A 56893-nucleotide genomic window follows, 5' to 3' on the forward strand; every position below is an offset into this window, starting at 1 on the left:
ATACCGCCACCCACTTGTACTGGCACATCAACACCTGCCAGCAACTCACGCAATAGTGGGATCTGGCGGGCTGCGGGATCTTTGGCTCCTGTTAAATCAACCAGATGCAATACCTGAGCGCCTTGTTGCTGATAATCCTGTAACCGTGGTAATGGGTGATTGCCATAGTCGCGCTGTTGGCCGTAATCGCCCTGATGCAAACGCACCACCTTGCCTTCTATCAAATCCAAAGCGGGAATAATCATGCTGTTTACATCTCCAAAAAGTTTTTCAGCAGTTGGGCTCCAGCCGCTCCGGAGCGCTCCGGATGAAACTGCACGCCAAAGAAGTTGTCTTTTTCGACTGCGGCGGTAAACGGCTCGCCGTAATTGGCTTGGGCGATGGTATTTGGGCATATTGGCATTGCGTATCCGTGCACAAAGTAGAAATACGTTCCGTCTGGGATACCACGGAACAGATGATTTCCCGCTTGTGCGGTAATCTGATTCCAACCCATATGGGGTAGCGGTAAGCCGAAGTCCGTCATCTGTTTTACCGGAGTGTCAATAATACCGAGCGTGTCGATGCCGCCGCTCTCTTCACTGCGGGTTGCCAGCAGTTGCATGCCAAGGCAAATACCCAGTACCGGTTGGGTGCAACTTTTAATCAGCTCAATAAGCTCGCGCTGCTTTAACTGATCCATTGCCGCATGGGCAGTACCCACTCCGGGCAGAAACAGCTTATCGGCGCGCAGCACAATTTCTGGGTCACGGCTAACAACCGGTGTGTAACCTAAACGCTGTACCGCGTAGGTGACAGAGGAAAGGTTGGCGCAACCGGTATCCAGGATCACCACATCCATTACAACACTCCTTTGGAACTTGGCAGGGTGTTACCCTCCACGCGGATAGCCTGGCGCAAGGTGCGGCCAAAGGCTTTAAACAAGCTTTCTACCCGGTGGTGATCGTTGCGGCCTTTGGTTCTCAGGTGCAGGGTGCAAGCCATGGCATAAGAGAGGGAGCGGAAGAAGTGCTCGACCATTTCTGTGCTCAGATCACCGACGCGCTGGTAATTAAATTCAGCTTTGTATTCCAGATGTGGGCGGCCGGAAATATCCAGCGCACAACGTGCCAGACATTCATCCATTGGCAGCACAAATCCAAAACGGCCAATACCGCGTTTGTCACCCAGTGCGTTATTAATGGCTTCGCCCAATGCCAGTGCAGTGTCTTCTACTGTGTGATGGTCATCAATATACAAATCGCCGCTGACTTGGATATCCATGCGAAAACCGCCGTGGGTGGCAATTTGATCCAGCATATGGTCGAAGAAACCAACTCCGGTTTTGATCTTGCTGCCGCCTTCGCGATCTAGCCAGACATTAACATCAATCGCGGTTTCTTTGGTGACACGGTTTACGTGAGCATGGCGGTCACGCTGGGTCAGTTGTTTAGCAATCTGCGACCAGTTCAGGCCATCGCGTTGGTAACGCAAGCCACTAATCCCCATGTTTTGAGCCAGTTGCAGGTCAGTTTCACGGTCACCAATCACATAGCTGTTGGCGGTGTTCATCACATCCCCAGACAAATAGCTTTCTACCAAGGCGGTTTTTGGCTTACGGCATTCACAGTTATCTGCTGGTAAGTGTGGGCAAATCAAGACTTGCTCAAAGTTGATGCCCTGAGAGTTGAAGATCTGCATCATCAGGTTGTGTGGCGGATCGAAGGTTTCCTGCGGGAAACTTTGGGTACCCAAGCCATCTTGATTAGTTATCATCACTAACCGGTAATCTGCTTTTTGGAGCGCCAGTAATGCAGGAATGACCTCGGGTTCCAGTGCCAGTTTGTCCAACCGATCAACCTGAAAATCTTCTGGCGGCTCAGAAATCAAGGTGCCGTCGCGGTCAATAAAAAGAAATTTCTGGCTCATATCGTTTCCTTACGGAGGCTGGAGGTATTGGTCTTGTTGTCTTTATTAACACCATTGGTGCTATCAATGCCGGGCAGGGGAGCCAGAGCTGCGATGACTCGCTCGCACTCTTGGCGGGTGCCGATAGTAATACGCAGGCAGTTAGATAACCCCGGCTGTTTATTTTGGTCGCGCAAAATAATGCCCTGATCCCACAGTGTTTTAAACACGCTGCTGGCGGCGGTGAATCTGGCCAGTAAATAGTTACTCTCGCTGGTAAATACTTGCTCAACACAAGCACAATTTTGCAGCGCTTTTTCTAGCCACTCACGATTGGCTTTGACTTCTTCTACCCGCAGACGCATTTGCTCAAGCCCCTGTGGGCTGAGTGCCTGTGCTGCAATATCTGCCACCGGTGTTGATAATGGATAAGGCGCAATCACTTTAAGCAGCAGCTGGATAATATCGCTGTTAGCTAACGTAAAGCCACAACGTAAACCGGCTAAAGCAAAAGCTTTCGATAAGGTGCGCAAAATAACTAAATTCGGATAATCTTTTAACCAGCTACTCACCGAAGCCTGTGGGCAGAACTCAATATAGGCTTCGTCAACTGCGACAATAGCGCGGCCTTGTGCCAGTTCTAGTACTTCGCGTATATCCGCCGGATTGACTAAATTGCCGGTCGGATTATTTGGGCTACAAATATAAATCAGCTTCACGCGATCCAAGCTGTCTTTAATGGCGGGCAAATCCAACTGCCAATCGGCTTTAGTTTGCACCTTGCGCAATTCAACACCAAAGGTTTCGGCACTGACGGCGTACATGCCATAGGTTGGTGGGCAAAACAGAATGGCATCTTGACCCGGTTCGCAGAAAGCGCGGATGAGCAGTTCAATGCCTTCATCGGCACCACGACTGACCAGCACTTGCTCAGCTTCTAAGCCCGCGTAAGCCGCATAACGGTCGATAACCCATTGAGGTTGGCACTCGGGATAGCGGTTAAAGGTTTGCGCCGTGAGTTGGTATTCAGTCGCGAGTGGATATTCATTGGCATTGAGCCACACATCCCCATTGCCGCCTAAGCGGCGGGCAGACATATAAGGCGTCAGCGCGCGAACATTGGCGCGGGCCAAATCAGTCACATTGGCAGACTTACTCATGCTTGTTCCTTATTGGTGGCGGTCAGAGCCGCGACACGCAGGGTAACGGCGTTTTTATGGGCGGTCAGTTGTTCAGCCTGCGCCAGGGTTTCAATGGTTGACGCCAGACCCAGCAAGCCCTGCGGAGTTAATTGCTGCACCGTCATCCGTTTTACAAAGTCGGCCAATCCCAAACTGGAATAGGTCGAGGTATAACCATAGGTTGGCAGCACGTGGTTGGTGCCAGAGGCATAATCACCGGCTGATTCCGGCGACCAGTCACCCATAAACACGGAACCGGCATTATCAATTTTATCGATAACATCTTCTGGTTTACGTATTTGAAGAATCAAATGCTCTGGGCCGTATTCATTACTTATATCAATGCATTGCTGCAAATCTTTAGTGATGATCAAGCGGCTGCTTTCCAGCGCCTGACGGGCGATATCTGCGCGCGATAGCTGCTTGAGCTGCTGCTCGACCGCGACCGCAACCGCTTTTGCAATCGCGGCATCTGGCGTCAATAAAACCACTTGTGAGTCCGGGCCGTGCTCGGCTTGAGACAGCAAGTCAGCGGCGATAAACGCTGGTGTAGCGCCACTGTCGGCGATAACCAACACTTCTGATGGGCCTGCTGGCATATCAATAGCTGCGCCGTCCAGTCGTTGGCTAACCTGGCGTTTTGCTTCAGTTACATAGGCATTGCCCGGGCCAAAAATTTTATTCACTTTGGGCACAGTTTCACTGCCGAAGGCCATCGCGGCAATGGCTTGCGCGCCGCCAATCTGGAACACTTCTTTAATTCCACATAATTGCGCGGCGTAGAGAATTTCATCGGCAATTGGCGGTGGCGAACATAAAATAACCCGCTGGCAACCAGCAATACGCGCCGGAGTACCGAGCATGAGCACGGTAGACAGCAGCGGAGCGGAACCCCCAGGAATATACAAGCCGACGGAAGCAATCGGGCGGGTGATTTGTTGGCAGCGCACGCCCGGCTGAGTTTCAACATCCACCACTGGCATTTTCTGCGCGTTGTGGAAGATTTCAATATTGCGTACTGCTTGCGCCATTGCTTGCTTGATATCGTCATTCAAACGCCCAGCAGCGGCGGCAATTTCCTCACTGCTGATGCGGATATCGGCAACCTGTACGGCATCAAAACGTTGGCTGAAATCACGCAGAGCGCTGTCGCCCTCAGCTTTTACACGGTCAAGGATTTCAGTGACTGCCGCTGTAATTCGGTCTGATGCATTAATTGCTGGGCGGCTCAGCAGGGCTTTTTGCTGATCTGCACTGCATTGCTGCCAGTCGATTAAGGTATTGAAATTCGTCGGCTGCATGGCTTACTCCATCATTTTTTCAATCGGTAATACCAGAATGGAGCTGGCACCCAGCGCTTTCAGTTTTTCCATGGTTTCCCAGAACAGGGTTTCGCTACTGACCATGTGCATTGCTACGCGGCTCTTATCACCGGCTAATGGCAAAATGGTAGGGCGCTCAGCACCTGGCAGCAGGGTAATGATTTCGTCGAGGCGTTCACTTGGTGCGTGCATCATGATGTACTTGGATTCACGGGCTTGAATAACACCCTGAATGCGGGTCAGCATGCGGTCAATAAGGTCTTGTTTCTCTGCGGGCATTTCGCCATCACGTTGAATCAGACAAGCTTTAGAGCGGTAAATCACTTCGACTTCACGCAAGCCATTGGCTTCCAAGGTGGCACCGGTTGACACCAAATCACAGATGACGTCAGCCAGACCGGCACGTGGTGCCACTTCAACAGAGCCATTCAGTAAGCAAGATTTGAAACTAACACCTTGTTTATCAAGATATTGCTTTAAAATGTGTGGGTAAGAGGTGGCAATTCGCTTGTTTTGTAGGCATTGCGGGCCGGTGTATTCGGTATCCAGTGAAGCGGCCAGTGATAGGCGGCAACCACCAAAGTCCAAACGGCGCAGAGTGAAATACCGTGGGTCTTCGCCTTGAGCACGGCGATTTAGCAGCTCTTCTTCCAAAACGTTTTCGCCGATAATACCCAAGTCAACCACGCCATCCATGACCAATCCTGGGATATCGTCATCACGTACGCGCAGAATATCGATTGGCATGTTTTCCGCAAAAGCAATCAGGCGCTGTTGTTGTAAATTGATTTTAATCCCGCAGCGCGACAATAGTTCGTGGCAATCGTCACTCAGGCGGCCTGATTTTTGCATCGCAATGCGTAAACGTGTTTTATCTAGCATGGTAATCCTCTTAACTTATCAATGTCGTAAAATTGTGGACAACAAAAAAGCCCTCGGAAGATGATCTTCCGAGGGCTTTCTTTATTGCGTTCTATCGCCACCTGGAAGATTCGTTAACCGTCTCCCAGCACACATCGGCCTGCAAGACTAGTCAGGATGATGGTGATGATGGTGATTGAATTGAACGCGATTCATAGTAGCTTCTCTGTTTGGGCTGTTTTGACAAATTCAAAATAGCCATATCTGGGACGTACAATAATTTCTGTCAATCAACGTAAACCATCCAGCGGGTGCCATGCAACCTTTTTTTCTCCTGATGCCATTATCTTCTGTTGGAAAGCCCCGAGCTATCTGCCGCTAATGTGTTTGTTTTCGGCTGTTATCACTTGGTAAAAGGTAAGTTTGAGCAGGAAATTGTTACATATGCCGATTATGCCGATGAATGAAAAGAGATTCATAATATTGAGTAATTATTAAGTTACATGACTTAGTATAGATTATGAGTCTATTGCGTTATCGGCATGAACCGGTGGAGAAAATTAAAATGAAAAAAGTGGCCATTATCGGATTGGGCTGGTTGGGCTTGCCGTTAGCACAATCACTGATCCGCCGCGGAATTCAGGTGGTGGGAAGTAAAACTACGCCAGATGGTGTCGAGGCGGTGAGAATGAGTGGGATTGATTGCTATCAATTGCAACTGACACCAGAACTGATTTGTGAGCCTGATGACTTGGCGCAACTGATGGCGGCAGATGTATTGGTTATCACCTTGCCCGCTAGCCGCACCACGGAAGGCGGCGCGCAGTATCTTCAGGCGGTACAGATGCTGGTCGACAGTGCATTGGCTTTCGGCGTCGCGCGCATTATTTTCACCAGTTCTACCTCGGTATATGGCGAAGCTCGCGGCCGAATCAAAGAAAATACCCCTCTACAGCCGGTAACTACCGCCGGAAAAACGCTAGAAGAGCTTGAGCTGTGGCTACATAAACTGCCCAATATCTCGGTGGATATTTTACGTCTGGCCGGGTTGGTCGGGCCAGACCGTCATCCCGGGCGTTTCCTGGCAGGAAAAACAAATGTGAAGGGCGGTTCGCAGGGGGTTAATTTGGTGCATCAGGAAGATGTGATTGCGGCTATTGAGTTGCTGCTTAAATTGCCCAAAGGCGGCCATATTTACAATTTATGTGCGCCGATGCACCCACTAAAACGTGACTTTTACCCTGCTTGTGCGCGGATTTTACAACTGACACCGCCCGAGTTTGCCCCAGAAGAGAGTGAGGAACTGATTCGCGAAATTGATGGCAGCAAAATTTGTAGCGAATTGGGATTTGAATATCTGTATCCGGACCCCAATCGGATGCCGTTAAATTAATTGATTGGCTATGAACCACCGCCCAACGATTTCTGCTGGGCGGTGGTTTATACTGATTTACCGCTATATATCAGCGCTTTTGATGAATATAAGTCAATGCCAGAGCCATCGCCAGAACCAGCCCTTTGATGATATCCATCGCATAATAAGGCACTGACAGCATTACCAACCCGTTTTGCAAGACACCTAAAATTATTGCGCCAATTAAGGTTCCGACAGCATTAGGTTTGCCTGAGCCGGCCAGTGAAAAACCAATATAGGCCGCGGCGACTGCATCCATTAGATAACCGCCGCCAGCGTTGACTTGTGACGAGCCGATACGTGATGCCAGCAATATCCCACCCAGTGCCGCTAAGAGTGATGACAACACATAAGCCAGCACGCGATAACGAACGGTACGAATGCCAGCCAAGCGAGCAGCTTCCGGATTACCGCCAATGGCATACATCCGCCGCCCATGTTTGGTGAGTGACAAATACAGCTGCACCACAATTGTCACCGCCAGCATGATTATCACAATAACCGGCACTTGCCCCAGAGCTGAAAATATCTCAGGGATGACGCCTTCCGCCATGTCGCCGCTTGGCAGCAGCATATTCTGGGTGATAGAGCCGCCGTGGCTGTAAGTCATTGCCACACCTTGAATAACAAACAGACTGGCCAGGGTAGCCAGCATGTCGGGGATCTTCAAAACGACAATCAGAAAAGCATTAAACAACCCAACCAGAGTACAAATTAACAGTGTCAGCAAGATAGCGCCGGTAGTGCCAAAGCCGTACCAGACAAACAGCGATACCACGACGGCATTTGCCAGGGAAGCGGTCGAACCGACCGACAAATCAAATCCGCCAATCGACAGTGAAATCGACACTCCGATAGCAATGACGGTCACAATGGCAATTGAACGCAAAATATTGATGATATTGTTTGGGTCGAGAAAATTATCCGATGCCAAGCCAAATAACGCGATTAGCGCCACAACGGTGAGTAACATCCCCCATTTGTAGAGAAAATCAAACAACTGGTGACGCCACGGCTGCGCGTCTGGCAGGGGTATTTCTTTACTCACTGAGGGGTTCCTCCGGTTGAAAATAATAATAATGTTTCTTCATCGATATCTGCGGCATTCAGCTCGGCGACAATGCGCCCATCCCACAGCACGCAGATCCGATGGCATAAACCGACCAATTCTGAGAATTCACCGGAAGCATAAATAATGCCTTTTCCCTGCTGCGCCAATCCGTCAATTAAAGTGAACAAATCCTGCTTGGCTTTGATGTCCACCCCTTTGGTTGGCTCATCAAAAATCAGCACTTGCGCATTACCACGTAACCATTTGCCAATCGCCACTTTTTGCTGATTGCCTCCCGATAAGCGAGCCAATTTTTGTTGCGGCGAGGAGGTGCGTACCCCAAGGCGCTGAATCAGTTCTTTGGCCCAACTCAGTTCTTGTCGGCGGCTAAAAATACCCCAACGCGAAAAACTGTCATCGGCAACCACACTCAGGTTCATGGGAATGCTTTCGTGGATAAAAATACCTTCTTTTCGCCGCTCTTCCGGTACCAGAGCCAGCCCCTGTGCCACGGAGCGCTCCGGTGAACGCGGTTTCCACGCCTTGCCCTGTAATTCGCCGTGGTCAACACGGCTGGGCGTCGCCCCGAATAAGGCTTTGCATAATTCGGTTTTACCGGCACCGGCTAAACCGGCAATACCTAAAATTTCTCCTTCATGTAATGTCAAAGAGATATCGCGCAGTTTATGCTGGTCATGTAACCCACTGACTGATAACAGCGTTTTGTTACTGACTAGCGGTCGTCGAGGCGGGAAAATATCATCCAACGTATGGCCGAGCATCTTCTCCACAATTTGTTCGCCACTCAGGTTACCCATAGCATCATGGCTGACCAGGCGGCCATCACGTAACACTGTCAGTTGATCGCAAATTTCGCGTAATTCATGGATGCGGTGTGAAATAAAAACAATGGCCATCCCTTCAGATTGCAAACGGCGAACCACGCGGAATAATCGTGCGCTCTCTTCTTGATCCAGTGGCGCGGTAGGTTCATCCAAAATCAGAAAACGGCATTGATGGGAAAGGGCGCGGGCCAACAGCACTTGTTGTTTCTCCGCCAAAGTGCAGGATTCCAGACGTTGGCGAACATTGAGCTTGAGGTCAAGTTGCTCGAGTAAAGCTTCTGCCTGACGATAAAGTTGCGGCCAGTTAAACAAATGCCCCCGCTCAGCCAGAGTATCCAGCATAATATTCTCCGCCACAGACAGGGTGGGGATCAGCGCGACATCAACCTCTTGTTGCACTACATGAATACCCTGTTGTTTGGCTTGCCGAGGGGAGTGGATATCAATCTGTTGACCATCAAGGTAGATTTCACCGCGATAGTGGCTATGAGCACCGGAAAGAATGGCCATCAAAGTCGATTTCCCGGCGCCATTAGCTCCCACTAATGCATGGGTAGAGCCACCTTCCAAAGTAAAATCAACTTGTTGCAGAGCATGAAAGCCAGAAAACGAGATAGAGATATTCCGCATCTCAAGGCGTGAGGAAGTGGTGCTGGACATAGATTTCTGCTGCTGCCCTATAAAGTATTGTTACGAACAAGGCAGTCAATAATGCTGCGGGTGAGATACTTTTTTAACACAGTTTCTATTATTCGCAACAAACTAAAATAGTTAAGGTATATCAAAAAATTATTAAACAATGCCCGTGATGCCTTTAAGATGGAAAAATAGGGCTGACATCACAACTGACAACAGATAATAATTTAAAAGGAACAGTGGCATGAGCACGAACGCAATTCGAGTGCAGGTGGGGCCTGCCAACTATTTCTCTTTTCCTGGCGCCATTGATAAATTGAGTGAGTTTTATCCTCAAGCAATATTGGATAACGCCCTGTGGATCTATGGCGAGCGCGCGTTAGCTGCCGCCAGCGATTATTTACCCGCGGCATTCCACGGCCCACAGGCGGTGCGGGCGGTATTTTCCACTCATTGCAGTGAATCTACCGTCGCAAATTTAGTGCAACAGGCGGGCAATGACCGGCAGGTAGTGATTGGTATTGGCGGTGGAGCTGTGTTGGATACGGCAAAAGTGGTCGCGCGAAAACTGGGCGTACCGCTGGTGGCTATTCCTACTATTGCGGCAACCTGTGCGGCCTGGACGCCACTTTCGGTCTGGTATAATGATGCCGGACAGGCGCTGAATTTTGAGATATTCCAAGATGCCAACCATTTGGTGTTAGTCGAACCGCGCATCATTTTGGCTGCACCGGCGGAATATCTGCTGGCAGGAATTGGCGATACTTTAGCGAAATGGTACGAGGCGGTAGTGCTTAGCCCGCAGCCAGAAACATTATCCCTGACTGTCCGCTTGGGTTTACAGGCCGCGCTGGATATTCGTAATGTGCTGTTAAACCAAAGCGAGGCCGCGTTACTGGCAGTTAAGCAAGGTGAGTTGACGCAAGATTTTCTTGATGTGGTGGACGCCATTATTGCCGGTGGTGGCATGGTGGGGGGATTGGGCGAGCGTTATACCCGGGTTGCCGCCGCTCATGCGGTACACAATGGCCTGACATTGCTGCCGCAGACGGAGCACTTCCTGCATGGTACTAAAGTCGCTTACGGGATCTTGGTGCAAACCGCCTTGTTAGAGCAGGACGATGCATTGAAATCGCTGATTGTTGCCTTTAATAAATTAGGTTTACCGACAAATCTGGCTGCGCTGGATATTGATATTAATGACCGTGATGCTATTGAACGTGTAATTAGTCGGATTCTTAAGCCGGGGGAGTCAATCCATTACCTGCCTGTTGTGTTGAATGCAGACAAAATGTGGGCAGCGATTGAGCGGGTAGAAATAGCGGCTCAGCACTGATAGAGCGCGGAATGCCTGTTTAGATCAACATAGAATAATATTATTGTTTCAAGCGCCTTAACACCTTGTTTTTTGCTCTCAAGTTAGGGCAAAATACGCCCCATGCAATAACCGACGTTTAAACGCGTCGGTTATTTTTTTGCATTCATGTTTCACAAATAAAGAGGCCGGACATCGATCCGGATAGATAAACAGGTCTGCGAGCGATTATTCACATACGAAAATCGCCGTTATGAGGAAAGAACGATGGGGCAATTATTTATACTGGCACCGGTGCCCACCGGTATGCGCTGCACATGCAGCGATTATGGCGCAACAAGTATGGCAAATACTCGTTACACCGCTCTGATTTCCCCACTTACGTATCCCAGGCAGATACGAAGTTTCCCCGTCACCTCTAACCTGCGAGCTACACTTGCAACTTGGGTTAAAGGTATGGGGAGGCTGAATCATGACGCATAATGCTAATGTTGCAGTTGGCACCAACCAAACTGGCGCAAATAACCGTGTTCAACTCAGAAAAACACTGACGCTGGTGCAGGTGGTGATGATGGGTCTGGCTTATTTACAGCCGATGACCATTTTCGATACTTTTGGCATTGTATCCGGCCTGACCGATGGTCATGTCGCGACCTCTTACGCCATTGCATTGATTGCGGTGCTGTTCACTGCTATCAGCTATGGCAAATTGGTGAAACGCTTCCCGTCTGCGGGATCGGCCTATACCTACGCCCAGAAATCCATTAGCCCGAATGTTGGCTTTATGGTGGGTTGGTCATCACTGCTGGACTACTTGTTCATGCCGATGATTAATATTCTGTTGGCTAAAATTTATCTCGAAGCCATTTTCCCTGGAGTGCCATCGTGGATTTTTGTCGGGGCGCTGGTCACCCTGATGACGCTGTTTAACTTGCGTGGCATCAACGTGGTTGCCAACTTGAACTCGGTGATTGTGGTGGTTCAGGTCGCTATCATGGTGCTCTTCATGGGGCTGCTGATTCATGGCGTTTATCAGGGCGAAGGGGCGGGTACATTAGTTAGCCCACGTCCGTTCTATTCTGAAAATGCGCATTTGGTGCCGATGATAACCGGGGCGACAATACTGTGCTTCTCTTTCCTCGGCTTCGATGGCATCAGCTCGCTGTCAGAAGAAACACCGAATGCCGGTAAAGTTATCCCGAAAGCCATTTTCTTGACGGCATTAATTGGCGGGGTAATCTTTATTCTGGTGTCTTACTTCCTGCAGCTTTATTTCCCGGATATCTCGCGCTTTAGCGATCCTGATGCATCGCAGCCGGAAATCATGCTGTTTGTGGCAGGTAAATTCTTCCAGTCAGTCATTTTGTGCTTCTCCTGTGTCACGGTATTGGCATCAGGTATGGCGGCGCATGCCGGTGTTTCGCGCTTATTGTATGTGATGGGCCGCGACGGGGTATTCCCAGAGAAATTGTTTGGTTACGTGCATCCTAAATGGCGGACTCCGGCACTCAACGTATTGTTGGTCGGATGCGTAGCATTATCTGCTATTTCGTTTGATTTGGTGACGGCGACAGCATTGATTAACTTTGGGGCGCTGGTGGCGTTTACCTTTGTTAACCTGTCTGTGATTTCACAGTTCTATATTCGTGAGCGCCGTAACCGCACGTTCAAAGATAATTTCAGTTACCTGGTGCTGCCAATGATTGGTGCAGGCACGGTGGGTGTGCTGTGGATGAATCTGGAAAGCAGTTCAATGACGTTGGGTTTGGTGTGGGGGGCAATCGGCCTGTTGTATATGGTCTGGAAAACCCGCGCTTTCCGTCAGGCTTTGCCACAATTTAATGGCGAGCTGGCGCAATAACAGTATTGGATATTTTGTTATCGCTGACATGAAAAACGGAGCCAAATGGCTCCGTTTTCTTTAGGTTTATAGTACCTGCCGATGTTAACTCACCAAGCCCCTGGCATACTCAAACAAGGCTTTTAGCAATGCCAACTTCTCTTTATCGTCCTCATACTGGTTGTAAAATTGCTCCAGTTGCAGTACGTAGTCTTGCACTCTTTCGGGGTTAAGGGCTTCGCGGCGATGCTCTAACCAGCGCTGTTGCTCACTGTCAGTCAGGGTGTTCGGATAATTACGGGCGCGGAAGCGAAATAGCAATGGCTCCAGCCGTGGGTCTTGAAAGGTGAGATCCAGCGCCGGTAGATTTTGCGGCTCTGTTTGCAAAATAATTTTCATGGTGGCGCGGTCAGCATCACTGAAAAAACCGTTATATAACTGGGCATCTACATCATCAGAAACAGCAAAAGGCTCGGCTTCTGCAAAGAGCGCCACGACTTTTTCACGTATTTGCGGATTTTGTCGTAACAATTGCAGATTTTCCAAACAGCGCTGACGGTCAATACCCAACCGCTCGGCATTCTCTGCCAGCAGTGTTTTGGCGGGAGCCAGTACCGGGCATTTATTGATATGCACCAGTTTCAGTGGCACTGCGGCCTCTTGCGCATTGAGTTTATCGCGGCGGGTATACAGCCGCTCGCGCAATGCATCACTGTCCAGCTCCAGCAACGGCGACATATCTCCGGCCAGATCACACATAATCACCGCATTTTTATTGTCAGGATGCCATGCCAGCGGGGCCACCCAACTGGTATTACCCCGCGCGGCACCAAACATGCCGGAGACATGCACCAGTGGCGTCATATTGGCGATATCAATTAATGCATTTATTTTATGCTTGCTGCGATGCTGATAAAGATAGTCAAACAACCGTGGCTGGGCCTGCTTGACTAACTTTGCCATGGCGATGGTGGCATGCACATCAGACATGGCATCATGGGCTTGCAAGTGCTCGACACCATTGGCTTTAGTCAAATGTTCCAGTTTGAAACTTGGCAAGCCATCCTCATTTTCCGGCCAGACAATACCTGCCGGGCGCAGGGCATAACAGGCGCGCATCACATCGAGTAAGTCCCAACGAGAATTCCCCCCTTGCCAGCTATAGGCGTAAGGGTCATAGAAATTGCGATAGAAAATATTGCGGCTAACTTCATCATCAAAGCGAATATTATTGTAGCCAAGAATACAGGTGCCAGGCACATTGAAGGCCTGATGGATTTGGCGGGCAAACTCGGCTTCATTGACCCCGTTGGCCAAAGCATGTTGCGGGGTTATCCCCGTAATCATCACGGCTTCGGGCTGTGGCAGATAGTCATCGGCGGGCGTGCAGTAAATCACCAGCGGCTCTTCAATAATATTGAAATCCAGATCGGTACGCACCCCGGCAAATTGCGCTGGCCTGTCCAGTGCCGGGCGTTGACCGAAAGTTTCATAATCGTGAACGTAGAAAGTTGGTTGCTTATTTTTATCTGACATTATTCGGTTTAACCCTTAATCCACTATGGTCATGTGTTATGACAGGCCTGTTTTGCCGGAGTTATCTTATCCGTAGCGACCCATGACGTCGGCCTGATAATACCATTTCAAGCGGGGTAGACGTAAAATTTGTCATGATTACTGGTTATTCCGGTTGCCTTTCAGCATGGCAGCTTGTTGGTTGCTCACCTTCCTTGGCCGAAAAATATTTATTTAGAAATAATTATGTTTACATATAAATGTGTCGATCTAATTAATATTTACCTGCCGTTTACTTAGGCGTTCATATAATTCGCTCACTGAAAATTATAGTGGGAATTATGGTGAAAACACTTCTATTAACGGGTGTCACAGGTTTTCTTGGTGGCGCAATTTTAGAAAAGTTATTGTTAGAGAACTCGGATTTTAATTATCTATTACTTGTGCGGGCGAACACACCGGAGCAGGGCGTGACTCGCATTAAAGAGAATCTCGCAAAGTTTTATTTACCTAATGCGCTGCTAAATAAAATCAATTCCAGCCATATTTTGTTAGGTGATTTAGCGGCTCCGGACAGCTTCATTAATGACCCACGGATTGATGGCGTGACCCATGTTATTAATTGCGCAGCGGTAGCATCATTTGGTAATAACCCATTAATCTGGAAGGTAAATGTTGACGGCACATTAGTCTTTGGTAAAAGAATGGCGCAAGTTGCCGGTTTACAAAGATTTGTTCACGTGGGCACTGCTATGTCTTGCACCCCGGATGCTGACTCGGTGGTCAGTGAGCGGGTCTTATCCGCAGCAGATGATGCTCATCTGGTGGAATATACTAAATCAAAGTCGGCTATTGAGCGCCTGTTGGCGGAGCAATGTCCAAACTTGCCATTGGTATTTGCTCGACCATCGATTGTGGTCGGACATACACGTTTAGGTTGCCAGCCTTCCAGCAGTATTTTCTGGGTATTCCGCATGGCATTAATGCTACGTAAGTTTATGTGCTCACTGGATGATTATATTGATGTCATCCCGGTTGATTATTGTGCAGATGCTTTGCTGTGTATTTTGCAGCATCCAAATTTACCAGAGAATATCTATCATATCTCTGCTGGAGAAACTGACAGTGTCAGTTTTGCTGAAATTGATCGGGCCATGTCTTTGGCGGCAAGACAGAAACCCGTGGGTACAGATTATTGCCAGGTAGAATACGGGGCATTGGTGCAGATGAGAAAGCAGCTCAAGAACATCTTTGGCCCCTGTAATGAGCGGTTAATGTTGAAAGCTATGCGGTTATACGGCTCTTTTGCCATGCTAAACGTGCGTTTTAGTAATGAGCGGCTGCGAAACTTGGGTATGCCACGGTCGCCGCGCTTCACTGATTATATTGCCTGTTGTGTGGAATCCAGTGCCGGTATGACTATCCAGCAGCAAATGGCGGTGGATTTTAAGTAAGTGGCTTTCGGTCTGGCTATGCCCTGCGAGAAAGTGCGTCACATGCTATTACTCCCGGCTACATTATGTGATTTTGACTACATTTCAATTTCATGGCAGCAGGTCATAATTCAGCTAGAATTAGCTTTATTATCTTGGGAGTAAATATGTTGTGCGCTTGAATAAAAAAATATCGCCATTTGAGAATCTGATTTATACCCATTACCGCATAACACACGCTTTACGTATTATGCTGGCGTTTGTCTTAACCTTCATGATTATTCGCTTATTGGCTGTGCCGGAAGGGACCTGGCCCCTGATCACTTTAGTGGTGGTAATGGGGCCAATATCTTATTGGGGTAATGTGTTTCCCCGAGCGATACAACGTATTTTCGGCACAGTCTTTGGCTCTATATCCGGCTTGATAGCCCTGTATCTTGAAACCTATTCCCTTACACTGATGCTGGTTTGGTGCGGCATCGTGATGTTTCTGTGTGGCTATCTTACGATGGGCAAGCACCCCTATATGGCCTTGCTGATTGGTATCACACTCGCGGTGGTGTGTGGTTCTGCGCCCGGGGATATGGATACGGCACTGTGGCGCAGTGGCGATGTTATTTTTGGTTCATTATTGGCGCTGGTTTTTACCAGTATTTATCCGCAACGCGCCTTTATTCAATGGCGTATGCAAATGAGTGATAATTTGCAGGCGATTAGCCATATATATGCCGCATATTTGTCGCCTAATGTCGTCGAGCGCCCGAGTTTAGAGCTTAAATTGAACGCGGCACTTAATCGCTCAGCAAAAATGCGCAGCCTTATTACCCCCTCCAGCAAAGAATCCCATATCAATAAAGATATTTTTGACTCGGTTCAAATATTAAGTCGCAATCTAATCTGTACCTTGGGATTGCTGGTCGATGCTTATTGGTCGTCACGAGAAAGTCATTTGGTTATGCTCAATGCTCCAGGGCTGCGGGATACGCAGCTGATGACGATTAACTGTTTAAATACATTAAGTCACGGTTTACGTGATGGCTCACCGGCGGGTGACAGTGCCGTGGCCGCTGAGCTAAAGAAAATTTCCAGCGAATTAAAATCACAACTGTTAGCTTTAAAGCAGGAGCAACAGATAGATACACCGGTTTATGGCTATGTTTGGCTGAGCATGGAATTGACCAAACAGCTTGAGGAGTTAGACAAGCTGATTAATATAACGCTGAGCAGATGATCAATTGGCGTTTAAGGCAGATGAAATTTCTGTCTGGCGGGTAAAGCAGGTAAGATATGCCAATGAATCTTGTCACCAGGTACGACAAAGCGGTATGGTGCAGGTTGCCTGGTCACCAGCAATTGAATTTGTGTAAAACTTAAGTGAAGGTGTAAAAATGGATAATGTAACTAAGCCGACTTTCCAGGACGTTTTGGAGTTTGTGCGTATGTTTCGTCGCAAAAATAAGTTGCAGCGTGAGATTGTTGATAACGAAAAGAAAATTCGTGATAACCAAAAACGCGTTCTGTTGCTCGATAACCTGAGTGATTACATTAAGCCAGGAATGAGCATTGAAGAGATTCAGGCCATTATCGCTGACATGCGTACCGCTTACGAAGATCGTGTTGATGAATACACCATCAAAAATGCGGATCTATCTAAAGAACGCCGTGAATTGTCGAAAAAACTGAAAGCGATGGGCGAAGTTAAGTAATTATTTACCCAATCGGATAGCCCATTCAGCGCTATTAGCAGAAAAGCTGGCATTAATTGCCAGCTTTTCTTTTGCCCAAAAATGGCGTTTGTTTGGTAGATTTGCGTGCCAATAAGTGCCGTTATTCCGTGAATCTCACGGCACCAAAATAGCCCTAATGAAAGGGCTGCTTTTAATCTACTGGTTTGATTTCTTTAAGAAACGAAGTGCTGGAATATTCACTCCTTTAATAAAGATAAAGGCCAGAAGCAACGCCCCCCAGAGTGCCATAGTGATATAGCTGCTCACGCCCATGATATTCAGCCCACTTTCCAGCATTTGCAGCAGGAACAGCGCCAGAACAATACCGAAAATCTTACCGAATCCACCATCGGGATTGACCCCACCCAGCACGGTCGCCAAAATAGTGATAAGCAATAGCGACTCACCATAAGAAGCTTTAGCCGAGTTCAGTTTTGACATCATCAACAGTGCAGCAACGGCGCATAACAGTGATGAAATCACATACACCCAAATGAGAGTGCGGCGCGTGTTAATACCGGAGAAATAGGTGGCTTTCTCATTGGAACCAGTGAGGTAAATCTGGCGACCCAGGGGAGTTTTGGCCAGAATTAGCCAGATAATAGCGGCTACGGCAATGAACAGATACAGCGGTAACGGAATGCCGAGAATGTAGCTGCGATCCAGTGCCAGCACATAATTCGGGAAGTTAGAAATAGCGGAGCCTCCGGAAATCAATATATTCACGCCTTTGAGCAAGGTCATGATGCCGAGTGTCGCCAGAATCGGGGATACCCGCACAATCGAAATCAGTACGCCGTTAATCAGGCCAACCACCAAGGCAACGCAGGCCCCGGCAAACAGCATTAATACCATTGAGCTGAAAGTCGGTTCCAACTGGGTACATACCCAAGCCATCACCAGTGCGCTGGCGTTAGAGGTGGCAATAATCGATAAATTAATCCCACCGGTCAGCATGGTGATTGCCATTGCTAAGGTTAATACCCCAGTAACAGGTATTTGCGAGGCGATGGATTGGAAATTAGCCGCAGACCAGAAGACTTGCGGGATTAGCACACTAAACACCCCAGCCACCAATACCAGCAGTGCCACTAACCAGCGCTCGGTTCTATCACGTTGAGTTGTTTTCGACATGATTATATTCCTACCTTATGACGTTGGCCCCAGGCCGTCAAACTGATGCTGATGACAATGACCAGGCCGATAACCACGGTATGCCAGTACGACGAAATTCCCAGCAAATTCAATCCATTCTGTAACACAGCCAGTAAAATTACCCCCAGCAATGTTCCGGTCAGAGTGCCGCGCCCGCCAACAATACTGGTGCCCCCCAAAACGACGGCCGCCAGCACGGTCAGCTCATAACCCAGCAGTGAATCGGGTGCTACCGTCAAGACGGTGTAGGACTGCACCACCCCGGCAATGCCGGACAAAAAGCCCATATAACCATAGACAAACAGTTGCAGCTTGAGAATGCTGAACCCCATGCGCGATGCAGCTTCCTGATTCCCCCCCAGGGCATAAATTTGGCGACCAATGCTGGTGCGTGTCATCAGTAGGGCGGTAACAATAATGGTGGCAAGTAAGGTTAAAATAGGGAGTGAAAGGCCGTAATCATAGCCATCAGCCGCGGTAAATGAGAATAACATCGGCCCATGCTCAAACCATTCTGGATAGGTATACAGCCAAATTCCCCGGCTGAAATACAGCAGTAATCCATAGAATATATTCAGCGTGGAAATGGTAATGATGATTGACGGGACGCGCAGCCGATTAACTAACAGCGCATTAATTAGCCCCAACAATAAGCCAATCCCCCCAGCCAGTGCGAATGCGACGGGGAAGTTGCCGCCAAATTTGACAATTAATGTCACCATGACATATTGCGAAATAATGGTCATGGCAGGGAATGAAATATCAATACCGCCAGAAATCAAGACGATAAATAAGCCACAGGCCAATATGGTCAACATGGCATAGTTATTTATCAGGTCGTAAATATTGGCGAGCGTTAAAAATTCTGGGCTGGTGAAAGCAAGATAAGTCGAAATAATCAATAAGGTGAAAGCCAGCATAACTTCATGACTTTTCAGTTTTTCTTTATTAAATAACCCCGATTTTCTGATATCAGGTTTATTGACGACATGGGGATTAGCCATTTACAACCTCCGCAATGGCTGCTTCGCTGCTGTTGCCCGGCAAGAATTCCTGCACCAATCGACCGGAATGCATGACTAAAACACGATGGCTATTAAAGTAAGCTTCATCAATCTCATCACAAACCATCAACACCGCGATCCCCCTGGCTGCCAGCACATTGATAATATTATAAATTCCGGCTTTATTAGCGATATCCACCCCGACGGTCGGGGAGTCTAAAATCAGTATTTGTGGGTCAGTTGCCAACCATTTAGCAATGGCAATGCGCTGTGCATTACCGCCGGATAAGGTGTTGACCGGTAAGTCACTATTACCAATTTTAATCGATAGGTGCTTAACCATATCCTCCACTAGCGTATCGACCCGCTCTGTGCGCGTCAGGTGGAAGGCATTTTTCAGCCGGTGTAATACCGTGGCACTGATATTATCGCGAATGGATTGCTCCATAATCAGCCCGGTGCTCATCCGGTCTTCGGAAACATACCCGATACCGGCTGCAATGGCCTCTCGGTTACTGGAAAAAATCATCGCTTTATCATTGATGCGAATAGTACCTGACTCCGGCATGGTTAAACCGAATAGGCTGAGACACAGCTCGGTGCGGCCAGAGCCAAGCAACCCCACGAGCGAGACAATTTCGCCGGGATGAAGGGTCAGGGAGATATTGTGATATTCGTTGCCGCGAGAAAGTTCTTCCACCGCCAATACCGGCGGGCGGGCGGCGCTATAAGGGGGTAATACCTGAAAATCAAATTTCATGCCGGTCATTAGCCAGGCCAGCCGCGCGTCATCTACCTCTGCGGCAGGATAGGTGCCGACCCAATCACCGTCTTTTAACACGGTAATGCGGTCTGAGATTTCCAACACTTCGCTCAATCGATGGCTAACAAAAACCACACAAATATTGCGTGACTTCAACTCATGCACCACCCGCAATAATCCATTCACTTCTTGTCGGGTGAGGGAGGCCGTCGGCTCGTCCATCACAATCAGGCGGGCATCCTGCGCCAACGCGCGGCAGATAGCCACTAACTGTTTTTGGGCGATAGGTAAATTTTCAACCAATTCATCCAGATCAAGATGGGCGTCAATACTATTGATTACCCGCTCGGCAGTCGCCCGCATCTGGCGTTTATTAACCCATAGATGATGGTGATAATGGTTCATGGCGATGTTCTCAGCCACGGTCAGATTGGGGAATAATGATAAATCCTGATAAATCACCTGAATCCCTAAGCGGACAGATTCTATGGGTGTCAGGGTAGAATAGGTTTTGCCATCAATGGTAATTGCGGCATCAATATCGGGTTGATAGACACCGGAGATAATCTTTATCAGTGTCGATTTGCCGCAACCGTTTTGTCCGGCAAGGCAATGAACCTCACCTGGCAGCAGGGTCATAGCCACTTTATTCAGCGCCTTAACGCCGTAAAAGGTTTTACTGATGTTTTCCAGGGTAATCAATGACGACATACAATTTCTCGCCCTAATTAGGTGTGACCTAACTCATTAAATAACCGAATAATACGCAGCACCAATGGCATCGTAGTAATGTCAATTGCAGGGATATATGCCATTGGGGGGATAGCGGCATGAGTCGCCGAAGTGCCCTTGGGTACATAAACCCGTCTGGCTCCTTGCTTATCGGCAGGTTTTCATTAGTGATAAAGCCGAACAGCAGATTCCGATTACAGAGCCGAATAGCGCATTCGGCTCTGTGGTAACACCAGGAATCAATACAGTGAATCTACGTTGTCTTTAGTCACTCGCAGCACATTATGGAACTGAATCAGGCGCTTATCCTGATCCACTTCGGCTTTACCTACCCCAGGGACATCCATGCCAGACTCGATTTTCTCGCCTTTCAGCACTTTGTCTGCAACTGCGGTCATCGCGTAACCGGCAGAGGCTGGGTCGTAGGTTACGCCCATGGTGATATCGCCACTTTTAATCAGGGAGGCGGCTTGAGATGGGATCATCATACCGAACACATGGACGTTGTTTTTCGCCCGTTTTTCTTTCACGGCACGGCCAGCACCAATCGGGCCTTGCGAACCGAAAGCAACAATACCTTTCAAATCGCTATGTGCTTTCATCAAATCCAATGTTGTGCGGCGCGAATCATCAATGCTCTCAGCAACTGGCATACGGCTGGTCACTTCAAACATTTCTGGATAGTGTTCTTTCTGATATTTAACAAACAAATCTGCCCACAGATTATGTTGTGGCACCGTCAGGCTACCAACATAAATGACATAACCGCCTTTGCCGCCCATCGCTTTCGCCATTTCTTCCACGTTATCTGCGGCGAATTTGGCGTTATCAATGATTTCGATATCCCAGTTAGCACTAGGTTGCCCCGGTGATTCATTGGTTAATACCACAATACCGGCATCACGGGCTTTCTTGAAAACCGGTTCCAGCACATCGGCATCATTAGGTACGATGCTGATAGCACTGACTTTTTTAGCAATTAAGTCGTCGATTATTTTAACTTGCTGTGGGGCATCGGTACTGGATGGGCCAACCTGATAGGCTTTGATATTCAGATCTTTACCGGCGCGTTCCACGCCTTCGCCCATACGGTTAAACCACGGCATGCCAGCGATTTTCGAGATATTGACGACTTCTACTTCTTGCGCCAGAGCACTGCCCGAGCACACCATCATGCTGAACACACTCGCTGCCAATAAGGTTTTCACACTCAATTTATTCATCTAAGGCTCCAAGAGCAGGTGTAGGTTGAGGTTATTGTTATGACTTTAGGTTCTGGTGTTATTATTCTGAACTTTGTATTACATGAGTTTTATTTATGTTTTTAAAAAAATGAAGATTTAACAGGAACACGATTTTACATCTGCACTACATTTCCTGTTACTGGACTCTAATACCCAGATAGCTATTTTCCCCATATCTATAAATGCTATTTACATGGACAAAATAGCTGCATTCCCTGTTTGTGATCGAAGTCATGGTTATGTGGGGTAAGGCAAAGATTTTTACATGAAAATGCCAAGTGGGAGAGAAATAGGAATGCAATTCACATGGACATTCTGGATGGGAAGATTCTTAAACTATCAATTGATAAATACGGCTAACTCTTGAATGCTAATACTACATAAAGCAGGATTGATAATTGTTGATTTTGATGGTTTGAAGCCAGATTATTATGTGTGGTATATAGCGTAAAAATGCAAAAAATAATCGCAAACACACGGCATAAATTATAAACCGTGCTATTTTCAGTTAAAGTAAAAATCAGTGGTAATTTATCAAGAATATTTTCACAGTAAATGGCACTTAATTAAAAATAGGCGATGCTTTACTGTTTGGTGATATTAATTTAAAGATAATTAATCCATTGATTTTATTGGCTTTTTAATTGGAAATTAAATAAAAAAAACCATTAAGCTGGTCGGTTGCTTTATATCCGAATCCAGCAATAGTGATGATAATGCACCCCGTTGAGCACCCTCGGTAACCTTTGCCTTGCTGGACTCATTGAGTGGGCAGGGCCGCAGTTCCCAGCCTTGAATCAACTCACTTCAGGGACTGGGCTGCGGGCTTCAGCCATGACTAAAAACCTGCTGCAAGGCGGTGACCAAATGCTGGTTATCTGCCGCGCTTTTAATCGCCACGCGGTAATGGTCGCGGGTCAAACCGGGGTAATTTGCACAATGGCGAATCAGAAGATGGTGCTGCAATAAGGCGGATTGTAGGTCGATTTCCGGTCTTAGGCAGCGCAGGAAAATATAGTTTGCCGTCCCTTGCCACACCTGTAATGCGGGAATATTACACAATTGCTGATATAACCATTGTTGCTGTTGTGCCAGCCATTGATGGGTTGCCTCAATATAAGGTCGGTCATCAAGAATAATCTCGCCCGCCAGCGCGGCAAATGCATTGATAGTCCAGGGTTCACGCTGTTGTTTCATTTGCCGGATACCGGTCAGATCGCCACTGAGCAGATAACCCAGCCGCAATCCCGGAATGGCGAAAAACTTGGTCAGCGAGCGCAGCACATACAGCCGCGGAAAATCGGCTAACTGCGGGACCAAACCCGGTGCTTGCGGCAGGAAATCGATAAAAGCTTCGTCAACAATTAAGGCAATTTGATGTTGATGACAACATTGAACAATAGCTTGTAGCAGGTCAGTATCTGGCATCAGGCCGGTTGGGTTATTGGGGGTCGCCAGAAACAGGCAATCTGGGCGCAGTTGTTCCAATACCTTCAACAGCCGTTCAGTGGGTTGATAACCTTCTGCTTCGCTCATCTCATAATCATGAATCTGGCAACCCACCCGTTGCAGGGCGCGGCGATATTCCGCAAATCCGGGGGTTAGCAGCAGGGCAGTGCGCGGTTGCAGATAATGCACGACAGCATAAATCAGTTCGGTCGCACCATTGCCTGCCATGATGTTTTCCGGCCCACAATGGTGGGCGTGGGCCAGCGCACTATGTAATTGACGATATTCAACGTCAGGGTAATGTTCAGCACGGGCCAAGTGTTCAACAATGGCGACCTTCAGGGAATCGGGCATTCCCAGGGGATTGATATTGGCACTGAAATCAATGATATTTGCTGCATCTGTCCCGATTTTCAGTGCCATTTCCAGCACATTCCCGCCATGTTCACTCATTGCTGTCTTACGCTCCCCGCTGGGTTATATCCCTATTTAATTTATGTGTTCAGGGTAGCATACCCTTCAGACTCTAAGTAGCAGGGTTATAAGTGGTTTCCTACAGATTTGTCGTCTGAATCACTCACATGCCGTTGGGCTTATTGTTATGTCAATAAAGCAGGTGTGGCAGATTATGTTCAACCAGGCCATTTTTCCTATCAAATATAAATCTTTGCGGTATTAGTCACTATTATCAAGAACAGTGTCGGGTAATGCCAATCCAGATTTGGGGAAATAGTGAGCAAAATATATCACTAGTTTTCGTGGTTAATTCAGAATTTTATTTCGAATGAGGATGTTGGCTGGCAGAATTCCAAGTATGTCATATAGTCATAATTGCTTATATGTGAACTTACAAGGAGTATTAAATGAAGTTATTAAAAAGCATTATCATTATCACCTCTCTGGTTTCATTCTCTGCACTGGCTGCACAGGAAATTACTAAGGAAGATGCAGCAAAATATACTAAGTCCGGCACCATCACTGTTACTGAAGACGGATTTACTATGTCAAAAGATGATCTCAGTAAAAAAGTGGATGAGAAAGGTGGGAAATATTATGTGATCACTTCTGAGCAAGGGCGTCAGGATCATAAAACCATCAATGCTGATATTTATCAATAAGTTAATTTTAGCATCTTAGGCCCTCTATCAAGGGCCTAATTTCTATGAAAAATGGCGATTTTTGATGTTAAATAAATTCGCTATATTTTCCTGTATATTCTTTCCCCTAATACTAAATTAATTCCCAATACTAAAATTCTTTACTAAATATATAATGTTGCCGTAATCAGGTAGGTATATTGCTCACTACTTATCCCTATTTATGAAGAGAATAAAGCTTAGATAAAATTGTCTCTGGCGTAGCTGTCATTAAACACATTTAGACGGAGTTGTAAGATTTTAGTCTGTGTCATAAACAAGATAAAACAGAGGTTTCTGTTGCAGCGTTTTTTGCATTCGATCTCATCTGGATAGCCGGTAGAGTAGGCCGGAATGCCAGCATCGTTACTGAACATTTCCAGTATTGCCAGAAATTAAGCGCTGTTATAATCCCACAGTTCTGCAAAGTATTCTGCCAGGCCTATTATCTGACACCATAAGTATTTCATTCATTTTTTTGGATGTGATGAAATTAATGGCACTTAGTGATCTAATATCAATTTGTTATGTTTTTCATTCATGTTTATTTATTTAAATATGAGACGGGCAATTGATTTTTTAACATTACTAATGACGATTTCTGTTATATCTTAAAAGTTAAATTTTAATGCAATTTATTGTTTTTACTCTATTTATATCTTTCATTTTGGCAGTTTCTTGCTGCGTTGTCACAAAAAAATCGCCGCCAATTAATGAAATTAACCATTTTTTATTTGTGGAAAAGAGTATATTAGCGCCAATCAAACTTAATAAGTCAGTTAACGTTACAACTGTGTAAATAAAGAGATAAATTATATAGCGAAATAGAAATCAAATAACAAAAGCTATTGTTTAGACAAAATCGGCCTTAGTTATACAGGGCCATAGTTATACCGGGCCATAGTTATACCGGGCCATAGTTATACCGGGTCTTAGCTAAACAATATAGTTACTGAAATGGTTATGTTATGCGCGATCCTCCAACTAAGAGGATAAAGCATAACTGGGAAGGGGGTGACAATCCCCCGCAGCCCCCGCTGCTGTGATGCTGACGACCCCGCTGAAACCACTGATCCACAGGATTGGGAAGGTGCGGGGGAGGATGACGCTAAGCCAGAAGACCTGCCAAATCAGTAAAAGATATTCAACTCCTTCGGTGGGAAGCGGGTTGTCATCAGATGCGCGCAGCGGTGACGTTGCACAAATGCATCTTTTTGACACCGCTTATCCCGCTCGAAATAGCGGGATTTTTTATGCAAGTGTCAGGCAAACAAGCCTTTATCATCGCGGGAACCAGCAGTGGGTGCGGTAAAACCACGGTGACACTGGGGATTCTGCGCGCGCTTCTCGCCCGTGGATTAGCTGTACAGCCGTTCAAAGTCGGGCCGGATTATCTGGATACCGGCTGGCATACGGCGGTCAGTGGGGTGACCTCGCGTAATCTTGATGCTTTTATGTTGCCGCCCGCCACCCTTAATGGGTTGTATAATCAGCATCTACGCCATGCCGATGTGGCAGTCATTGAAGGTGTCATGGGGCTGTATGACGGTTACGGCACTGACCCCGATTATTGCAGCAGTGCCGCTATGGCTAAACAGCTCGGCTGCCCGGTTATCTTATTGGTCGATGGTAAGGCGGTATCCACCTCGGTCGCCGCCACGGTACTGGGTTTTCGCCAGTTCGACCCCGAGCTGACTATTGCTGGCGTCATTGTTAACCGCGTCAATTCAGAAAATCACTATCAACTTCTCCGTCATGCCATTGAGCACTATTGCGGTATTCCCGTCTTGGGCCGGTTGCCCGTGATGGACAATGTGGCGTTGCCCTCGCGCCATTTAGGGTTGATTCCCGCCCAAGAACGCGGCGGTTCAAGCAGCAAACAGCCAGACAGCTCGCCGTGCTGGTTGCAGTTGGCGCAGCAGGTTGAAGAATTTATCGATCTGGACAGATTATTAGCCCTGACAGCTTGCACCGCACTGCCGGTGGGAACGCCTCCTGCATTGCCTTCTCGCGCGTTAGCCGACGGCCTGACACTGGCACTGGCCGAAGATGAAGCCTTCAATTTCTATTATCCCGACAATCTTGACCTGCTGGAGCAGGCCGGGGTTCGCATCCAGCGTTTTAGCCCACTGCATGACCGCCAGTTACCCCCCTGCCAGATGATTTATCTGGGGGGCGGTTATCCCGAAATGTATGGCGAAAAACTGGCGGCGAATACGGCGATGCGCGCGGCACTGCAACAGGCTCATCAGCAACAAATCCCACTGTACGGCGAATGCGGCGGCTTGATGTATTTGGGGGACGGTTTAACGGATGAAGGCGGGCAGCGCCACCCGATGGTGGGAATTCTGGCTGGCGAAAGCCGAATGGGAAAACGCCTAACCCGCTTTGGTTACTGTCAGGCCGAGGCCCGCGGCGACACCTTATTGGCAGCGCAAGGCGACATCCTGCGCGGTCATGAATTTCATTACTCCGATTTTACCAGCCCGCTGGCACCGGTATTTGACAGCAGCAAGTGGCGCGATGGCGAGGTTATCCAGCGCTGGCGCAGCGGTTATCAGGTGCAACGAACTCAGGCCAGTTATCTGCATATCCATTTTGCCCAGCGCCCCGGTTTATTGGACGGCTGGCTGCGTGCCGCGCGGAGCATGCTATGACCCTTGCGGCGTGGATGGTGGCTTTTTTGCTCGATAGCTGGCTTGGCGACCCGCCGCATTGGCCACATCCGGTGCGCTGGATTGGCAATCTGACCACCTTGCTGCAACGGGCTATTCGCGCCCGCTGCCACAGCGAGCGGGCGCTGAAGTGGGGCGGCGCTCTGTTGTGGCTGGCGGTGGTGGGGATAACCGGGTTTACCAGTTGGGGTTTCTTATGGCTGATGACGCAGATAAACCCGTGGCTCGGTTGGTTGGCGCAGGTGTGGATGATTTACACCTTGCTGGCGGGGCGCTGCCTGAGTGACGCGGCATTCTTGGTATATGAGGCATTACAGCAGGGTTCATTGGCGCAAAGCCGCGAAAAACTGTCATGGATTGTCGGGCGCGATACCTCGCAGCTGGAAAAACCGCAAATAACCCGTGCGGTGGTGGAAACCGTGGCTGAAAACAGTGTCGATGGGGTGATCGCGCCGCTGTTCTTCCTGCTACTGGGCGGTGCGCCGCTGGCAATGGCTTACAAAGCGGTCAATACCCTTGATTCAATGGTGGGATATAAAACACCGAAATACCGGGCAATCGGCTATGTCTCGGCGCGAATGGATGATGTGGCCAATTGGCTGCCCGCCCGTTTGAGCTGGTTGTTACTCACTGCCGCCGCCTGGTGGATTCGGGCGGATTACCGACAGGCGCTGCGCATCGGCTGGCGCGATCGTTATCAACATTCCAGCCCCAACTGTGCCTGGTCTGAAGCCACGGTGGCCGGTGCGCTGGGGATCCGCCTTGGCGGGCCGAATAATTACTTTGGTGAGCGGCTAGAAAAACCCTGGATTGGTGATGAGCGGCGCGAAGTGGCGCTAAGCGATATCCCGCGCAGCATCCAATTGATGCGCATTGCATCGTTTTTGGCCCTGTTACTTTTTGCCCTAATTCATCTGCTGCTGGTTGGCATTTAACAAGGATAACCTGATGAACTATATAAAAAATCCGCAAGAAATAGAGCAAAACAGTTTTGTCATTATTGGCGAGATTATTGCCAATGAGCGGCCTGATTATGTTTTTGCCAGTGAGATGCACGAAGCGGTCATCAAGCGGGTTATTCATACCACGGCAGATTTTGACTGGCTGGATATTCTGCATTTTTCGCCGCAGGTGCTGGCCCAGATTGCTGAAGGAATCGGCCGGGGTTGCACATTGTACACCGATACCACGATGGCGATGTCGGGCATCAATAAAACCCTATTAAAGCAAATGGGTTGTGAATGTCGCTGTTATATCAGTGACCCTCGAGTGGTGGCCAGTGCGCCAGAGCAGGGAATTACCCGTTCGATGGCGGCGGTAGATATTGCCTTGACGGAGCCGGGCGAAAAACTCTTTGTCTTTGGCAATGCGCCAACCGCGCTATTCCGTTTGCTGGAGCGGCAAGTGACACCTGTGGCGGTGATTGGCGTGCCAGTGGGGTTTGTGGGGGCGGCGGAATCAAAAGATGCGTTGGCAACCAGTAACTTACCTTGCATTGCTGCGCTCGGGCGCAAAGGCGGCAGCAATGTGGCAGCGGCCATTATCAACGCCATCCTCTATCAGTTACGGGGGCGTTATGCATAAGAATCTGGTCAATGAGGCGCTGTTTAGTGGCGATGCTGAGCTGCAAAACCAACAATTAGACAGCATTTGGCACAACGGCAAACAATACCGTAAAGGCTACACCACCGGCTCTTGTGCTACGGCTGGCGCTAAAGTTGCGGCGCTGATGGTGTTGCGCCAGCAGATTATTGACCAAATTTCTATTGTCACTCCCTCTGGCGTGACCTTGTGCTTGAATGTCGAGCAGCCGCTGATTGAAGGCCAACAGGCCACCGCGGCCATTCGCAAGGATGGCGGCGATGATGTCGATGCCACCCACGGCATGCTGATTTTCGCTCGAGTGACTCTCACGGAACAGACTGAAATTCACCTGCGCGGTGGCGAAGGGGTTGGCACCATCACCCGCAAAGGAATTGGCTTGCCGGTAGGCAGCTGCGCCATTAACCGCACCCCTCGCCAGACCATTGAAGCCGCAGTGCGCGAGGTCATCGGCCCATCACGCGGGGCCGACGTGGAAATCTTTGCGCCGGAAGGCGAGGAGCGGGCGAAAAAAACGTACAACGGGCGGTTGGGGATCCTGGGCGGTATTTCCATTATCGGCACCACCGGCATCGTGACGCCGATGTCGGAGGAGAGCTGGAAACGCTCGCTGGCGCTGGAGTTGGAAATGAAACGGGCCGCTGGCGAAGACCGCATTATTTTAGTGCCGGGTAATCACGGTGAGCGCTTTGTGCGTGACCATCTGGGGCTGGATGGGCAGCGGGTGGTCACCATGAGTAATTTTGTCGGCTACATGTTGCAAGAAACCTTACGGCTGGGTTTTCGCCACGTGGTGTTAGTCGGGCACCCCGGAAAATTGGTCAAAATTGCTGCCGGTATTTTCCACACCCATAGCCATATTGCCGACGGCCGCATGGAAACGCTGGTGGCCCACCTGGCACTGATGGGCGCACCACATTCATTATTACTTGAAGTTAATCAGTGTGATACCACCGAGGCGGCGATGGAGCTTATTGCCGAACAGGGCTGGCAGGCCGTGTATTCGCGTATTGCTGAGCGCATTTGCGAACGAATTGCCGAGCTGATGCGCTTCTCTGTTAACCCCCCTCAGTGTGATGCGGTTTTATTCTCATTTGATAATCAGGTGCTGGGAAGCAACCGGCCACTGGATAAAATTGTGGAGGCGCTCCGATGATTACTGTGGTGGGCATTGGCCCTGGCAATACCGAATATCTCACACCAAATGCGCTGCGGGCCATTGAACAGGCTGATGTGTTAGTCGGCGGCAAGCGGCATCTGGCTATATTTGGCGGCACCCGCACCGAGTCCCGCCCGCTGGATGCTGATCTGTTGGGATTATTGGAGTGGTTAGATAGCAATAAAAATCGCGCCATTGTGGTGCTGGCCTCTGGTGACCCTTTGCTGTTTGGCATTGGCAAATTACTGGCGACGAACTTCAGCGCTGAAGAATTGCAGATAGTCCCCGGCATCAGCGCCATTCAATATCTGTGTGCCAAAGTTTTGCTGGATATGAACGATATTTTTCTCACCAGCAGCCACGGGCGAGCCCCTGATTTTGACTGGATTTTCCAACACGACAAAGTGGCCATGGTGACCGACGCTATTATCGACCCGCGCGCCATTGCTGATGCTTTGCACCAACGCGGCCTGTCTCGCACCTTGATAATTGGTGAAAACCTCTCCCAGCCGAATGAACGTATTCACCGCCTGCCGGTAGCACAGGTGGCGGCCCGCTATGACATGAGTGTGGTGGTTATCCTCAATGAAAGATGAACTGTTCCTCCGTGGACAAAAAGTCCCGATGACCAAAGAAGCGGTGCGCGTGTTGGCACTGGAGCGCCTTGAGCTTACTGGTGCGGTTCATCTGATTGATGTGGGCGCAGGCACCGGCAGTGTGGCATTGGAAGCGGCGTTACGTTTTCCTGATTTACGAGTGACCGCCATTGAGCGCAACCCGGCGGCACTTGAGCTGATTGCTGAAAACCGCCAACGGCTAGGGTGCCACCGTGTGGATATCATCGCTGGCATTGCCCCATTGCCGCTACCAGACAAAGCCGATGCCATTTTTATTGGTGGCAGCGGTGGTCATTTAACCGAACTTATTGACTGGGCGCTCATGATGCTCAACCCCGGCGGGCGTCTGGTGCTGACCTTTATTTTGCTTAATAACCTGCATGATGCACTCGGGTATTTAGACGGGCTGGCTTATAAACCAACCCGCAGCATCAGCCAGTTGGACTGTGTGCAATTGCAGCTCTCCACTCTGACCCCTTTGGGCAGCGGACACTATTTTAAACCTAATAATCCTACTTATCTTATTTCCTGCCTCAAGGAGCCGTGCCATGTCTGAGTACCCTAACACTGTTTCACCCTCAGCCCCGCCAGTTTGGGATACGCAAAAAGTCTGGTTTGTTGGTGCCGGGCCGGGTGACAAAGAGCTGATTACGCTCAAAGGCTACCGCGTGTTGCAACAGGCGCAAGTGGTTATCTATGCCGGGTCACTTATCAATACCGAGCTGCTGGAATATTGCTCACCAGCAGCCCAATGCTATGACAGCGCTAGCTTGAATCTGGAGCAAATTATCCAACTGATGGTTGATGGCGTCCGTGCTGGCAAGTTAGTGGTGCGGCTACAAACTGGCGACCTCTCTTTGTACGGCTCGATTCGTGAACAGGGTGAAGTCTTGGGCGAACACGGCATTGGTTTTGTCTCGGTGCCGGGCGTCAGTGCTTTTCTGGGGGCTGCGGCGCAATTGGGAGTGGAATACACCGTGCCGGAAGTGGCGCAGAGCTTGATTATCACCCGCATTGAGGGGCGCACCCCGATGCCGCCACTGGAACAATTGGAGTCTTTTGCCGCTCATCAAACCTCGATGGCTATTTTCTTATCCGTGCAGGAAATGGACCGAGTTGCCGAGCGCTTAATCGCCGGCGGTTATCCGGCCACCACGCCGGTGGCGGTGGTGTACAAAGCCACTTGGGCTGAAAGCCGCACCGTGCGCGGCACTCTGGCGGATATCGCCGATTTGGTACGAGCGGCCAGCATTCATAAAACCGCATTGATTCTGGTGGGGGCCTTCTTGGGTGATGAATACCATTACTCCAAACTTTATGACGCAGGATTCAGTCATGAATATCGCCAAGCCTGAATCGGTCGCGGTTTTTTGCCTGACCCCCGGCGGGGTGCGGTTAGCACGGCGTTTGCTATCCCATGTGCCGCTGACCTGTTTTACCAGTGACAAGCTGGTGGAACCGGGCTTTCTGCCATTCGATGGCAGTTTTGTCAACACCGTGCACAAGGCGTTTAAACAGTATTCGGCATTGGTGGTAATAGGGGCGATTGGCCTGACGGTGCGGGTGATTGCGCCACTGGTGAATGACAAAATGTCCGATCCTGCAGTGGTGGTTATAGATGAGCGCGGGCAGCACGCTATCAGTTTGCTGTCAGGTCACGTGGGGGGCGCTAACAAGCTAACCCGCATTCTGGCAGGGATTTTGGGCGCAGATCCCGTGATAACCACTGCCACGGATGTTAATGACATGGCGGCATTGGACACATTAGCAACCCAGTTAGATGCCGAAATGCAGGATTTTCGCCACGCGGTCAAAGTGGTTAATCAGCTGTTGGTTAGCCAGCAAAAAGTCGGGTTGTGGTGGGATGCGCCATTTTTGGCTGAGAGTGAGCGCTGTGACACCCAGGGTTTTGTGCCGGTAAAGTGTTTAGATGCCTTGCCGCAACTGGATGCATTAGTGTGCGTCACTCTGCGCGACCGCCTGCCACTGATAGCCGATAACCTGTTGCCATTCCCTGTTTACAAGCTGGTACCCCGCCGGGTGGTGGCGGGTATTGGTTGTCGCCGCGCCACGCCATTGCAAACGTTAGTTGAATTGCTGCAACAGCAACTGGCTGAAAATCATTTTGATTTCTTGGCGTTACGGGCTATTGGCAGTGTCAGCATCAAAAAAGACGAACCGGCGCTACACCAGTTAGCTCGGTGCTGGCGGGTGCCATTTGAACTGTTCAGTGTTGGCGAATTAAGCCGCCATGAGCAACGTTTTCCTGCTTCTGACTTTGTCCGCCAAACGGTGGGTGTCGGCAGCGTTTCACAACCGGTCGCCTGGCTGATGAGCGACGGTAAATTGGTTGGCAATACCCTGCGTCAGCGGGGCGTCACCATCACTCTGGGAGTATCGTATTAATGTTAACCGTGATTGGCATTGGGCCGGGCAGTGAATCGATGATGACGCAGGAAGCCATTGCGGCAATTCGCGAGGCAGAAATTATTGTCGGTTATAAAACTTATACCCATCTGGTAAAGCCCCTGACCGGGGATAAACAAGTGATTAAAACCGGCATGTGCAAAGAAATTGAGCGCTGCCAAACCGCAATTGACTTGGCATTGGCCGGGCATAAGGTGGCGCTTATCAGTAGCGGTGATGCGGGTATTTACGGCATGGCCGGGTTGGTGTTGGAGCTGGTTACCCAGCAACAGTTGGACTTGGAAGTGCGGCTGGTCGCCGGGATAACCGCCAGTATTGCGGCGGCATCGTTACTCGGCGCACCGCTGATGCATGATTTTTGTCATATCAGTCTCAGTGATTTGATGACGCCGTGGGCGGTGATTGAAAAACGCATTATTGCTGCGGCCCAGGCTGATTTTGTTATCTGCTTCTACAACCCGCGCAGTCATGGGCGGGAAGGGCATTTGGCGCGCGCGTTTGAGTTGATGCAGCCGTGGAAGAAAGCCACCACACCGGTCGGCGTCGTGAAAGCGGCGGGCCGTAAAAAACAGGAAAAATGGCTAACTACTTTGGGTGAAATGGATTACGCGCCGGTCGATATGACCAGTTTGGTGATTGTCGGTAATCAGGCCACCTATTGCCGTGACGGGTTGATGATAACGCCTCGGGGTTATTCATTATGACCGCCAATGCAAGATTGCGAGCCATTCGCCATGACTAAGGTTTCGCTATGACTAAGGTTTCGCTATGACTAAGGGCTATCCGCCTATCCATGTTTTTGGTGGCACCAGTGATGCGCGGTTGATTTGTCAGCAGCTGGATACGGCAGGCGAGCGCTATAGCTTGTCGGTTGCCACCGAGGCCGGTTGGCAACTGGCGGGCGATATTCGCGGTGAGGTTGTGGTAGGGCGGATGGATGCAGCGGCAATGGTTGAGTTCCTTATTAATAGGCAAGTGCGCTGGGTTATTGATGCTTCGCACCCTTACGCCGACTTACTCAGTCACAATGTGGCGGCGGCTTGCGAGCAAACCAAGGTTTCACTGACTCGTTATCAGCGCCCGAGTGAAATTGAGGTTTTTAATCACCCGCAACTTTACAAAGTGGACAGCGTCACTGCGGCCTGCTCTGTGGCGCAGGGCTTGGGGCCTCGGGTATTACTCACCACTGGCAGCAAGCAGTTGGCTGAGTATCAACAGGGGCTGGCAGGTAAAACTCTGTTGGTGCGGGTGCTGCCCACCGCCGAGGTGCTGAGCCAATGTGAAGCTCTCGGGCTGGGAGTGAGCCAGATTATTGCACTGCGCGGGCCTTTTAGTGCGCAATTCAATCAGGCGCTGTATGCGTTTTGCCAGCCGGATGTGGTTATTACGAAAGAATCCGGCGCGCAAGGAGGCTATCAAGAAAAAGTCGCCCCCTGCCTGGCCCTGAATATTCCCTGCATTGTGGTGCGCCGTCCGGTGGAGATAGCGCTGGGCAACATTGGGCAGCAAGTCACTTCATTGGCTGAGTTAACCCAACTTCTGACCCACTGGCAGCAACAACAAGGACAATAAAATGAAAAAAGCACTGTTGGTTATCAGTTTCGGCACCAGTTATGAACACACTCGCCAAAAGAATATTGATGCATGCGAGCAGCAGCTGGCGGCGGCTTACAGTGACCGCGATGTGTTCCGCGCATTCACCTCAGAAATGATTATCCGCAAACTGCGCAAGCGCGATGGGCTGTTAATCAATAACCCACGGGAAGCTCTAAAACACTTGGCTGAGCAGGGATATCAGGATGTTGCCATTCAATCTCTGCATGTAATCAATGGCGATGAATACGAAAAAGTGGCCAATGAAGTGCGCTCATTCAAAGACAGTTTCCATCATTTGGTGCTGGGCACGCCGCTATTGAGCAGCTTTGCCGATTACCAGCAATTGCTGGTGGCGTTGCAAGCACAAATGCCGCCGCTGGCCACGGATGAGCGGGTGGTATTTATGGGCCACGGTGCCAGCCACTTTGCGTTCTCGGCTTATGCCTGTCTTGACCACTTTATGAGCTCGCTTAACTTCCCAGCGATGGTCGGGGCGGTGGAAAGTTACCCGGAAATCAGCCATATCATCAGCCGGTTACAGCAGCAGGGGGTGCGCAAAGTACACCTGATGCCCTTGATGCTGGTGGCCGGGGATCACGCCATTAATGATATGGCCTCTGATGAGCCAGATTCCTGGCGCTCACAGCTGGAAACCGCTGGGATTAGCGCCCAATCATGGCTGCAAGGTTTGGGTGAAAACCCATTGATTCGCCAGATGTTTGTTGAGCATCTGGATCTGGCATTACAACAAAAACAGCAGGAGGCAGCGTAATGAGCGGCAGACTTTATGCATTGGGTGTCGGCCCCGGAGCCAGCGATTTGATAACAGTGCGAGCAGCAAGGTTGGTTGCCCAGCTTGATGTGCTGTATGCCCCAGCAGGGCGCAAAGGCGGCGATAGCTTGGCGTTATCGATTGTGCGCGAATATTTGTCACCCAATACGGAAATACGCACCTGCCATTTCCCGATGAGTGCTGATGACCACGAAAAACAAGCCGTCTGGGATGAGGTAGCGCAGCAGTTACAGGCGGAAGTTGCCCAAGGGCGTCAGGTGGGCTTTATCACCCTCGGTGACGCCATGTTATTTAGCACCTGGGTATTTTTGCTCGAACGTATTGGTCGGCCAGATTGGTTAGAAATCGTCCCCGGCGTCACCTCTTTTGCGGCTATTGCCTCACGCGCAGGATTGCCATTGGCGATGGAGCAACAATCGCTGGCGATTATGTCTTGCACCGCACCAGAAGCTGAGTTGGAGCGGGCATTACTTAATCACGATTGTGTGGTGCTGATGAAAGTTTATGGCCGTTTTGCGGGTATTCAAGCGCTATTGGGCCGGCTAAATCTGTTCCCGCATGCACTGTTGATGTCTGAGGCCTCACTGCCTGGGGAAGTGTGTTGGCGTCAGTTAGATAGCCTGGCGGCAGACCAGCCACTACCTTATTTTTCGACCATTTTAGTGAATAAACAGCAGCAAGTTAATTAAATATTATCAGTGGGTTAGTTCGAATAAGAGTGAGTTAAGTTTTTGTATAAAAACTATTTAAAGGAATTCGACATGGAACAACAACTAAAGAAATTGTCATTCACCGGACTGGCGATGGCAATACTTCTGACAATTGCCCCGAATGATGTGTTTGCGATGCACATTATGGAGGGTTTTTTGCCGCCAATGTGGGCGCTGGCCTGGTGGGTATTGTTCCTGCCGTGCCTGTTTATGGGTTTGGTGCGCTTGAAACAGATTGTTGCCGAAGACAGCAATCAAAAAGTCCTGCTGGCACTGTGCGGAGCCTTTATTTTCGTGCTTTCTGCGCTGAAAATTCCCTCAGTCACCGGCAGTTGCTCTCACCCAACCGGGGTGGGATTGGCCGTCATACTTTTTGGGCCGGTGGTCGTGGCGGTGTTGGGGGCGATAGTGCTGCTGTTCCAGGCCTTATTGCTGGCCCACGGTGGGCTAACCACCCTTGGTGCTAATGGCATGTCGATGGCGGTCATTGGGCCGGTCGTGGGTTATCTGGTCTGGAAACTGGCCTGTAAAGCCGGATTACGCCGTGATGTTGGGGTGTTTTTGTGTGCCATGTTGGCGGATTTAACCACGTATTTTGTCACCTCGCTACAGCTGGGTTTAGCTTTCCCCGACCCGCAATTTGGCGTCAGCGGCTCGATTATCAAATTTATGGGCGTGTTCTGCATTACTCAGATTCCTATTGCCATTGCGGAAGGTTTATTGACCGTAATGATTTATGACCAATTAACAAAACGCCAACTTATTCATGCAGGGAGTCATTAACATGAAAAAGACCCTTATTTTGCTGGCGATGGTGATCGCCTTGGTTATATTGCCCTTCTTTATCAATCATGGCGGTGAATATGGCGGCTCAGACGGGGAGGCCGAAGCCCTGATTCAGGTAACAGCCCCTCATTATCAGCCTTGGTTCCAACCCTTGTATGAACCCGCCAGCGGAGAAATTGAAAGTTTATTATTCACGCTGCAAGGCAGTATTGGTGCGGCGGTGATTTTCTATATCTTGGGCTATTACCGGGGGAAACACGGTGAGCATGCTGGGGATTGATAAACTGAGTTATCAAAGCCGCTGGCGGCAGAGCGACCCGATGGGAAAACTGGTGTTGTATGGGGTTTTTCTGCTGCTGGCAATGTTGAGTCCGCCCCTGTATCAGGCGCTGTTATTGGTGTTTATCGCCGGACTGACCTGCTATTTGCTGCGGGTCGGCCCGCGCCGCTACCTGCGCTGGCTGGCAATACCGCTTTCTTTCTTGTTAGTGGGCTTGGTGACCATTGTGTTATCCCTCGCCCGCCAACCGGATAGTTTGTGGTGGGGTATACAAATAGGTAATTGGTGGTTTGGGATTGATAGAGTGGGGCTGGATACCGCCAATCAAACGCTGTGGCGCAGTTTGGCAGCATTGGCTGCCACTTTCTGGTTTGTACTAAATACGCCATTTCCCCAACTTATTCAAATACTTAAACGTTGCCATGCCCCGCGCTTGCTGACCGAGCAAATCCTGCTGACCTGGCGTTTTATCTTTATCTTGATTGAAGAAGCCGCGGCTATTCATCAGGCGCAGTCATTGAGATTTGGTTATCTCTCATTGCGTACTGGTTATCACTCGCTGGCAATGTTGGTCGGTATGTTATTTACCCGTGTGATGATTCGCTATCAACAGATGGTCATCTCGCTGGATATGAAACTTTATCAGGGTGATTTCCACCTGTAAGGCAAAAGTTGATGTTAGCCACCAGACAGTTAGGTTTCAGCTATCAGGATGAGCAGGTATTGCATGATTTGACCTTAGATTTCAGTCAGCATGCGGTCACCGGCGTTTTGGGTGCCAATGGCTGTGGTAAATCCACATTATTTATGAATCTGACCGGCATTGTGCAGCCACAGCAGGGGGCCGTGTTATGGCAAGGCGAGCCACTGAGTTACAAAAAAAACAGCCTGCGCGCGCTACGCCAGCGGGTCACCACGGTGTTTCAAGACCCAGAGCAGCAGATATTTTATACCGACATTGACAGTGACATTGCTTTCAGTTTGCGCAATCTCGGGATGCCGGAAGCCGTCATTGCCGAGCGAGTCGACCGGGCGCTGACCTTGGTCGATGCACAAAGTTTTCGCCATAAATCTATTCAACATTTGAGTCATGGGCAGAAAAAACGCGTAGCTATTGCCGGTGCGCTGGTGATGGAAGCCGAATATTTGTTGCTGGACGAACCGACGGCAGGGCTGGACCCGGCGGGCCGCCAGCACATGATCATGATTATTGAGCGTATTGTCGCGGAGGGAAAACGAGTTATTATTTCCAGCCATGATATCGATTTGATTTATAAGGTTTGTGATTATCTTTATGTGTTATCTCATGGTCATCTGATGATTGCCGGTGAAACCACCGAGGTATTCTTGCAACAAGATAAACTGCAAGCGGCGGGGCTGGTACAGCCGTGGCTGGTGAAAATGCACAGTGAGCTGGGGTTGCCGCTGTGCAAAACGGAAGAGCAACTCTTTGCGTTGATGCGTCGGCGTGAAGTGGAGGAAATGCGATGAGTCGGTCGGCGATAAATTTATCGATAATGGTGCAAGGCACGGCATCGGATGTCGGTAAAAGTGTGTTAGTGGCAGGGCTATGCCGCATTTTTATGCAACAGGGTTATCGCTGCGCCCCTTTCAAATCGCAGAATATGGCACTCAATTCGGGCATTACCCCACAAGGTGAAGAGATGGGGCGCGCGCAGATTTTTCAGGCCGAAGCGGCCGGAATTGCGCCAGATGTCCGTATGAACCCGGTATTGCTCAAACCCACCAGTGACAAGAAAGCGCAGGTGGTGCTGATGGGCAAAGTGGCCTGCAATATGGATGCGGTGGAATACCATCAATACAAGCCGCAATTGCAGCAGAAAATCAGTGAGGTTTACCATAGCCTGGCCAGCGAGTATGACATCATGGTGCTGGAAGGGGCAGGGAGCCCGGCGGAAATTAACCTGCGCGACCGTGATATCGTCAACATGGGTATGGCGGAGATGGCGGATGCGCCGGTTTTATTGGTGGCGGATATCGATCGCGGCGGTGTATTTGCCTCCATCTATGGCACTTTAGCCTTGCTGCATCCACATGAAAAAACACGGGTTAAAGGGGTGATAATCAATAAGTTTCGTGGTGATATCGCGCTACTTAAACCCGGTTTAGCCCAGATTGAAGCTCTCACCGACGTGCCGGTATTAGGGGTGATGCCGTGGCTGGATATTGATTTAGAAGATGAAGACGGCGTGGCGCTGCAAAACGGAAAATATCAAGATTCGTCGGAAAAGGCGCTGGATATTGCTGTCATTCATTTGCCGCACATTGCTAATTTTACGGATTTTAATGCGCTGGCGGCCCAGCCGGATGTGCGCCTGCGTTACGTTTCTCAGTTATCGGCTCTGGGGCAGCCAGACTTGCTTATCTTACCTGGCAGCAAAAACACGCTGGGCGATTTGCAGTGGCTACATCACAGTGGATTGGCGGCGGCAATATTGGCACAGCAGCAACAGCAGGTGCCGGTTATTGGCATTTGCGGCGGTTACCAAATGCTGGGCAAAGGGATTATTGATGGGGTGGAGTCAGATTTAGCGCAGATGGACGGCTTGGGGTTATTGGATGTGGAAACTCAATTTTCCTCAGAAAAAGTCACCACGCGAGTCAGCGGTTATTGCCTGACCGGTCTGCCAGGTATGCTGAAAACCGATGCTGAGCAACCCCTTGAAGGATATGAAATCCATATGGGTGTCTCCAGATTGGGCGAGAATGCCACCGCTTTTGCGCGGTTAACATTACGTAATGGGCAAGCGGAGCAGTGGGTGGAGGGGGCTGTGAACACGGAGGGCACGGTGCTGGGCAGCTATATTCATGGCCTGTTCGACAGCCACCACTTTACCCGCGCGCTATTGGATAATTTACGGCACCGCAAAGGGCTGCCCGCCTTCGACGGTGTGACGGTGGATTATGCTGAACATAAGCAGCAACAATTTGATATTTTGGCAGAGAAAATGCGTCAGCATATTGATATTGAACGGATTTTAGATTTAATGAAAACACATCAACAGGAGCGTGCGCAGTGATTTTGATTACCGGAGGCGCGCGCAGTGGCAAAAGTTCACTGGCAGAGCGCTTGGCGGCGCAAGCCAGTGCGCGGGTATTTTATATTGCCACCTCTTTGGTGACGGATGCGGAAATGGCCGAGCGGGTTGCCGTGCATCGTGCCAGCCGCCCAGCCCATTGGCGCACTTGGGAAGGTTATCGCGACCTGGGTGTCGTGCTGGATAAGCAGATTGAACCCGGTGAAGCGGTGATGCTGGAGTGCATTACCACACTTATCACCAACCTGTTATTTGAGCAGGCGGGCGACATCCCACCAGAGCAAATGGATTTTACTGCGCTGGAGGTGGGGATCCAGCAACAAATTACCGAGCTGCTGGCGGCCTGTGCCCGCAGCCACGCGCCAATTTATTTTGTCACCAATGAATTGGGTATGGGGATAGTGCCGGAAAACCGTCTGGCGCGGCATTTTCGTGATATTGCAGGCCGGGTGAATCAGCGTCTGGCAGCGGCGGCGGATGAGGTATATTTAGTGGTTTCTGGCATTGAGGTAAAGATTAAATGAGTTTGCGCTTATTTCTCGCAACATTGCAGTTTATGACTCGGATCCCGGTGCCAGAGCGCTGGACACAAGGGCTGGCGCTGGATAATTACGAGCGCGGCATTGTGGGTTTCCCCTTGATTGGCTTGATTGTCGGTTTTTTGGGCGCGGTGGTCTTTACCTGCTTGGCACCTTGGTGTGGTGTACCGCTGGCGGCACTGGGGTATGTGCTGGCGCTGGCATTGATTACCGGTGCTTTTCATCTTGATGGGCTGGCAGATACCTGCGATGGGGTGTTTTCGGCGCGTAAACGCGAACAAATGCTGGAGATCATGCGCGACAGCCGGCTGGGTACTAACGGTGGCTTAGCCCTGATATTTATCGTGGTGGCGAAAGTGTTAGTGGTCAGCGAACTGGCGCTACGCGATGTATCGATGTTTGCCATGCTAACGGCTGCATCGGTGGCTGGGCGCACTGTGATTGTGCTGCTGATGTATCACCAACGTTATGCCCGGGAAGGCAGCGGGTTGGGCAATATTTACATTGGTAAAGTCACCGCCCGACAAACATTGGTCACTTTGGTGGGCGGGGCGATACTCATTTTACTGCTGGGTAAAGGTGCTGCGTTGCTGGCGTTGCTGGCAGCAATGGCGGTGGTATTGCTGTTAGCAACCTATTTGCGCCGCCGCTTGGGCGGGCAAACCGGGGATACGCTGGGGGCGGCAGTTGAAGTGGGTGAATTGGTATTTTTACTGGCGCTGCTGTAATAGCACCTAATATTGCCAGCGGTTTCCTGTCAATCTCAATCATGATGAGTATATTCGATGCGACTTTTTCTGGTGCGCCACGGGCAAACCTCAGCCAACCTTCAGGGCGTTTTTTGCGGCCTGACCGATGTGGCATTGACCCCGCAAGGAGTTACGCAAGCCAGTGAGGTTGCGGGCTGGCTGGCAGGTGTGACATTTTCTGATGCGGTGAGTAGCCAGTTATTGCGCGCCCGGCATACCGCTGATATCGTGCTGGCAGGGCATCCGTGTAATGCCCGTACCGATAGCCAATTAAATGAAATGAATTTTGGTGAGTGGGAAATGCGCCATCACCATGATTTGCAAAAAGAAGATTCTGATGCGTGGGCAGCATGGGTGGCCGATTGGCAACAAGCCAGCCCCACGGGTGGGGAGTCTTTTCCACAGTTTTCCGCCCGAATAGAAAGGGTGATTCAGCCCTTGCTGTCAGTATCCGCCTGCTCACAACAGCCGCAAGATAACCGTCAATTACAAGATAACCATCAACTGCTGGTAGCCCATCAAGGTGTTTTAAGCTTGATGTTAGCGCGTCTGCTGGCGATGCCCGCGGCAGCCATGTGGCATTTCCATTTTGAACAGGGAGCATATAGCGTGTTAGATATCCACGATGGATTTGTCGCGCTGCGTGCCTTTAACAGTCGGGCTGTTTGGCAGCCTGCAACCAGAGATTAACCCCATGCAAACTCTTACCTCAGTCTTACGTACCATTTCGCCGCTTGATAGCAAAGCGATGTCCCGCGCCCAAGAGCGGCTTAACGGCTTGCTTAAACCGCCCGGCAGTCTGGGCCGTTTGGAACAGTTAGCTGTGCAACTGGCGGGTATGCGCGGGTTATATGGCCATCAAGTTGATCGCAAGCAAATTATTGTCATGGCAGCCGATCACGGAGTTTATGACGAAGGTGTCGCGGTGTCACCGCGCGTGGTGACCAAGGTTCAGGCGCTGAATATGGTGAAAGGCATCACCGGCGTTTGTGTACTGGCGGCTAATGCGGGGGCTGAGGTGAAAATTGTTGATGTCGGTATCGACAGTGATGAGCTACCCGGAGTGCTGAATATGAAAGTCGCGCGGGGCAGTGGCAATATTGCCCGAGAGGCGGCAATGACCCGCCAGCAGGCTGAAGATTTACTGCTCGCCAGCGCCATGCTGACTTTACGGCAGGCGGCAGAGGGAGTGAAAGTCTTTGCTGTTGGGGAGCTGGGAATAGCGAATACTACGCCAGCGGCGGCGATGGTCAGTGTGTTTACCGACAGTGACCCGCAACTGGTGGTGGGTATTGGGGCTAATTTCCCCAGTGAACAATTACACCATAAAGTCTCTGTGGTGCGGCGCGCCATTGAAACTAATCAGCCTGATGCCAGTGATGGTATTGATGTCCTGGCAAAAATCGGTGGATTTGATTTGGTCGGCATGACCGGGGTGATGTTAGGTGCGGCGGCGGCTGGATTACCGGTTATTCTGGATGGATATCTTTCGTATGCCTCTGCATTGGCGGCTTGCCGCATTGCACCGGGGGTGCGTGATTACCTGATCCCTTCACATTTATCAGCTGAAAAAGGCGCAGTTATTGCTTTGACCCATTTGCAGCTTGAACCCTATTTACAAATGGGGATGCGCTTAGGTGAGGGCAGCGGTGCGGCGATTGCCATGCATTTAGTGGATGCCGCCTGTGCGATGTATAACAATATGGGATCGCTGGCAGAGAGTAATATCGAGCTGCCTGCATAAGGCTGTTTTATGCATTACCGTAGCTGTTAATGGTGCCGATGATGAGTTGTCAGGACTGTTTTTAACCTTCTGCTGCTGAGCAAAAGCACCAAAGAAAATATCATTAATGCAATAATACCAGCCGGTTACGTAATTATTATCAATTCGGTATCCATTGTATCAATAGTCAGAAACCGCCATTTAGGCGGTTTCTTCTTCGGCAATCTTAGGCACATCAGAATAATTACTTATTCTTATCCTGTAACCCACGAGCACCCAAATTATTGTTATCTACCTGCGGCAAACCTGTGGCTGCAGAAGATGACAGCAAACCAGTTTCAACATAGTTGAACAGTTTCTCACGGGTATCAGTGATATCCAGGTTGCGCATGGTCAATTGGCCGATACGGTCATCTGGTGAGAACACTGAGTCGCCTTTTTCCATCGTCAGACGCTCTGGTTTATAAGTCAGATTGTCGGAGACAGTATTAAGGATGGAATAGTCATTACCGCGACGCAGTTCCAGAGTCACTTCACCGGTTATTTCGCTGGCAACCCAACGCTGAATTGAATCACGCAGCATCAATGCTTGCGGGTCAAACCAACGGCCTTGATACAGCAGACGGCCCAGAACACGGCCATTAGCATGATATTGCTCAATAGTATCTTCGTTGTGAATACCGGTCAGCAGGCGCTCATAGGCGATGTGCAGCAATGCCATTCCTGGGGCTTCGTAGATGCCACGGCTCTTGGCTTCAATAATCCGGTTTTCAATTTGGTCACTCATGCCCAAACCATGACGGCCACCAATGCGGTTGGCTTCCATCATCAATTCGACGCTATCTTCAAACACCACACCGTTTAAGGCCACCGGGTAACCGCGTTCAAAACGGACAGTCACTTCTTCCGCTTTAACCACCACATTCTCGTCCCAGAATTTCACGCCCATAATCGGGTTAACGATTTTGACACTGGAGTTCAGGAATTCCAGATCTTTGGCTTCGTGAGTGGCACCCAGCATATTGGAGTCAGTGGAATAGGCTTTCTCAGTCGACATTTTATAATCGAAGCCGGATTGAATCATAAATTCGGACATTTCATGACGACCACCAAGCTCATCGATAAAATCGGTATCCAACCAAGGTTTATAAATTTTCAATTCAGCATTGGTTAACAGACCGTAACGATAGAAACGTTCGATATCGTTACCTTTGTAAGTGCTGCCATCACCCCAAATGTTTACGTCATCTTCTTTCATGGCGGCAACCAGCATAGTGCCGGTGACAGCGCGCCCCAGTGGGGTGGTGTTAAAATAGGTGACACCGGCGGTGGTGTTGTGGAATGCGCCACATTGAATGGCGGCAATACCTTCGGCAACCAGCTGTTTACGGCAATCAATCAGACGCGCTTTCTCGGCACCGTACTCCATCGCTTTACGCGGGATGGCATCGTAATCTTCTTCATCAGGCTGACCCAGATTCGCCGTGTAGGCGTAAGGAATTGCCCCTTTTTTCTGCATCCACAACAGTGCGGCACTGGTGTCTAAACCACCGGAAAATGCAATACCAACACGCTGATTAATAGGAAGGTGTTTGAGAATAGTTGTCATCAATTAAATCCTGTATGAATTAGGTCTGTCTGGCAAAGGTTTCAATGCCTACATTGATATCGCAAAATGGGGGGTAGAGTCAAAGAGATTTTGCATATTTATGTGTGTTTCACTGCATAACTATTTCATTTGCGTTTTGTTGAAATGCTGTTTCATTTAAATAAATTTAACGTTCTGTTATAGTGTCTGCATCAACTTTTTATCGCGTATAACCCGTTAAAATTTAAAGTGGGAAATCGCCATTGTAAAGCCGTGCTTAGAGATATTTCACCATAGTGGTGGAAAGCGCGGAGGTATGCAAATGGACATGGTTTCAGGGACTGTTAAGTTGAAAATCTTGCGCGAAAGTACATGGTATAAAAAGCGAAAATCCTACCGCGTGTTATTTTGGCGCGAAATAACACCGCTGGCTATCCCGCTGTTTATTGAAGGGCTGTGTGTGTTGCTGATGGGGGTGTTTAGCACTCTGTTGGTCAGTTGGTTGGGTAAAGAAGCAATGGCTGCGGTGGGATTGGCAGACAGCTTCAACATGCTGATTGCGGCTTTTTTTGCCTCTGTTGCGCTTGGTACCTCAGTGGTGGTGTCATTCAGTTTGGGGCAACGTAAACGTAAACAGGCGCAAACTGCCGCCCGTGAATCCATCTCTCTCTTAGTCTTAATCTCATTATTATTGGTGATGCTGGTGCATTTTGCCGGTGAAACCATTATTAATCTGCTGGCCAGCCAGGCGGATCCTGCCGTCAAGTCGATGGCTCTGACCTACCTGCATTTGACGGTGTGGAATTACCCCGCGATGGCGATAACCCTGGTTGGGTGTGGGGCATTGCGGGGGGCGGGGAATACCCGGCTGCCCATGTTTATCAATATTGCCATGAATATTCTCAATATCATCATTAGCAGCGTGCTGATTTATGGCCTGTTTAGCTGGCAGGGCATGGGATTTGTCGGCGCAGGGATAGGGATCACGTTTTCTCGCTATTTGGGGGCGTTGGTGGTGATATTGGTGCTGATTTTTGGCGCCAATAATACCCTGCGGATCCCTTTTAAAGCTTATTTCATGCCTTTTACCTCGGCCATTATGTTCGAGGTGCTGAGTATTGGTATTCCTGCCAGTGTTGAGTCGGTAATGTTTAATGTTGGTAAACTGATTACTCAGCGTTTTGTTGCCGGAATGGGGACGGAAGTTATTGCCGGTAACTTTATCGCTTTTTCAATTGTTGGGCTGATTAACTTGCCCGGTAATGCGCTGGGATACACCTCGACGATTATTATCGGCACCCGCTTGGGGAAAGGGCAGATTTTGCAACCTATTCGCCAGCTTAAACATATTTTTTGGCTCTCCACCCTTGGCGTATGTTTTATCGCCTTATTATCGATTCCCAGTGCCGGTTTTCTGGCGTCGCTCTATACCAATGAACCGGGCGTTATCAATGTGGTTAAGCACCTGATCTGGATTAACGCATTATTTATGCCCATTTGGGCCGCGGCCTGGGTGCTGCCGTCAGGTTTGAAAGGGGCGAAAGACGCCAGTTACACCATGTGGGTGGCGCTTGCCGGAATGTGGGGCTGCCGCATTATTGCGGGTTACATTCTGGGCGTCACTCTGGGATTTGGCGTCACCGGGGTATGGGTGGGAATGTTCCTCGATTGGATAGTGCGCGGCGTGCTGTTTTACCGGCGTATGTCCACAGGGCGCTGGCTATGGCGCTATCGGCCGGCAGATTGATAGTTAAACTATTAAGTCGAATTATTAAGCATTTTCTTCCTATTGCCGATAAAGAAATAAGTTTCTCCATCGTGAGAAAGAGAAATAAGCATTGGAAAGACGTGGGACGAGAGAGTGCCGTGGGTATGTGACTTTTCTGTTCCCGATTGAAAGGGTGAAGCATTAATTGCTGTTGAGCAGAATGTTATTCCTTATTTTCCGACTGGCTGATATCGCCTTATGACGGCACATCAATAATTAATTGCATTGAGGAAAGTATGGATAATTTTCAAAAAGAGATTGAGGAGAGAACCAATCTCACCTCATCAAACCGCTTTGAACTGTTGCTGTTTCGCTTGGGAGAATCCCTGGAAGAACAACAATCTGAGTTGTATGGCATTAACGTCTTTAAATTACGAGAAATAGTTCCGATGCCCGCGCTCACTAAGGCGGCGGGCATGGCATCGCCAATGATGGGCATGGCGAATATTCGCGGGGAAATTATTCCGGTTATTGACCTCCCGGCAATTGTTGGCTGTGTACCCAAAACCGGTTTGAACATCCTGCTGGTAACTGAGTATGCCCGGAGCACGCAGGCATTTGCGGTGGAATCTGTTGACGATATTGTGCGCCTTGAATGGAGCCAGGTACTGGCGGCCGATGCTGGTGTTAAGAGCCGCAATATCACCAGTATTGCTCGCCTCGACAATGATAAAACCAGTAATCGGCTGGCATTGGTCTTGGATGTTGAGCAGATTTTATATGACATTATTCCTGCTAATCGAGATGTCAAAATAGATGTCGAGAAGACCAAAGCCTTTGATTTGCAACCGGGGGCAGTGGCCATTGTGGCGGAAGATTCAAAAGTGGCCCGCTCAATGCTGGAACAAGCCATGAAGATGATGGATATTCCCGCCGTGATGCATATTACCGGTCTGGAAGCTTGGAATAAAATCAGGAAGATAGCCGATGAGGCGCGGGCTGAGGGCCGGCCTATCTCGGATAAAATCGCATTTGTGTTAACCGATTTAGAAATGCCAGAGATGGACGGTTTTACCCTGACATTGAATATTAAGCGGGATGCATTCCTGAAAAATATCCCCGTGATTATTCACTCTTCATTGTCAGGCAGTGCGAATGAAGATCACGTCCGCAAAGTAGGTGCAGATGCCTATGTGGCAAAATTTGAAGCCAATGAATTAGAAGCAGCTATTCACAAAGCGCTGGATGCAAAGAAAATAGCCCAAGTGTAGCTGCCACTGACTTTTGCACCGCCCCGGTGTTGTATTCACGGGGCGGTTAACCCTATTCCCAGAAAAAATAAGCAAAAAGCCCGCTTAGTTTCCTAAGCGGGCTTCTTTAATTTGGCTCCTCTGACTGGACTCGAACTTCATCTGCAACTCCTGTTATTAATGGGATTGTAAAAACAAGTTGATTATTTACCAACATATTTACCATCATTATTATTTTCTTATCGATAAAATGTCAATTAAAAACAATTGGTTGTTGTCATAATCATCTAAATAAACGAATCTAAATTTACTTTCATTATCAACATGGTGTTGTCGTTATTTTAATTAAAGTAATTGATATAAAACAATTAGTTATTTTTTAGTAAAGAAAGAATGATTAGTCAAGATGAAAACTCTTACATCCAAGATTACTTATCTGCTCTCACACCATTCTGAAAAACCGCACCTCTTTTCCACTTTCTCTATCATGTTGAATGGGTTAACTTTTATGAAACACAAAAACAATCGGTAGAACAATGACTACACAAAAAGAAATAGAAGAAATCAGGACTGCGTTATCTTGGTTTGATGTACGCCGATATGATGGCCTGAAAGACCTCACCCTAGAACAGATCTATGCAGAGCTTGAAAGACGGATGTTGGCTTACAAAACAAGACAACAATGGGAAACAGCAGGCAAAGATAATCAAATGCAAGCTATATACCATGATGCCAAAATCCGATGTGGTGATGTGATACTTCAATCGGACTGGATTTCAGACAATCACAGACTGTCACATAGCTATGCTGTAAAACCAATGACCAGAGTTCAATTGTTCAACTATGGGCGGGCTATGTATCGGCTGGAGACTTCAGAGCAAACAGACCCTGTTGCAGTGAGTTCGGACTACATCTCTGAGTATCTCAAACAAGGAGGCATGAACCCTGCTAACAAGATGCTGATTGAAATTGACTTGGAAGAAGCCAGCAGTGACGATCTCGCAGAACACCTGAAAGTACTGATTGCTTTATGGCAAAAGCAACTAAAAACGGCTAAACCCTCGAAGCGAAAGTTTAGGTTTGGTCATAAGACCTTTGAAAGAATACTTGATTACAAAGTTATCCCTTTGATGGATTTGATCTCATGGGAACAGCTCTATAACGAAGGTAAGAATATACCTTTCACAATTTTAGCTGACATTCTGCATGGTAATAATGGGATCAGAAGTAGTGAGAACATCAAAGATACTGATTATCATTACGCAAAAAGTTATCTTGATAACGATGAGTACTTCAAAGTTTTAAATGATTTTTATATTAAAAACAATGTATTAAAGGATTGGGGTATCGTTGACGTGATAACACTTAACGATAAATCCTCGGATAAAAACAAAAAGTAAACACAAGGGATGTTCACAACCTGCGAACGTCCCTATAAAGAGTACCCCTCCAAAAATTTCCGCGAAACTCACGGTTGGTGAACATCCCTAGTTTAATACTAGCCAAAATCCTAGAATTATCTCCATCGAACAACACAGGAGATAAACATGGTTCAAAACAAAACAGATAAACATCCAAAACTTATTCGGTTGCCCGAAGTAATAAGGAGAACGGGATTTGGAAAGACATGGATCTATACACTTATTAAAGCTGGACGCTTTCCATCGCAGGTTAAAACGGGTTTAAGGTCTATTGCCTTTATAGAAAGTGAGATTGATGCATGGATTGAGAAAATCATTTCTGATTCACGTCCTGTATCTGAATAACAAATATTTTAATAACAACAAGAGGAAATAAAATGAATAATCAAGAAATGGAAAGTATCAAAGAGTTATCCACAAAAACATTTTTTGCTATGGCAAAGTATCTTTATGTGGCTGGAATGCTGATATATAAAGAGCAAGGAGATCATGAGTTAGTCGCATCTATTATGTTAGATAATAATAGAACGGAATCGTATCTTTCACATGTTAAAGATTATCTGGCTAAGCGTTTTGATGGGCATATGGAAGAAGCTGGTAAAAGAGAAAGACTGATTTATGTTGATATGGATAAAGTTATATTGGAGATGAAAAGTGTCCATATAAAGGCATTGCTTTTTGGCATGAGTTAACAACAGCGTATTCGGTCCCGAAAGAGGCTAATAAAAATACAATGAATTAAATAAGCATTTAACTATGAGGATATAAATATGTCTAAAGAGAAGGTATGTGTTAATAAATCAACCGAACTGTTCTATGACCTTGCATGCAGATCGTTTTCCGCAAGCTGGAATATGTTTATGGAAGTTAATGGTGATGGTGACGCCAATGATTATTTGGATGACCCGGATTTTATGAGTCCATTTATTATCCATGTGATTAATCATATTCAGAACAACTTTGAAAGGTTCATTGCCCAAGAAGGAAACAGCGGTGATATTAATCAAGTAAACTTTGAAAAAGTCGCTGCTATGTTAGTTGGGTATTCGGACAACTTTAGAAAGTAAAAACAAATATTTCACCGAAAGGGGCTAACCAAAAGTATAAGAGGAAAATATAAATGGTAAACAACAACGAACAAAGTTCTATGACAAATAAAATATCTGTAGTTGTAAGCGTGTTGTGTGATGGAACTCCAGAAGTAATGAATACTATTCAAGAGCGTTTTGAAATATTTGTTGCCATTACTGGATATTCAGTAGAAGAAATCATGGATGATAAGAATATACTTGATGAGTTAAATCGATTTATTAATAACGAGCTAGTAGATGATTTGGGGCTGGAGTATGACTGTGTCGTCATCAATATCGGTTATAACAACTAATTTTTTACTGACTATTAACTGAAAAGTGAGGATGAGAAAATGAAAGAGATTGTATTGAACAGTTATGATAAAACAAAAAACCATCTTATTGCTAACATTTTACAAGGGTTTTGTGATGAGATATATAATATTTATGAAAGTGATCCTGAAACAGCAATCTATATTATGAGTTGGGGTAAACTTTCAGAAGTTATTTATGATGTAGTGATAACTCGTGAGGTAATGAAATACTCTATTAAAAATAATGTAGCTGGTATAAATAAAAATGATTTAAAGGATGAAATATTACATTGGCATCTTGATCATATCATTGAACTTGTTTCAAGAAATATAAATCAGGATGGAAATGAAGATCCTGTTTATTGGAAGCTGAAAATGACAGTTGTTTGATCTTAAATATTATGATTATTCCCTCGAAAGAGGGAAATACATGAATGATAAAACCAAGGGTTATAATATGATTGATGAATTCTACGTAATGTATATGTATAGAAAAATCCAAGCTGAAGCGGCTACAACTGATTTAAAAACCTTGAATCAACTGTTGAAGAAGCTCCGCAAGGTAGTAGCGGAGCGCCGTGAAGAATACTATCTGGAGATTGGTGAGAAAAGGGCACAAGAGCTAAGGTGCGAGAGGCTACAAAAAATATGGGAGAAAATGAAACGTGACAGAGTTTTACCAGAAGATCTTATTGACAGGTAATAACCAGTCACAATAACGTATTTAACTGGCGGCTACGCCGCTATTCTTTATGGATAAATCCATCATCAACAGGGGTGAACCCTGTTCCAGCAATGTGATTGTCTTGAACAATCACTAAGTGCTGATTCTGTGAATATATTTCATATGTTGAAGAGTAAATAGCCTATTTTATAAACTTAACACTAAACTCTATCATGGGATCGGTTTTACAATAGAATGATGAAACGATCTAAATCCGATCCTTTTCGATTTTTCTAGCCAATATGAAAACTACCTTATCAAGATGAAAATATATTAATTTCAGTGTTAGGGCGTAGCCGTGCTTCAGCACATGAGCGTTAGCTCATAGAGGGCAGTGATTTTCAAAAAAGATGTTAGTGCAATAAAAAGGAAAGCTTCGCAATGAAAATTATATTTTTTACTTAAAAATAGTCCATCATTGCTAAATGTTGAAACCCCATATGGCGATCATAAAAATCGCCCGGTTTCTTTTAACCCTCTTAAGTATTATCTCTTACTTCTTGCAAAATTAAATTAAGACAAAATCGGCTTGTAGCCCTTGCGGTATAAGGCTTATGACGAAAATAGGTGACTGACTGTACGGTCAGTGTTCCTGACTCTATAGTCAGTATTCCTGACTGTACAGTGAGCTTTCCTGACTTTGTAGTCAGTTTCTATGTCATTTTATAGATTAAAAATGACTGTGCTTTAAATTATAGTCACTGGAATACTTGCGATTTTAAAAATATTTTCGCAAAAAAATATGCAAAAAAACTTGATATCTGTTTTGTGTATGGTATTTAATTTATTATAAATAAAATAACAATAGGTAAGAATAAAATGAATGAAATAGAAGTTGATTTAGATTTAGGCTTAAATCCTTTTTGCTTTGAGACCGAGCTAAAGATTGAAACAAGAAAAAGAAATCTGACTGTTTCAAGGGGTGCAGAACTTATTGAAAGGAAGGATACCAGTAAAACTTATTTTGCCAATATTGTACATACACAAGAGGTCGATAAAGAAGAGTTCATTAAGCTCTATACATCCCAGATAAAAGCATACTTTGATTTAACGAAAACAGCTTACAAAGTGTTTTTTATCTTTTTACGTATATATCAGGATGCGATTGGAAAAGATCACTTTTATCTGAGTTGTAAAAAAGCAATGTCGCTCGCAGAAAAAATAGATCACTTTGCTTTGTCTGAATCTATTTTTTACAGAGGCATAAAAGAACTTATTGAGAAACGTATTATTGCTAAAACTAATGAAAAAAACTGGTATTTCATAAACCCAGCTATTGTCTTCAATGGTGATCGTGCTCGCTTTGTTTCAGAGATTATAAAAAAGAAAGAAGTAATGGAAGAACAACCCGAACACGTTGCCAGCACTGACCGAAGAAATAAAAGCATTAAAGCAGAAGGTATAGCTATTGAGGCAGTCATAGAAGACGTAAATAGCCAAGAAGATATAGATTTGTTAATCGCAAGATTACAGGCTAAAAAGCACCAAGGAGCGATGATGAGTAAAAGCATGGGAAGATGTAGCGCTGTTGAGGCAGCAACTCTTTTACCACCAGAAGAACCGTTAGATTGGGATAATATTTAAGGGTATTTACACAGATGATGTGTAGTGATTGAGTAAATAAGATGGGCGAGAATGCTTAATATATAAATATTGTATGAGGTGTTATTTGTATAACCTAAGTTAAATTTGATTTTTTTGAAATGGATATGGTATTAAAAATAAAACAAAAGGAAAATCAAATAATGAATAATATTAAAATCATTTCGCTCTTTAATGCCAATGAACATATACCGTTTATGACCTGTACAGTTAAAGATGTTGAAGAGAATGAGCACGGGATAAAACTTACTCTCGAAAACGACAATAACATCTTTATCAAAGATTACGGTTCATTTTTTCTGTCTGAATCAGCAGATGATTACGATAAGGCGCGAATGGTAAATGTGTATGGAAGATTGATTTCTGAACTCAGCCAAGAAACAATCAGATCACTGATGCCGTAAACCAAAACCATCCTAACACGCCCCGTTCGTTTTCTGGATGAAGTGTTGCGGGGCGAAAACTAAAGCGCCGATGAGTGCGCTTGGCCTGCAAGATCTGTATGAGGTCATAGCTCAAGATAACTTCTTTTCTAAACTGGAACCCTCTGGCGGTATGAGCTTCACACCGATATGGGCTATCCAGTAGCTGAATATTTACATTCTGATATCAGAATAGCTATAGAGCCGATAAACCTTGCGCACATCCGAGATCTGACCGATGGCTATGTGGTAATGCTCAGGAACGGTGAGTTCAGGCATGAGATAGAGGGCGATCTCTATGAGGCGTTATCTCAAGCTGTTGATAGGCTTAAGATCGCTGTTGCATTGTATGAACAAGAATGAAAGCGTTATGTAGTAGTAGTGAAAAATTTTGCTTCCCTCATTCGATAACATATTGTAACGCTTCTTTTTAAGAATAAATAATAGTATTATAAGTAATGTTTAAAAAAGTTTTCTGAGTTGAAAATGACAATCTTATATTGTTTTTTTAGCAAAGCATTATTACTTTCACTCTTGGTGATTTTATATATATGACTTCTAAACTGTCAGGAACCGAGTTGTTAAAACTCCAAAAGTTAATTCTTGCTAATTTTAATACTTCAAATTGGCAAGAATTGGCAGCATTAACTAATTATCTTGATGAGGTTGATAATCACCCTCGTCTGCTGAGGAGCCTTAGCTTTGGTGATGATGATTATAACGGGTTAGCACTAACTTTTTTGAAGAAGTTTATTGGCCTTAATGATGAAAATTTAGATGTTGTTAAACATTATATATTTTCTGAGTGTGAATCTTCAGGAGAAGACATATCGAGTAATAAAAGTACTGGCAGGAAAGTTGTTTTTTCACCTGATGTATTTAATCTTCCAGATGAGGATATTGATCCTAATTTAGTATCGGTTATGATGCCATTCAATCCGTCCTTATCTCAGGTATATAACTCGATTCAATCAGCAGCAAGACGACAAAGGTTTTCATGTAGTAGGGCTGATGATATATGGGAAAGCTCAACGATCATCCAAGATGTATTTTCTCTTATATTTAGGTCTTTTATTGTTGTATGTGATTTCTCTGGGAAGAATCCTAATGTGTTCTATGAGGCAGGGATCGCCCACACGTTGGGTAAACATGTTATTCCTATCACACAGTCAGAGAATGATATCCCTTTTGACCTGCAACACCATAGGTATATTAAATACCTTAATAACTCTGAAGGATTGATTCAGCTAGAAAATGATTTGTATTCAAGATTTTTGACTTTGAATAAAAAGCGAAAGATATCTTGGTGACGATATATTTGAAAATACCTGACTCATGAAATATTTTTTGTAAATATATCAGACTGAGTCAGGCATAGAGCGAGTATGTTAATCTAACAGGCCCTTAGAAACTTTACTCGCCGTCTGACTAAAATTATATCGGTCAACAACATTCCCCTTGAACCAGATCTCAAGGGAGTTCATGTGAGCCGTGTTGCTGTTCTTCAGCAGGGCCAGACCGGGGATGTAGTTCGAGATCTTGCTTTCGCCTGACATGCTGGAATAGGACCACATTTCCTGACCATCATTGGTGGCTCGCGTCTGTGGTTCCCCGAATGCGTTAATAATATCTTGCTGGGTAGTTTTTCCTTTAACGATTTTGGCTTTTACGGTTTGTTGGGATTCGTCTTTCAGGGATTTGTTGCCGTAGGTAGTGCAAGCAGTAAGCGGCAGGATCATCAGTGCCGCGATAAACAATTTTTTCATGTTAACTCCATATAAACAGTAAAACGTAAAAATAGGCGTAAAGAGTTCATAACCAGCGCTGTATTGTCGCTGGAGATCAAAAAAGTTGTGTCAATTGATAGTGAAAGAAGCCTATGACCTTTTTATTCAATCAGCGGATGGCATCCTTCATGGTTGTTTCCCTGATGTTGCATTATTCAAAGCTATCTAAAGGCCATAAATCGACATTACCCACTTGCCTCATGGTTCAACGCTCTATCCACTTGAATCAGCTTGTAAACTGTCTGGTGGTCCTCTGGTTTACTTTACTCATTAACGATTCCTCTAGCAAGAAAATGATCGGTATTGCAGATCGATAGCAATTAATTGATAGGTTGTAGCGATTGAAAGTGATTTATCGATCGGTATTTTAATTGATTAAATCGATCGATAAATACTTAACGATAGGTATTGTCTATTGTTGTTTTGATTTTGATCGTTACAAACGATATGACGTTCCACAAAAATAATTGAATCCTATCAATTGGTTAATCAGGTGGTTTTGCTTCGTTATGTCTGTCAAAACAAGCTGTAACGGCTACTGGTGCGCAGCAGGCTACCTCTACATAACAGCATTTTTGATTATCGGGATGGATAGGAAGATGAAGAAGATTTTGCTCGTTGCTGGCACAGCACTTGTTCTGGCGGGATGCGGTGAAAAAGGCGACTTTGAGAAAGCGATCAACGCGAAAATATCACAGTCAAAGCTGTGCTACTCACTGCAGGACAATGACGTTGTATTCAACAAAGGTTTTCCGGTTAAGGTTAACCGTGGCTACCGTTCTGCCGGATACAGTGCCAGTGATGAAATCTTAAAAGGTCTGGCTAATCAGGGACTGCTTGATGTTTCTCAACAAGCTAATGGTTTCAGTAGTGTTGATGTTCTGGAAGTAACAGACAAAGGACAAGAGGTTGAATTTTGGAACCGTCAGGAAGGTGCCTGTATTGGCCATCGTGAAGTTGATGAAGTGAAGGAATGGACCGAACCGGGAAGCGGTAATCAGAAAGTTGTTCGCGTGTCCTATACATGGAAGTTGGCGGATGTTCCTTCATGGGTGGACAAAAAAGCATTCTCCAGCGTCAAGGGTATGAATGAACCTGAAGAGGGCATGATTAATCTTGTTAAAACCAGCAATGGCTGGAAAGCGATTTAAGGCGCTATCATGGGAAAAAATACAATCCAGTGTCCGTTTTGCCTGAAAGAGAGTCAGCGCGGTGTTCATGTCTGCACCGGCTGCATGGCGACTGTTTTATATGGAGCTTACCCCGGCTGGTATGCTGCTGTGGTTATATTACTGACCATTGGCCTGTCTATACTTATCGGAATGTCTACAGGTATTGCAGGTGCTACCATCAGCTTACCAATCATTGCAGCTGTTGGTTTTGTCGCAGGTAAGGCAATTTTTTCTGATAATGTTGTTTTCAGGAGAAGGATGTAATTTTAATACCGTTTTTAAATTTGAATCATGGATAATCATGCAGGTGTGGTTTTTAACATGCCGCGGATTTTCTCCAAAAAATCGGTCATAAACTGTACGCTGAGAGGTTTATATTTCTCAGCGTATTTAAATTGAATAATATTACCACTGATTATTAAGTGATAATAAATATGAATATGGATTGTCTATTTTTACCTTGTCTCGCTGCTGGGATGACAGAACTACAGATGCTGTTAGGGATATTCCAGCTCCAACTAATAATGCAACGGCACTTGGCATTCCCGCATAGATTGCGACGGAAGTTGATGGTGCAGCAAAGAAGGATACCTTCAATAATCCATTAATT

The 56893-nt window shown here is 47.4% G+C and carries 61 protein-coding genes, 1 riboswitch and 1 other annotated feature (2 of these 63 only partly in view); of the genes, 43 read left to right on the forward strand and 18 right to left on the reverse strand.

The window, feature by feature from the left end; genetic code table 11:
• The 7 genes from hisA to hisL form a co-directional block, all read right to left on the reverse strand.
• On the reverse strand, positions 1–245 hold the beginning of the coding sequence (gene hisA, locus YROHD0001_RS14165; RefSeq protein ID WP_004713545.1) for a 1-(5-phosphoribosyl)-5-[(5-phosphoribosylamino)methylideneamino]imidazole-4-carboxamide isomerase. 493 nt of this gene lie to the left of the window's left edge; only the first 245 of its 738 coding nucleotides appear in the window; the start codon lies at positions 243–245; its stop codon lies off the left edge, out of view.
• 5 nt (positions 246–250) lie between these two features.
• Complete coding sequence (gene hisH, locus YROHD0001_RS0117350) at positions 251–841, reverse strand: imidazole glycerol phosphate synthase subunit HisH (protein ID WP_032816142.1); 591 nt, start codon at positions 839–841, stop codon at positions 251–253.
• A complete protein-coding gene (gene hisB, locus YROHD0001_RS14160) occupies positions 841–1908 on the reverse strand; it encodes a bifunctional histidinol-phosphatase/imidazoleglycerol-phosphate dehydratase HisB (RefSeq protein WP_032816145.1) in 1068 nt (355 codons plus the stop codon). Before hisB ends, hisH begins: the two co-directional genes overlap by 1 nt.
• Positions 1905–3047 carry a histidinol-phosphate transaminase gene (hisC, locus tag YROHD0001_RS14155; protein ID WP_032816146.1) on the reverse strand — a complete coding sequence of 381 codons (1143 nt, stop codon included), beginning with the start codon at positions 3045–3047 and terminating at the stop codon, positions 1905–1907. The genes hisB and hisC overlap by 4 nt, the downstream gene beginning before the upstream one ends.
• Entirely contained in the window at positions 3044–4369 is a 1326-nt protein-coding gene (hisD, locus tag YROHD0001_RS14150) for a histidinol dehydrogenase (RefSeq protein WP_004713549.1), read from the reverse strand. Before hisD ends, hisC begins: the two co-directional genes overlap by 4 nt.
• A gap of 3 nt (positions 4370–4372) precedes the next feature.
• Positions 4373–5272, reverse strand: a complete 900-nt coding sequence (gene hisG / locus YROHD0001_RS14145) for an ATP phosphoribosyltransferase (RefSeq protein WP_004713550.1) — start codon at positions 5270–5272, stop codon at positions 4373–4375.
• Positions 5273–5313: 41 nt separating this feature from the next.
• Positions 5314–5444, reverse strand: a sequence feature (His leader region).
• A complete protein-coding gene (hisL, locus tag YROHD0001_RS20405) occupies positions 5420–5467 on the reverse strand; it encodes a his operon leader peptide (RefSeq protein WP_002231208.1) in 48 nt (15 codons plus the stop codon). Its footprint overlaps the feature before it by 25 nt.
• 349 nt (positions 5468–5816) lie before the next feature.
• On the opposite strand from hisL, the gene YROHD0001_RS14140 reads away from it, so the two are divergent.
• A complete protein-coding gene (locus YROHD0001_RS14140; RefSeq protein ID WP_032816199.1) occupies positions 5817–6644 on the forward strand; it encodes an SDR family oxidoreductase in 828 nt (275 codons plus the stop codon).
• A gap of 70 nt (positions 6645–6714) precedes the next feature.
• Here YROHD0001_RS14140 and YROHD0001_RS14135 read toward each other — a convergent pair whose 3' ends face one another.
• Together YROHD0001_RS14135 and YROHD0001_RS14130 are read right to left on the reverse strand one after the other, a co-directional pair.
• Complete coding sequence (locus YROHD0001_RS14135) at positions 6715–7713, reverse strand: ABC transporter permease (protein WP_032816147.1); 999 nt, start codon at positions 7711–7713, stop codon at positions 6715–6717.
• The gene (locus YROHD0001_RS14130) at positions 7710–9221 is read right to left on the reverse strand and encodes a sugar ABC transporter ATP-binding protein (RefSeq protein ID WP_004713554.1); all 1512 of its coding nucleotides are present in this window, start codon (positions 9219–9221) and stop codon (positions 7710–7712) included. Before YROHD0001_RS14130 ends, YROHD0001_RS14135 begins: the two co-directional genes overlap by 4 nt.
• Positions 9222–9441: 220 nt before the next feature.
• On the opposite strand from YROHD0001_RS14130, the gene YROHD0001_RS14125 reads away from it, so the two are divergent.
• The 3 genes from YROHD0001_RS14125 to YROHD0001_RS14120 all read left to right on the forward strand — a co-directional run bounded on the left by YROHD0001_RS14125 (position 9442) and on the right by YROHD0001_RS14120 (position 12373).
• Positions 9442–10533 (forward strand): oxidoreductase, encoded by a 1092-nt coding sequence (locus tag YROHD0001_RS14125; protein WP_032816148.1) that lies wholly within the window; start codon positions 9442–9444, stop codon positions 10531–10533.
• Positions 10534–10779: 246 nt separating this feature from the next.
• Entirely contained in the window at positions 10780–10995 is a 216-nt protein-coding gene (locus YROHD0001_RS20890) for a hypothetical protein (protein WP_032816149.1), read from the forward strand.
• Positions 10985–12373, forward strand: a complete 1389-nt coding sequence (locus YROHD0001_RS14120) for an APC family permease (RefSeq protein WP_004713556.1) — start codon at positions 10985–10987, stop codon at positions 12371–12373. The genes YROHD0001_RS20890 and YROHD0001_RS14120 overlap by 11 nt, the downstream gene beginning before the upstream one ends.
• An 84-nt stretch (positions 12374–12457) precedes the next feature.
• Here YROHD0001_RS14120 and sbcB read toward each other — a convergent pair whose 3' ends face one another.
• On the reverse strand, positions 12458–13888 hold the full coding sequence (gene sbcB / locus YROHD0001_RS14115) for an exodeoxyribonuclease I (RefSeq protein WP_004713557.1): 1431 nt from the start codon (positions 13886–13888) through the stop codon (positions 12458–12460).
• Between the two features lie 323 nt (positions 13889–14211).
• On the opposite strand from sbcB, the gene YROHD0001_RS14110 reads away from it, so the two are divergent.
• From YROHD0001_RS14110 to tmaR, 3 genes are all read left to right on the forward strand, one after another.
• Positions 14212–15321, forward strand: a complete 1110-nt coding sequence (locus tag YROHD0001_RS14110) for an SDR family oxidoreductase (protein ID WP_032816200.1) — start codon at positions 14212–14214, stop codon at positions 15319–15321.
• A gap of 151 nt (positions 15322–15472) precedes the next feature.
• Entirely contained in the window at positions 15473–16531 is a 1059-nt protein-coding gene (locus tag YROHD0001_RS14105; RefSeq protein ID WP_004713559.1) for an FUSC family protein, read from the forward strand.
• A gap of 157 nt (positions 16532–16688) precedes the next feature.
• Positions 16689–17006 (forward strand): PTS system regulator TmaR, encoded by a 318-nt coding sequence (tmaR, locus tag YROHD0001_RS14100; RefSeq protein ID WP_004713560.1) that lies wholly within the window; start codon positions 16689–16691, stop codon positions 17004–17006.
• Positions 17007–17183: 177 nt separating this feature from the next.
• Here tmaR and YROHD0001_RS14095 read toward each other — a convergent pair whose 3' ends face one another.
• From YROHD0001_RS14095 to cobD, 5 genes are all read right to left on the reverse strand, one after another.
• Entirely contained in the window at positions 17184–18161 is a 978-nt protein-coding gene (locus YROHD0001_RS14095) for an ABC transporter permease (protein WP_004713561.1), read from the reverse strand.
• Between the two features lie 2 nt (positions 18162–18163).
• Entirely contained in the window at positions 18164–19186 is a 1023-nt protein-coding gene (locus tag YROHD0001_RS14090) for an ABC transporter permease (protein ID WP_072086947.1), read from the reverse strand.
• A complete protein-coding gene (locus YROHD0001_RS14085; RefSeq protein ID WP_004713563.1) occupies positions 19179–20660 on the reverse strand; it encodes a sugar ABC transporter ATP-binding protein in 1482 nt (493 codons plus the stop codon). Before YROHD0001_RS14085 ends, YROHD0001_RS14090 begins: the two co-directional genes overlap by 8 nt.
• A gap of 260 nt (positions 20661–20920) precedes the next feature.
• The gene (locus YROHD0001_RS14080) at positions 20921–21856 is read right to left on the reverse strand and encodes an autoinducer 2 ABC transporter substrate-binding protein (protein WP_231572897.1); all 936 of its coding nucleotides are present in this window, start codon (positions 21854–21856) and stop codon (positions 20921–20923) included.
• An 897-nt stretch (positions 21857–22753) separates the two neighbouring features.
• Positions 22754–23827: a threonine-phosphate decarboxylase CobD gene (cobD, locus tag YROHD0001_RS14075; protein ID WP_004713565.1), complete on the reverse strand. Its 1074-nt coding sequence runs from the start codon at positions 23825–23827 to the stop codon at positions 22754–22756.
• Positions 23828–24237: 410 nt separating this feature from the next.
• Between cobD and YROHD0001_RS14070 the strand changes: the two genes are divergently transcribed.
• The 22 genes from YROHD0001_RS14070 to cobT all read left to right on the forward strand — a co-directional run bounded on the left by YROHD0001_RS14070 (position 24238) and on the right by cobT (position 43246).
• Positions 24238–24492 (forward strand): YdgH/BhsA/McbA family protein, encoded by a 255-nt coding sequence (locus tag YROHD0001_RS14070; protein ID WP_004713566.1) that lies wholly within the window; start codon positions 24238–24240, stop codon positions 24490–24492.
• A gap of 959 nt (positions 24493–25451) precedes the next feature.
• A riboswitch (cobalamin riboswitch) is annotated at positions 25452–25654 on the forward strand.
• 109 nt (positions 25655–25763) lie between these two features.
• Positions 25764–27167, forward strand: coding sequence for a cobyrinic acid a,c-diamide synthase CobB (locus YROHD0001_RS14065; RefSeq protein ID WP_004713569.1), 1404 nt, complete (start codon positions 25764–25766; stop codon positions 27165–27167).
• Positions 27164–28120: an adenosylcobinamide-phosphate synthase CbiB gene (gene cbiB / locus YROHD0001_RS14060; protein WP_032816152.1), complete on the forward strand. Its 957-nt coding sequence runs from the start codon at positions 27164–27166 to the stop codon at positions 28118–28120. Before YROHD0001_RS14065 ends, cbiB begins: the two co-directional genes overlap by 4 nt.
• A gap of 13 nt (positions 28121–28133) precedes the next feature.
• Positions 28134–28769, forward strand: coding sequence for a cobalt-precorrin-8 methylmutase (locus YROHD0001_RS14055; RefSeq protein WP_004713571.1), 636 nt, complete (start codon positions 28134–28136; stop codon positions 28767–28769).
• Positions 28762–29943 carry a cobalt-precorrin-5B (C(1))-methyltransferase CbiD gene (cbiD, locus tag YROHD0001_RS14050; RefSeq protein WP_032816153.1) on the forward strand — a complete coding sequence of 394 codons (1182 nt, stop codon included), beginning with the start codon at positions 28762–28764 and terminating at the stop codon, positions 29941–29943. The genes YROHD0001_RS14055 and cbiD overlap by 8 nt, the downstream gene beginning before the upstream one ends.
• Positions 29940–30542, forward strand: a complete 603-nt coding sequence (locus YROHD0001_RS14045; protein ID WP_032816155.1) for a cobalt-precorrin-7 (C(5))-methyltransferase — start codon at positions 29940–29942, stop codon at positions 30540–30542. Before cbiD ends, YROHD0001_RS14045 begins: the two co-directional genes overlap by 4 nt.
• Positions 30532–31119: a decarboxylating cobalt-precorrin-6B (C(15))-methyltransferase gene (locus tag YROHD0001_RS14040; RefSeq protein WP_032816158.1), complete on the forward strand. Its 588-nt coding sequence runs from the start codon at positions 30532–30534 to the stop codon at positions 31117–31119. Before YROHD0001_RS14045 ends, YROHD0001_RS14040 begins: the two co-directional genes overlap by 11 nt.
• A complete protein-coding gene (locus tag YROHD0001_RS14035) occupies positions 31112–31918 on the forward strand; it encodes a cobalt-precorrin-4 methyltransferase (protein ID WP_032816160.1) in 807 nt (268 codons plus the stop codon). The genes YROHD0001_RS14040 and YROHD0001_RS14035 overlap by 8 nt, the downstream gene beginning before the upstream one ends.
• Positions 31899–32969, forward strand: coding sequence for a cobalt-precorrin 5A hydrolase (gene cbiG, locus YROHD0001_RS14030; RefSeq protein ID WP_032816162.1), 1071 nt, complete (start codon positions 31899–31901; stop codon positions 32967–32969). Before YROHD0001_RS14035 ends, cbiG begins: the two co-directional genes overlap by 20 nt.
• Positions 32969–33694: a precorrin-3B C(17)-methyltransferase gene (locus YROHD0001_RS0117360; protein WP_032816164.1), complete on the forward strand. Its 726-nt coding sequence runs from the start codon at positions 32969–32971 to the stop codon at positions 33692–33694. The genes cbiG and YROHD0001_RS0117360 overlap by 1 nt, the downstream gene beginning before the upstream one ends.
• Before the next feature lie 64 nt (positions 33695–33758).
• Positions 33759–34562 carry a cobalt-precorrin-6A reductase gene (locus YROHD0001_RS14025; protein ID WP_004713577.1) on the forward strand — a complete coding sequence of 268 codons (804 nt, stop codon included), beginning with the start codon at positions 33759–33761 and terminating at the stop codon, positions 34560–34562.
• A gap of 1 nt (position 34563) precedes the next feature.
• Complete coding sequence (gene cbiK / locus YROHD0001_RS14020; protein WP_004713578.1) at positions 34564–35358, forward strand: sirohydrochlorin cobaltochelatase; 795 nt, start codon at positions 34564–34566, stop codon at positions 35356–35358.
• Positions 35358–36068, forward strand: coding sequence for a cobalt-factor II C(20)-methyltransferase (locus YROHD0001_RS0117365; RefSeq protein ID WP_032816165.1), 711 nt, complete (start codon positions 35358–35360; stop codon positions 36066–36068). The genes cbiK and YROHD0001_RS0117365 overlap by 1 nt, the downstream gene beginning before the upstream one ends.
• A 72-nt stretch (positions 36069–36140) precedes the next feature.
• Positions 36141–36872, forward strand: a complete 732-nt coding sequence (cbiM, locus tag YROHD0001_RS14015; RefSeq protein WP_004713579.1) for a cobalt ECF transporter S component CbiM — start codon at positions 36141–36143, stop codon at positions 36870–36872.
• Position 36873: 1 nt separating this feature from the next.
• Entirely contained in the window at positions 36874–37155 is a 282-nt protein-coding gene (locus YROHD0001_RS14010; RefSeq protein WP_004713580.1) for an energy-coupling factor ABC transporter substrate-binding protein, read from the forward strand.
• Positions 37142–37819, forward strand: a complete 678-nt coding sequence (locus YROHD0001_RS14005; protein WP_032816168.1) for an energy-coupling factor ABC transporter transmembrane protein — start codon at positions 37142–37144, stop codon at positions 37817–37819. The genes YROHD0001_RS14010 and YROHD0001_RS14005 overlap by 14 nt, the downstream gene beginning before the upstream one ends.
• A gap of 11 nt (positions 37820–37830) precedes the next feature.
• The gene (locus tag YROHD0001_RS14000) at positions 37831–38646 is read left to right on the forward strand and encodes an ATP-binding cassette domain-containing protein (RefSeq protein ID WP_004713583.1); all 816 of its coding nucleotides are present in this window, start codon (positions 37831–37833) and stop codon (positions 38644–38646) included.
• Positions 38647–38657: 11 nt separating this feature from the next.
• Positions 38658–40196 (forward strand): cobyric acid synthase, encoded by a 1539-nt coding sequence (locus YROHD0001_RS13995; protein WP_072100641.1) that lies wholly within the window; start codon positions 38658–38660, stop codon positions 40194–40196.
• A complete protein-coding gene (gene cobU, locus YROHD0001_RS13990; protein WP_032816172.1) occupies positions 40193–40738 on the forward strand; it encodes a bifunctional adenosylcobinamide kinase/adenosylcobinamide-phosphate guanylyltransferase in 546 nt (181 codons plus the stop codon). Before YROHD0001_RS13995 ends, cobU begins: the two co-directional genes overlap by 4 nt.
• Complete coding sequence (gene cobS / locus YROHD0001_RS13985; protein ID WP_032816174.1) at positions 40735–41481, forward strand: adenosylcobinamide-GDP ribazoletransferase; 747 nt, start codon at positions 40735–40737, stop codon at positions 41479–41481. Before cobU ends, cobS begins: the two co-directional genes overlap by 4 nt.
• Before the next feature lie 57 nt (positions 41482–41538).
• On the forward strand, positions 41539–42192 hold the full coding sequence (locus YROHD0001_RS13980; protein ID WP_004713587.1) for an adenosylcobalamin/alpha-ribazole phosphatase: 654 nt from the start codon (positions 41539–41541) through the stop codon (positions 42190–42192).
• 4 nt (positions 42193–42196) lie between these two features.
• Complete coding sequence (gene cobT / locus YROHD0001_RS13975) at positions 42197–43246, forward strand: nicotinate-nucleotide--dimethylbenzimidazole phosphoribosyltransferase (protein WP_004713589.1); 1050 nt, start codon at positions 42197–42199, stop codon at positions 43244–43246.
• A 223-nt stretch (positions 43247–43469) separates the two neighbouring features.
• On the opposite strand, the gene argG is transcribed toward cobT, so the two are convergent.
• Positions 43470–44834 (reverse strand): argininosuccinate synthase, encoded by a 1365-nt coding sequence (gene argG, locus YROHD0001_RS13970; protein WP_004713590.1) that lies wholly within the window; start codon positions 44832–44834, stop codon positions 43470–43472.
• A gap of 295 nt (positions 44835–45129) precedes the next feature.
• On the opposite strand from argG, the gene YROHD0001_RS13965 reads away from it, so the two are divergent.
• The 12 genes from YROHD0001_RS13965 to YROHD0001_RS13925 all read left to right on the forward strand — a co-directional run bounded on the left by YROHD0001_RS13965 (position 45130) and on the right by YROHD0001_RS13925 (position 54634).
• Positions 45130–46560: an EmmdR/YeeO family multidrug/toxin efflux MATE transporter gene (locus tag YROHD0001_RS13965; protein ID WP_004713591.1), complete on the forward strand. Its 1431-nt coding sequence runs from the start codon at positions 45130–45132 to the stop codon at positions 46558–46560.
• A 257-nt stretch (positions 46561–46817) separates the two neighbouring features.
• Complete coding sequence (locus tag YROHD0001_RS13960; RefSeq protein WP_004713592.1) at positions 46818–47792, forward strand: chemotaxis protein; 975 nt, start codon at positions 46818–46820, stop codon at positions 47790–47792.
• 515 nt (positions 47793–48307) lie between these two features.
• Positions 48308–49171 carry a DUF6387 family protein gene (locus YROHD0001_RS13955; RefSeq protein ID WP_004713593.1) on the forward strand — a complete coding sequence of 288 codons (864 nt, stop codon included), beginning with the start codon at positions 48308–48310 and terminating at the stop codon, positions 49169–49171.
• A gap of 147 nt (positions 49172–49318) precedes the next feature.
• Positions 49319–49537 (forward strand): helix-turn-helix transcriptional regulator, encoded by a 219-nt coding sequence (locus YROHD0001_RS0117370; protein WP_005969708.1) that lies wholly within the window; start codon positions 49319–49321, stop codon positions 49535–49537.
• A 32-nt stretch (positions 49538–49569) separates the two neighbouring features.
• Positions 49570–49884, forward strand: coding sequence for a hypothetical protein (locus tag YROHD0001_RS13950; RefSeq protein ID WP_004713594.1), 315 nt, complete (start codon positions 49570–49572; stop codon positions 49882–49884).
• 78 nt (positions 49885–49962) lie between these two features.
• A complete protein-coding gene (locus YROHD0001_RS0117375; RefSeq protein ID WP_032816176.1) occupies positions 49963–50259 on the forward strand; it encodes a hypothetical protein in 297 nt (98 codons plus the stop codon).
• An 80-nt stretch (positions 50260–50339) separates the two neighbouring features.
• Positions 50340–50576 carry a hypothetical protein gene (locus tag YROHD0001_RS0117380; RefSeq protein ID WP_032816201.1) on the forward strand — a complete coding sequence of 79 codons (237 nt, stop codon included), beginning with the start codon at positions 50340–50342 and terminating at the stop codon, positions 50574–50576.
• A 39-nt stretch (positions 50577–50615) separates the two neighbouring features.
• Positions 50616–50966: a hypothetical protein gene (locus YROHD0001_RS13945; protein WP_004713598.1), complete on the forward strand. Its 351-nt coding sequence runs from the start codon at positions 50616–50618 to the stop codon at positions 50964–50966.
• A 67-nt stretch (positions 50967–51033) separates the two neighbouring features.
• Positions 51034–51279, forward strand: a complete 246-nt coding sequence (locus YROHD0001_RS13940) for an H-NS family histone-like protein (protein ID WP_174522189.1) — start codon at positions 51034–51036, stop codon at positions 51277–51279.
• A gap of 840 nt (positions 51280–52119) precedes the next feature.
• The gene (locus tag YROHD0001_RS13935; RefSeq protein ID WP_004713600.1) at positions 52120–52884 is read left to right on the forward strand and encodes a hypothetical protein; all 765 of its coding nucleotides are present in this window, start codon (positions 52120–52122) and stop codon (positions 52882–52884) included.
• A gap of 161 nt (positions 52885–53045) precedes the next feature.
• The gene (locus YROHD0001_RS13930) at positions 53046–53306 is read left to right on the forward strand and encodes a hypothetical protein (RefSeq protein WP_032816202.1); all 261 of its coding nucleotides are present in this window, start codon (positions 53046–53048) and stop codon (positions 53304–53306) included.
• Positions 53307–53875: 569 nt separating this feature from the next.
• Positions 53876–54634, forward strand: a complete 759-nt coding sequence (locus YROHD0001_RS13925; protein ID WP_004713604.1) for a hypothetical protein — start codon at positions 53876–53878, stop codon at positions 54632–54634.
• A gap of 78 nt (positions 54635–54712) precedes the next feature.
• Here YROHD0001_RS13925 and YROHD0001_RS13920 read toward each other — a convergent pair whose 3' ends face one another.
• Positions 54713–55090, reverse strand: a complete 378-nt coding sequence (locus YROHD0001_RS13920) for a hypothetical protein (RefSeq protein ID WP_004713605.1) — start codon at positions 55088–55090, stop codon at positions 54713–54715.
• 620 nt (positions 55091–55710) lie between these two features.
• On the opposite strand from YROHD0001_RS13920, the gene YROHD0001_RS13915 reads away from it, so the two are divergent.
• Together YROHD0001_RS13915 and YROHD0001_RS13910 are read left to right on the forward strand one after the other, a co-directional pair.
• On the forward strand, positions 55711–56262 hold the full coding sequence (locus YROHD0001_RS13915; protein WP_004713606.1) for a membrane lipoprotein lipid attachment site-containing protein: 552 nt from the start codon (positions 55711–55713) through the stop codon (positions 56260–56262).
• 9 nt (positions 56263–56271) lie between these two features.
• Positions 56272–56547, forward strand: coding sequence for a hypothetical protein (locus tag YROHD0001_RS13910; protein ID WP_004713608.1), 276 nt, complete (start codon positions 56272–56274; stop codon positions 56545–56547).
• 141 nt (positions 56548–56688) lie between these two features.
• Here YROHD0001_RS13910 and YROHD0001_RS13905 read toward each other — a convergent pair whose 3' ends face one another.
• Positions 56689–56893: the 3' portion of a DUF6236 family protein gene (locus YROHD0001_RS13905; RefSeq protein WP_004713610.1), read on the reverse strand. Its footprint extends 896 nt past the window's final position; the window shows 205 of its 1101 coding nt (coding positions 897–1101); its start codon lies off the right edge, out of view — the gene reads right to left on this strand; it ends in the stop codon at positions 56689–56691.

This window comes from Yersinia rohdei ATCC 43380 (genome assembly GCF_000173775.1).
Classification (GTDB): Bacteria; Pseudomonadota; Gammaproteobacteria; order Enterobacterales; family Enterobacteriaceae; genus Yersinia; species Yersinia rohdei.

Excerpts from the sequence above, each read along its gene's own strand:
- YROHD0001_RS14000 (WP_004713583.1), top strand. The coding sequence starts at position 37,831 with ATGTTAGCCACCAGACAGTTAGGTTTCAGCTATCAGGATGAGCAGGTA.
- YROHD0001_RS13930 (WP_032816202.1), top strand. The coding sequence starts at position 53,046 with ATGAATAATATTAAAATCATTTCGCTCTTTAATGCCAATGAACATATA.
- YROHD0001_RS13965 (WP_004713591.1), top strand. The coding sequence starts at position 45,130 with ATGCAAATGGACATGGTTTCAGGGACTGTTAAGTTGAAAATCTTGCGC.
- cbiM (WP_004713579.1), top strand. The coding sequence starts at position 36,141 with ATGGAACAACAACTAAAGAAATTGTCATTCACCGGACTGGCGATGGCA.
- YROHD0001_RS13920 (WP_004713605.1), bottom strand. The coding sequence starts at position 55,090 with ATGAAAAAATTGTTTATCGCGGCACTGATGATCCTGCCGCTTACTGCT.
- hisH (WP_032816142.1), bottom strand. The coding sequence starts at position 841 with ATGGATGTGGTGATCCTGGATACCGGTTGCGCCAACCTTTCCTCTGTC.
- YROHD0001_RS14095 (WP_004713561.1), bottom strand. The coding sequence starts at position 18,161 with ATGTCGAAAACAACTCAACGTGATAGAACCGAGCGCTGGTTAGTGGCA.
- YROHD0001_RS14045 (WP_032816155.1), top strand. The coding sequence starts at position 29,940 with ATGATTACTGTGGTGGGCATTGGCCCTGGCAATACCGAATATCTCACA.
- cbiD (WP_032816153.1), top strand. The coding sequence starts at position 28,762 with ATGCATAAGAATCTGGTCAATGAGGCGCTGTTTAGTGGCGATGCTGAG.
- hisB (WP_032816145.1), bottom strand. The coding sequence starts at position 1,908 with ATGAGCCAGAAATTTCTTTTTATTGACCGCGACGGCACCTTGATTTCT.
- YROHD0001_RS20890 (WP_032816149.1), top strand. The coding sequence starts at position 10,780 with ATGGGGCAATTATTTATACTGGCACCGGTGCCCACCGGTATGCGCTGC.
- YROHD0001_RS14055 (WP_004713571.1), top strand. The coding sequence starts at position 28,134 with ATGAACTATATAAAAAATCCGCAAGAAATAGAGCAAAACAGTTTTGTC.
- YROHD0001_RS13980 (WP_004713587.1), top strand. The coding sequence starts at position 41,539 with ATGCGACTTTTTCTGGTGCGCCACGGGCAAACCTCAGCCAACCTTCAG.
- YROHD0001_RS13910 (WP_004713608.1), top strand. The coding sequence starts at position 56,272 with ATGGGAAAAAATACAATCCAGTGTCCGTTTTGCCTGAAAGAGAGTCAG.
- YROHD0001_RS13925 (WP_004713604.1), top strand. The coding sequence starts at position 53,876 with ATGACTTCTAAACTGTCAGGAACCGAGTTGTTAAAACTCCAAAAGTTA.
- YROHD0001_RS14065 (WP_004713569.1), top strand. The coding sequence starts at position 25,764 with ATGCAAGTGTCAGGCAAACAAGCCTTTATCATCGCGGGAACCAGCAGT.
- YROHD0001_RS14120 (WP_004713556.1), top strand. The coding sequence starts at position 10,985 with ATGACGCATAATGCTAATGTTGCAGTTGGCACCAACCAAACTGGCGCA.
- YROHD0001_RS14130 (WP_004713554.1), bottom strand. The coding sequence starts at position 9,221 with ATGTCCAGCACCACTTCCTCACGCCTTGAGATGCGGAATATCTCTATC.
- YROHD0001_RS14040 (WP_032816158.1), top strand. The coding sequence starts at position 30,532 with ATGAAAGATGAACTGTTCCTCCGTGGACAAAAAGTCCCGATGACCAAA.
- tmaR (WP_004713560.1), top strand. The coding sequence starts at position 16,689 with ATGGATAATGTAACTAAGCCGACTTTCCAGGACGTTTTGGAGTTTGTG.
- cbiB (WP_032816152.1), top strand. The coding sequence starts at position 27,164 with ATGACCCTTGCGGCGTGGATGGTGGCTTTTTTGCTCGATAGCTGGCTT.
- YROHD0001_RS14085 (WP_004713563.1), bottom strand. The coding sequence starts at position 20,660 with ATGTCGTCATTGATTACCCTGGAAAACATCAGTAAAACCTTTTACGGC.
- cbiK (WP_004713578.1), top strand. The coding sequence starts at position 34,564 with ATGAAAAAAGCACTGTTGGTTATCAGTTTCGGCACCAGTTATGAACAC.
- hisC (WP_032816146.1), bottom strand. The coding sequence starts at position 3,047 with ATGAGTAAGTCTGCCAATGTGACTGATTTGGCCCGCGCCAATGTTCGC.
- hisG (WP_004713550.1), bottom strand. The coding sequence starts at position 5,272 with ATGCTAGATAAAACACGTTTACGCATTGCGATGCAAAAATCAGGCCGC.
- YROHD0001_RS14090 (WP_072086947.1), bottom strand. The coding sequence starts at position 19,186 with ATGGCTAATCCCCATGTCGTCAATAAACCTGATATCAGAAAATCGGGG.
- YROHD0001_RS0117375 (WP_032816176.1), top strand. The coding sequence starts at position 49,963 with ATGTCTAAAGAGAAGGTATGTGTTAATAAATCAACCGAACTGTTCTAT.
- cobD (WP_004713565.1), bottom strand. The coding sequence starts at position 23,827 with ATGAGTGAACATGGCGGGAATGTGCTGGAAATGGCACTGAAAATCGGG.
- sbcB (WP_004713557.1), bottom strand. The coding sequence starts at position 13,888 with ATGTCAGATAAAAATAAGCAACCAACTTTCTACGTTCACGATTATGAA.
- YROHD0001_RS14035 (WP_032816160.1), top strand. The coding sequence starts at position 31,112 with ATGTCTGAGTACCCTAACACTGTTTCACCCTCAGCCCCGCCAGTTTGG.
- cobT (WP_004713589.1), top strand. The coding sequence starts at position 42,197 with ATGCAAACTCTTACCTCAGTCTTACGTACCATTTCGCCGCTTGATAGC.
- YROHD0001_RS0117370 (WP_005969708.1), top strand. The coding sequence starts at position 49,319 with ATGGTTCAAAACAAAACAGATAAACATCCAAAACTTATTCGGTTGCCC.
- YROHD0001_RS14025 (WP_004713577.1), top strand. The coding sequence starts at position 33,759 with ATGACTAAGGGCTATCCGCCTATCCATGTTTTTGGTGGCACCAGTGAT.
- argG (WP_004713590.1), bottom strand. The coding sequence starts at position 44,834 with ATGACAACTATTCTCAAACACCTTCCTATTAATCAGCGTGTTGGTATT.
- YROHD0001_RS0117360 (WP_032816164.1), top strand. The coding sequence starts at position 32,969 with ATGTTAACCGTGATTGGCATTGGGCCGGGCAGTGAATCGATGATGACG.
- YROHD0001_RS13960 (WP_004713592.1), top strand. The coding sequence starts at position 46,818 with ATGGATAATTTTCAAAAAGAGATTGAGGAGAGAACCAATCTCACCTCA.
- YROHD0001_RS0117365 (WP_032816165.1), top strand. The coding sequence starts at position 35,358 with ATGAGCGGCAGACTTTATGCATTGGGTGTCGGCCCCGGAGCCAGCGAT.
- cbiG (WP_032816162.1), top strand. The coding sequence starts at position 31,899 with ATGAATATCGCCAAGCCTGAATCGGTCGCGGTTTTTTGCCTGACCCCC.
- cobS (WP_032816174.1), top strand. The coding sequence starts at position 40,735 with ATGAGTTTGCGCTTATTTCTCGCAACATTGCAGTTTATGACTCGGATC.
- YROHD0001_RS14010 (WP_004713580.1), top strand. The coding sequence starts at position 36,874 with ATGAAAAAGACCCTTATTTTGCTGGCGATGGTGATCGCCTTGGTTATA.
- YROHD0001_RS13915 (WP_004713606.1), top strand. The coding sequence starts at position 55,711 with ATGAAGAAGATTTTGCTCGTTGCTGGCACAGCACTTGTTCTGGCGGGA.
- YROHD0001_RS0117380 (WP_032816201.1), top strand. The coding sequence starts at position 50,340 with ATGACAAATAAAATATCTGTAGTTGTAAGCGTGTTGTGTGATGGAACT.
- YROHD0001_RS13950 (WP_004713594.1), top strand. The coding sequence starts at position 49,570 with ATGAATAATCAAGAAATGGAAAGTATCAAAGAGTTATCCACAAAAACA.
- YROHD0001_RS14070 (WP_004713566.1), top strand. The coding sequence starts at position 24,238 with ATGAAGTTATTAAAAAGCATTATCATTATCACCTCTCTGGTTTCATTC.
- YROHD0001_RS13940 (WP_174522189.1), top strand. The coding sequence starts at position 51,034 with ATGATTGATGAATTCTACGTAATGTATATGTATAGAAAAATCCAAGCT.
- YROHD0001_RS14080 (WP_231572897.1), bottom strand. The coding sequence starts at position 21,856 with ATGATGGTGTGCTCGGGCAGTGCTCTGGCGCAAGAAGTAGAAGTCGTC.
- YROHD0001_RS14125 (WP_032816148.1), top strand. The coding sequence starts at position 9,442 with ATGAGCACGAACGCAATTCGAGTGCAGGTGGGGCCTGCCAACTATTTC.
- YROHD0001_RS14005 (WP_032816168.1), top strand. The coding sequence starts at position 37,142 with ATGCTGGGGATTGATAAACTGAGTTATCAAAGCCGCTGGCGGCAGAGC.
- YROHD0001_RS13935 (WP_004713600.1), top strand. The coding sequence starts at position 52,120 with ATGAATGAAATAGAAGTTGATTTAGATTTAGGCTTAAATCCTTTTTGC.
- hisD (WP_004713549.1), bottom strand. The coding sequence starts at position 4,369 with ATGCAGCCGACGAATTTCAATACCTTAATCGACTGGCAGCAATGCAGT.
- YROHD0001_RS13945 (WP_004713598.1), top strand. The coding sequence starts at position 50,616 with ATGAAAGAGATTGTATTGAACAGTTATGATAAAACAAAAAACCATCTT.
- YROHD0001_RS14140 (WP_032816199.1), top strand. The coding sequence starts at position 5,817 with ATGAAAAAAGTGGCCATTATCGGATTGGGCTGGTTGGGCTTGCCGTTA.
- YROHD0001_RS13955 (WP_004713593.1), top strand. The coding sequence starts at position 48,308 with ATGACTACACAAAAAGAAATAGAAGAAATCAGGACTGCGTTATCTTGG.